The organism is Nocardioides sp. NPDC023903, assembly GCF_040639295.1.
Lineage (GTDB): Bacteria > Actinomycetota > Actinomycetes > Propionibacteriales > Nocardioidaceae > Nocardioides.
This window is the reverse complement of sequence record NZ_JBEZZS010000030.1, coordinates 1-56,672: the sequence shown is the minus strand read 5'-3', so window position 1 is coordinate 56,672 and position 56,672 is coordinate 1. Positions and strand designations below refer to the sequence as shown.

Here is a 56,672-nt window from a genome sequence, read left to right as displayed (position 1 = left end):
CCGCAAGGGCGAGTGCGGCATCTGCCAGGTCAAGGTCCTCGACGTCAGCGGCCGCATCGACCACCGCGACGTGTTCCTGAGCCAACAGCAGAAGGAGACGTACGCGTCCTTGTGCCTCTGCGTCGCCCGTGCCGCCCGCGGTGAGCCCGACGAAGCCTCCGAACCTGCCGCCGTGACCCTCCACCTTCCGTGAACCCCCACCCCGAAAGAGACCCGAGATGAACCTTCGTGCGCGCATCGACGCCGCCGCGATGACTCCCTACCAGTGGATGGTCGTCGCCCTCTGCGTCCTGCTGAACTGTCTGGACGGATTCGACGTGATGGCGATGGCCTTCACCGCCTCCTCGCTGACCGAGGAGTTCGCGCTGAGCGGCTCGGAGCTCGGCGTACTGCTGAGCGCCGGCCTCGTCGGCATGGCTGTCGGCTCACTGGCCCTGGCTCCCGTCGCCGACGTCATCGGACGCCGGCCGCTGATCCTGATCAGCGTCGGCCTGGCGACCCTCGGCATGCTGCTCTCCGCCGTCGCCCCGTCCGCCGTCCTGCTCGGCCTCGCCCGCGTCGTCACCGGGCTCGGGGTCGGCGGCATCCTGGCCAGCACCAACGTGATCGCGAGCGAGTACGCCTCGGCGCGCTGGCGCGGTCTGGCGATCGGCCTCTACACGGCGGGGTACGGCATCGGTGCCACCTTGGGCGGCGTGGCCGCGCGCGGCATGCTGGCCGACCTCGGCTGGCGCAGCGTCTTCGTCGCCGGCGGTGTCGCGACCGGGATCGCACTGATTCTCCTCGTCGTGCTGCTGCCCGAGTCGGTCGACTTCCTGGTCCAGCGCCGGCCGCGGCAGGCCGTCGAGCGGATCAACCGGATCCTCGGCCGGCTCGGCCAGCCCGCGATCACCTCGGACGCGCTGGAGGCCGCGCCGCGGCCGACGACCCGGCGTCGCAGCGGCAACCCTGGCGTATTGCTCAGCGCTGATCTGCGCCGCTCGACCCTGCTCATCTGGGTCGCGTTCCTGGCCACGATGTTCGGCTTCTACTTCGTCAACAGCTGGACCCCGCAGCTGCTGGTGACCTCCGGGATGTCCGAGGCGGACGCGGTCACCGCCGGCATGATGCTGGCGCTCGGCGGCACCGCCGGCTCGGTCCTCTACGGCCTCGTCGCCTCGCGGCTGGACAGCCGCCTGGTCCTGATCGGCTTCACGGTGCTCTCGGCGCTGACGATGGTCGTCTTCATCACCAGCACCGCGCTGCTCACCGTCGCGCTGATCATCGGCGTGCTCGTCGGAGCGCTCATCAACGGCTGCATCGCCGGCCTCTACACGATCACCCCGGCCGTCTACGGCACCGAGATCCGCAGCACCGGCATGGGCTGGGCGATCGGCATCGGCCGCATCGGGGCGATCCTGTCGCCGATGCTCGCCGGGCGCCTGCTCGACGCCTCGTGGACCCCGGTCAACCTGTACGTCGGCGCTGCCGTCGTCGTCGCGATCTCCGCTGTCGCGCTGCTCTTCCTGCGGACCGGGCAGGCTGCTCGGACCGTTCCCGACATGGCCTCGGCCTAGGCGCGGAGAATCGGCCCGTCCCGGCTGCAACCGGGACGGGCCGTGGACCGTCTAGATCGGCAGGACGCCCGCTCGGGGCGTACGACCGACGAGGAGTCCACCATGTCCACATCCCGCATCCAGCTCCGTGCCGCGCTCGCGGCGACCGCCGTGATCGGCCTGCTCGGCCTCGCCGGGTGCGGGAGCGAACCGGCACCCTCCGCCGGGTCGCCCTCCGCCGCTCCCTCCTCCTCGGCCCCGTCCTCGGCTCCTTCCTCCGAGCCGCCCGCGACCCCCACGCCGACGCCGGCCCCGTCGGAGGTCCCGATCACGGCCACTCCGACGCCGAACCTCGACTGGGGCGGCCCGCTGGCGCCCGGGGCCTTCGGGCGGATCAAGGCGGACGGCAACGTACGTTCTCTCGTGCAGCAGGGCTGGATGACCCGCGACACCGCGCGCGAGGAGATCTGCGAGGGCAAGCACTGGAAGTGGGCCGACCAGGTCGGCGACGGCGTCGACGTCATCTACGACCAGCAGGGCGAGATCGCCTCCTTCGGGATGAGCAAGCCCGTCCTGGAGACCGCTCGCGGCGTCACGATCGGTGACTCCCTGATGGTCCTCAAGGACATCTACGGGACCGGCGCCCAGCAGACCAACGACTACGGCCAGACGACCTGGGTCGTCAAGGACGGCGACCGCTGGATCGGCTTCCTGCTCTCTGGTAACACCCGCGACGCGAAGATCGAGTTCATCGAGGTCTCCGTCGGAAGCCAGCCCGGACTGCTCCGCGACGGCTGTTGAGCGGCTGTGACGGCGGCCATATGGCCCTGTGCTGAGTGCACAAACGGTCATGTGGCCCCCCGGCGCCGCGTTGATAGCCTCGAGCACATGCCCGACCAGCGCTCCGCGGATTCATCACCGTCGCCCGTCCCCGAGTCCTCGGCGATCACCCGTGCGCTCGCGAAGCGCCTGCTGCCGCGTGCCGAGGAGCTGGCCACCGTGCTGCGGGACACCTTGCAAGCCAAGGACGAGCGCTACGCGACCACCGATCTGATCGCGGCGGAGGAGCTGCTGAGGTCCTGTCGCGACAACATGCTGCGCTCCCTCCAGTCACTGGCCGACCAGGTGCCGCCGGGCGTGAACGTCTTCGACGCCGCTCAGACCACCGCGCGACGCCGGGCGGACGCCGGCTTCCCGCTCGAGTCCCTGTTGCACGCCTACCGCCTCGGCACGGAGGTGATCTGGGCAGCGCTGCTCGACGAGGCTCGCTCGCGGGCGCCGGAGCTGCTGGACGAGCTCCTGGACAGCGCCGTGCAGGTCATGCAGCTCATCGACTCGATGTCGACGGCCGTCGCCGACGAGTACCGGACGCGGCAGCTCGAGGCCACGCGGCGCGACATCGAGCGCAGGCAGGCGATCCTCGACAGCCTGCTCGAGGGGCGCGCCGCGGACCCCGGCTTCGCCGCCGAGGCGATGCGAATCCTGGGCCTGACCTCGGAGACGAGGATCGCGGTCGTGGTGATCCGGCACCGCGCCTCGACGACCGGGCCCCCGCCTTCGCCGGGGGCGGCGCTGGCCGCCACGGGATTCCGGTCCGAGTGGCGCCTGCGTGCCGACCGCGAGATCGGGCTCGTCGATCTGGGACAGGCGACGATCGCTCAGCTCGTGGAACGGTTGTCGGCGATCGTCGACGGTTGGGCGGGCGTCTCTCAGGAGACGGTCGGCCTGGCCGACGTGCTCACCGAGTTCCGGATGGCGGAGCTGGTCCTGGCCAGCCTGCCGGCCGACGAGCCCGGTGTCGCCGTTCTCGACGAGAGACTTCCCGAGGTGCTGGTCGCCGCGAACCGGCCGATCGCGGACCGGATCCGGTCCCGCGCCCTGGGTGACCTGCTCACCGTCCCTCTCGACAAGCAGGAGTCGCTCCTCGACACCCTGGACCGCTGGTTCGCCAACAACCGGTCCACCTCGGAGACGGCGACCGAGATGCACTGCCACCGCAACACGGTGGTCTACCGCCTCAAGCAGATCGAGGAGCTGACCGGCTGCCGCCTCGACGACGGACGCGACCAGCTGCTGCTCCGACTGGCGCTGCTCGCCTCCTGAATCAGGCGAGCCTGACTGTGCCGCAGCACAGTTTGGCTCCACCAACTCTGTGCGTGTCGCTGATGCCGCCGGCCCGGGGCCGGTGGCACCGTGAGACGCGCATCGAGCTCGGAGGTATGTGTCATGGGGACACCACAAATCGATCGTCGTTTCTTCCTGACCCGCGTCGGGGTGCTGGGAGCACTGGCCGCCGCCGGCACCGTGGTGCCCGGCGCCGCGAGGGCCGTGACCAGCGGATCCCAGGCGGATCCGCTGGTCGAGGTGGTCGCCAAGCTGTTGGCCGAGATCGCCCGAGACACGATCAACGGCCTCGCCGTCTTCGTCGCCCCTGGGCCCGACGCCTACTCCAGGACTCAGGGGACGCCGCGCCAGGAGCCCGGCGCGATGGAGGCGAAGACTCCCGACTTCCTGATCGAGTCGCTCGACAACTATGTACCGCTGCCGGACCAGGTCGCGACGGCGGTCGGCCGGGCGCTCGCCAACGGGCTCGCCGACGTGCCGATCGTGGTGCCGAACGGCCTCCCGCTGGTGACCAACAGCCTGCTCGCCGACCTCGACGACGCCGTCAAGGTGCTGCTCCGCAACGACGCGGCCCTCCCGCTGTCCGTGGTGATCGCGCTGCTGCTCAACTCCCAGGCGGTGCGGGTCGATCCCGGATCGGCGGCCGGGCCGCACCTCTCGCCGTTCTCCCGGCTGTCCTTCGCGAAGAAGGCGGAGGTCTTCGAGCTTCTCGAGCTGGCCGACCCGCAGCTCGTCGGCTCGATCGACGCCGAGCTGCCCGAGCCTCTGAAGGGCACGACGTCCGGCATCATGCGGTTCATCGCCGGCGCCCTGCTGGAGTTCTCCGCCTTCGGCACCTTCTGCGAGTGGTCGACCTTCGACGCCGCCGGCCTGACCGTCACGAGGCGCCCCGTCGGATGGGATCTGGCGAAGTACGACCCGGGGAGCATGGAGGGCTGGGACGAGTTCAAGGGCTACTACCAGGGACGACAGAAAGTGAGCGCCCGCTGATGCGCGACGTGATCATCATCGGAGCCGGCGGCGGAGGCGCGGTCGCCGCCAAGGAGCTCGCTGCTCAGGGGCTCGACGTACTCGTGATCGAGGGTGGGCCGCGGCACGCCAAGCCACGCGAGCAGTGGAGCCGGCTGGAGAACGACGCCAACAACCCGCTGACCGGCTACCTCCGGGTCGGCCAGGAGGACCGCTCCAAGCCGGCGGCCTACCGCGAGCTGCCGCAGAACTCCTTCCTGTGGCAGGTCTCCGGCGTCGGCGGGACGACGCAGCACTACTTCGGCAACAGCCCACGGGCCTATCCCGGGGTCTTCGCCGGGTATGACGGCCCCGACGCCGCTCTCTACGACGTCGACCACCTCTTCCCGTTCTCCTACGCCGACCTGGTGCCGTACTTCGAATGGGTGGAGACGACGCTGCCGGTGCAGACGGCGGCCGTCGGCACCAAGGAGTCGGTCTACCTGCGAGGCTGCGAGACCCTCGGCCTTCCGGTCCAGAAGACGAAGACCACGCTCGAGGCGTCGTACCGGCCCCAGGAGAACGCAATCCTGCAACCGGGCGGCACTGCCGGCCGGACGAAAGACGCCAACCTGCTGAGGTATCCGCAGGCGACGGGCTGCACGTTCTGCGGACACTGCTTCCAGGGATGCGCGAGCCCCGTGGACGCGCCCCGCAACCTGGCCGCGAAGCGCTCGACGGACAACAGCTACATGCCGATGGCGCTCACCGCCGGAGCCTGGGCAGAGGGCGGCAAGGCTGTCGAGCTGGTCACCGACGCGACGGTCACCAAGATCCGTACGGAGCAGGTCAAGGGCGAGCTGACCGCGACCGGCGTGACCTGGCTGGACAACCCGACCGGCATGGTGCAGACCGAGGACGCGAAGGTCGTCGTGATGTCCGGCGGCGCCGTGGAGAACCCGCGGCTGTGGTTCAACAGCGAGCTGCCCAACCCCAACGACTGGGTCGGCCGAGGCTTCACCGACCACTACCTGGACTGGACCTTCGGCCTCTTCGACGAGAACGTCGGCAGCTCCAAGGGCCCGGCCTCCGCGGCGCGTACCGACTACCCGGGTTACGGGATGAACATGAACGTCGGCCTGATGCAGGGCATCGAGGCGTTCACGATGACCTTCTCCGACAGCGGAATCCGTGGCCAGTACACCAACGGACGCGGAATGACCGGCCCCTGGGACGGCCCCACCGGCCGGCTGATCGGACCCGAGCTGAAGGACGTTCTCGGGCACGGCCTCGACAACATCCTCAACGTGGTCAGCATCGTCGACGACGACGTCTCCCCGATCAACCGGGTGACGCTGTCCGCGCTGCCGGCCGACGAGAACGGCCCGATCCCGAAGGTCACCTTCGCCAACCGGCACCGCACCCCGCGCAGCCAGCGCAATCGCGAGTTCCTCGCCCGTGAGGCCGCCAAGCTGTTGAAGGGCGCCGGGGCGAAGAAGGTCTACCGGGTGGACTTCCCCGCGCTTCCCCTGCACGTCCACTCGACGATGCGGATGGGCGACTCGGAGAACGACTCGGTGGTGGACCACAGCGGAGAGACCCGGGCGGTGAAGAGGCTCTTCGTCGCCGACAACTCCGCGCTGCCCAACTCGGTGGGCGGTCCCAACCCGACGCTGACCATGCAGGCGATGGTCACCCGGATCAGCGAGCACATCGTGACGCGCTACTTCGACGGCGAGGGCTGGGTCGCGAAGGGGTCGCCGGTCATCTCGACCGACTCGCGGATCACGCGCGGCCTCGTGAAGCTCGGGCTCTAGGGAAAGTACGGTGGAGGCGACCGGATTCCATTCTCGTGGAGGTATCCCATGTCCCGTCGTGCAACGGCTGCTGCCCTCGCTGCCTGTGGCCTGCTGACTCTCTCCGCCTGCGGGGAGGGGGCAGACTCTGACCCCGATGATCGCAACGAGGTGAGCGCGAAACTCGCCGACCCCGATGGGAAGAAGGTCGGGACCGTCGAGATCGAGGAGGACGACGGGACCACGCAGGTCAACGTCCGGGTGAGCGGCCTGTCGGCCGGCTACCACGGCTTCCACGTGCACACGACCGGCAAGTGCGAGGCCGACAGCGCTGCCCCGGACGACCCGTCGAAGACCGGCGACTTCCTCTCCGCGGGCGGTCACCTCAACCCCGACGACAGCGCCCACGGCGAGCACCTCGGCGACCTGCCGGCGCTCCTCGTGAACGAGGACGGCACCGCCAGCCTGGAGTTCACCGGTCCCTTCACGCTCGACGACCTCCGCGACGCGGACGGCAGCGCGGTCATGATCCACGCGGACCGGGACAACTACGCCAACGTCCCGGAGCGGTACGCCCCCGAGGGCCCGGACGAGGACACCACCAAGACCGGCGACGCCGGCGACCGCATCGCCTGCGCGGTGATCGAGGCCGGCTGACCGTCGCGAAATCAAGCGACGTACGCCGCCCGGGACAGCAGACTGGAACGGTGACCACCGACCTCACCCAGACCGACATGGCCCACCTGCGACGCTGCCTGGAACTTGCGGCCGAGGCGCTGGCCGACGGCGACGGCCCGTTCGGGTCCGTCCTGGCCGACAGCGCCGGCAACGCGCTCCAGGAGGGCCGCAACCGCGAGCACTCGACCGGCGACCCGACCGCGCATCCGGAGATCGAGCTCGCCCGCTGGGCGGCGATCAACCTCGACCCGGCGACCCGGGCCGGGGCGACGGTCTACACCTCGGGCGAGCACTGCCCGATGTGCTCGGCGGCCCACGGCTGGTCAGGGGTCGGGCGAATCGTCTACATCGCTTCCTCCGAGCAGCTGACGAAGTGGCGGGCCGGCTGGGGCGCCGGTGAGTCGCCGGTGCGAGCGCTGCCGATCCAAGAGGTGGCACCTCTTGTCGAGGTCGTCGGACCCGTCCCGGAGCTCACCGAGGAGATCCGTACCCTCCATCAAACCGCCGCGGGCGCCTGAACCCGACCGCGTGAACTCGCGGCCGGGTCAGGTCCCTTGAATGCGGGTACTGGCCCAGTGTGCCGGTGCCGACCATGTTCGCTGAGTCCCGACCCCTCACAGTCCTGAGAGGATCGGGTACGCCATGAGGCATCGCACCACCCAGGTCGGCGCCATCCAGACCTTCTACCGGGAGGCCGGCGCCGATGACGCGCCGGTGCTGCTGCTCCCGCACGGCTACCCGGGTTCGTCGTTCGTCTACCGGCACCTGCTCGCCGCACTGGGCGACCGATGGAGACTGATCGCTCCCGATCTGCCCGGGTTCGGCTACAGCGCGACACCCGCTCCAGAGGAGTTCGGCTACACGTTCGACGCCTACGCCGACTTCCTGTACGACTTCGTCAACACACTGGAACTGAACCGCTATGCGATCTGGTTGCACGACTACGGCTCTCAGTTCGGGCTCCGGCTCGCGATGCGCGAACCGGACCGGGTTGCCTGCCTGATCATCCAGAACGGCGACATCTACGAAGACGAGTTCGGACCGAAGTACGACGGGCTGCGAGAGCTCTGGGCCAACCCGGGGGCCGAGTCCCGCCGTGGCATCGCCGCCCACGTCAGCCTGGAGGGATTCCGCGATGAGTTCGCTGGCGAACTTCCCGACCACGTGGCCGATCGAATCCCACCGGACCTGTGGACTCTGCACTGGTCGCTGATGGGTACTCCGGAGCGGATGGCGAACCTGGTCCGGCTGCTGGAGGACCAGCCCAGCACGCTGCCGTGGTTCGAGCGGCAACAGGCCTACCTCCGCGAACATCAGCCTCCGACGCTGATCGTGTGGGGACCGCACGATGGGTACATGCCTGAAGGTTCCGCCCGCGCCTACCACCGTGACCTCCCTGACGCGGAACTACACCTTTTCGACGGCGGGCACTGGTTGCTGGAGACCCATCTCGACGAGGTCGCCCCGGTGGTGCGCGACTTTCTCAACCGCGTTCACCCACCGAGTCGACGCGGCGCGCCCGGCCCGGATCCCGTGTGACGCTAATTGCATTGACTGCAACTTGCACTCACTGCAAGAATACTGCCGTGTCCACCTCTGCCCCGCCTCCGAACGCTCGCGAGCGTCAGAAGCGGGAACGTCGGCTGGCGCTGATCGAGGCTGCTCAGCGACTGGTCGGCGAGCGTGGGCTCGATGACGTCACCGTGGACGAGATCAGCGCCGCGGCGGGGTTGTCGACGCGTACGTTCTTCAACTACTTCGACTCCAAGGACGACGCGGTTCTCGGCATCCAGGAGATCGAGCTCGATGCCGAGGTGCGCGCGGAGTTCGTCTCCGGCGGGCCGTCGGGGCGGCTGATGACCGACCTGGAGGCGCTGGTGGCGGGGTTCCTCAGGAATGCCGCCCCCAACATCGAGCAGGGTGAGCGGGCGATGCGGCTGATGATCTCCGAACCCCGCCTCGTGCAGCGACACATCGCCTGGCACCAGCGCGTCGTCGGTGAGCTCGAGGCGCTGCTCGCCGAGCGACGTACGGCACGGCCCTCCCCCGTCGACGACGACACCATCGGGATGGTCGCCGGCCTGCTGATGCGAGCGAGCGCGCTCGCCTGGGCACGGTCGGGCTACGAGGGCGATGCGGCGGCGCATCTGCCCGAGGCCGTCGCCCAGCTCCGCCTGCTCCTCGACGACTAGCGATAGCTCTCGGGACTTCTCACGTCACACGGGACCCGTGTGTCACCACCTCTTCAACTCCTGCCTGGAAGGTCCAACCCCATGAGTCAAACGGTCGCGCCCGACGCGCCCGACAAGCCGTTGGTCGTGCTGACGCCGCGTACGATCTGGCTGATCTTCGGTGCCCTGATGGCCTCGATGTTCCTCTCCTCCCTCGACCAGACGATCGTGAGCACGGCGATGCCGACGATCGTCGGGGAGCTCGACGGGGTCGAGCACCAGGGGTGGGTGATCACCTCCTACATCATGGCGATCGCGATCGTGATGCCGCTGTACGGGAAGTTCGGTGACCTGTGGGGCCGCCGCTGGCCGTTCCTGGTCGCCGTCGCGCTGTTCACGCTCGGCTCGCTCTTCGGCGGGATGGCGCAGACGTTCCCCGAGCTGGTCGCCGCCCGCGGTCTCCAGGGGCTCGGCGGTGGCGGGCTGATGATCCTGTCCCAGGCGATCATCGCCGACATCGTGCCGGCCTCCGAGCGCGGTAAGTACATGGGCCCGATGGGCGCCCTCTTCGGCATCTCCGCGGTCATCGGGCCGCTCCTCGGCGGCTGGCTCACCGACGGGCCCGGCTGGCGCTGGACCTTCTGGATCAACGTACCGATCGGCATCATCGCCTTCGCCGTGGCCTGGTTCGCCCTGCGGCTGCCCTCGCACCGCTCCGGTCGCCCGGTCGACTGGCTGGGGATCATGTTCATGGTGCTCTCCACCTGCGGCATCGTGCTGCTGACCTCGTGGGAGTCGCTCGGTCACGACGGCTACGACTGGTCCTCGCCGCAGCTGCTCGGCGTGCTCGTCGGCACCCTGGCCTCGGTGGCCGCGTTCATCGTCACCGAGACCCTCGCGCCGGAGCCGCTGATCCCGCTGCGACTCTTCAAGAACCCCACCTTCACCGTGACCACGCTGATCGGTCTGGTGCTCGGGATGGGCATGTTCTCGGCGATGGCGATGCTGCCGACGTTCCTGCAGATGTCGACCGGTGCCTCGATCACCAGCTCCGGGCTGCTGATGCTGCCGATGATGGCCGGCATGATGCTGACCGCGATCGGCTCGGGCATCGCGATCTCGAAGACGGGCCGCTACAAGATCTTTCCGATCGTCGGTCTGCTCATCACCGCGGCCGGGATCGCCTGGATGACCACGATCACCGGCGACATGTCGATGGTCGTCTTCGGACTGATGATCTTCGTGCTCGGCGCCGGGATGGGCCTGGTCATGCAGACCATCGTGCTCGCCGTCCAGAACGCCGTCGACCCGCACGAGCTCGGCACCGCGACCTCGGCGAACAACTTCTTCCGGGAGATCGGTGCGACCGTCGGTACGGCGCTGTTCACGACCGTGTTCACCACGCGACTGTCCGACAACTTCGGGGGCCTGGCCGAGAAGATGGCCTCCTCGGGGATGGTGCCCGCCGACGGTGCCGGGTTCTCCGGTGGGAGCCTCACCCCGGCAGCTGTCGAGCAGCTGCCCGAGCCGCTCCACACCTGGGTCGTCGACGCCTTCACCGAGGCGCTCGCACCTGCGTTCTGGTATCTCGTGCCGCTGGTCCTCCTCGGCCTCGCGCTCGCGCTGTTCCTCAAGGAGGTCAAGCTCTCCGACGAGGCCGGCATGGTCGCCCGCGGGGAGGCGGTCGCCGGCTGAGGCATCCTTGACGCTCGCCGTGACAGGAGGCATTCTCCTGTCACGGCGAGCGTCTACTCGTGGGACGTGCGCAGCTCTCGGAAAGGCATGCCATGCCCGCTCGCGCCCTGCCCCTCTCGATGGCGACGGTGTCCGCCCTCGTCGCGAGCATGCTGCTCGGTGTGGCGCCGGCTTCGGCGGCACCCGCTCCGGCCGAGGACATCGTGCTGGAGACGCTCTCCAACCGGGCCGACCTGGTCTTCGACGACAACGCCCTGGTGCGGATCACGCTCCCCGACGGGGCCGACCCCGACGACCTGCGGGTCTGGCTGGACGACACCCGCCATACGTCGAGCCGCAAGGGCGACCGCGACGTCACCGCGACCTTCGCGGAGCGGCCGAACGGCGAGATCGAGGGCGTCGTACGCGGTCTGCGGGTCGGGACCAACGAGCTGACCGCGCGCCTGCCTGACGGTCGCGGCGCCTGGCTCACGATCACCAACCATCCCCGCGGCGGGCCGATCTTCTCGGGACCTCAGCTGCAGCCGTGGCGCTGCCAGCCGACCGCGACGGACGAGCAGTGCAACCAGGAGCCGACGATCAGCTGGCTCTACCGGTCCACCAACCCGCTGCTCGACGGCCTCCAGCCCTACGATCCCGCGAACCCGCCCCGCGACGTCGCCACCACGACCACCGACGAGGGCGTGACGGTGCCGTTCGTCGTACGTGTGGAGACCGGCTACCAGAACCGCGACCAGTACCGGATCGCCGTGCTCTGGCAGCCCGGCAAGCCGTGGCAGCGCTGGCGCCCGCAGCAGCAGTGGAACAACAAGCTGTTCATCCCGCACGGCGGCAGCTGCGGGGTGGACCACGAGACCGGGACCGCGCCGACCGCCGACTACGCCGGCACCTTCAATCTCGGCATCCCGGTCGTCGCGGACGCCCTCGGCGACAGCCCGACCGTCGCCCTCGGCCGCGGCTTCGCGATGCTCTCGACCGCGCTGGCCAACACCGGCCACAACTGCAACGTCACCAGCGAGGCCGAGTCGCTGATGATGGCCAAGGAGCATCTCGTCGAGACGTACGGCGATCTGCGCTACACCATCGGCAGCGGCTGCTCCGGCGGCTCGATCGCCCAGCAGACGATCGCGAACGCCTACCCCGGGATCTACCAGGGCCTGGTCGTGACCTGCTCCTACCCCGACTCGCTCTCACCGGGCCTGCAGTTCTCCGATTACCACCTGCTCCGCAAGTACTTCGAGAGCTCCGAGCGCCTCACCGACGGCAAGTTCTGGAACCCGCTGCAGTGGGCGGCGGTCGAGGGCCACCTGCTGCCGCTCAACGCCGTCACCGCCGACGAGGGCCTCTTCAAGCAGGCGGTCATGCCGACCCACCCGTGCGCCGGGGTCAGCGACCAGGAGCGGTACGACGCGAAGTCCAACCCCGGCGGCGTACGGTGCTCGATCATCGACGGCGCGATCAATGTCTTCGGCCCGCGGCCGGAGAGCGTGTGGACGCCCCAGGAGAAGCAGATCGGGCGCGGCTTCGCGGGCTCGCCGCTGGACAACACCGGTGTGCAGTACGGCCTCGAGGCGCTCCGCGCCGGGGCGATCACCCCGGAGCAGTTCGTCGACGTCAACGAGAAGATCGGCGGGCTCGACATCGACGTCCAGCCGCGGGAGCAGCGCTCGGTCGCCGACCCGGCCGCGCTCATCAACGCCTACCGCAGCGGCATGGTCAACACCGCCAGCAACCTGTCCGACGTGGCGATCATCGACCACGGCGGACCCGACCCGGGTCTCGCGCACGACGCGCGCTGGGCCTGGGCGATGCGCGACCGGCTGACCCGGGAGCAGGGTCACGCGGACAACCAGGTGATCTGGTACGGCGTGACGCCCCTGATCGGCGACCCGAGCTACTCCAAGGAGGCGCTGCTCGCGATGGACCGCTGGCTGGCTTCTGTGGAGGCGGACGAGCGCGACGTACCGCTGGCGGACAAGGTGGCCCAGGACCGCCCCGGCGACCTGCACGACCGGTGCACCCAGACCCAGGGCATCTCCAGCGAGGACGGCCTCTTCCTACCGGTCGCGGACCCGCTCGTGGACGATCTGACCGGCGGCGCGCTCGACGGCCTGAACGGTGCCGTCAACCCGGTCCTGGACTCTGCGCTCAACCTCGTCGTCGACCCGGTCTCGGACCTGGTGTGCGGGCTCGGACCGGTCAGCGACCTGGTCAAGACCGACTTCGCGACGCCGCGGATCGTGGCCGGCGACAACAACTACTCCGACAACGCCAAGTGCCAGCTCAAGCCGTTGCGTCGCACCGACGACTACGGCGCGTTCGGCCTCAACGATGAGCAGTGGAACCGGCTGGAGGCGGCCTTCCCCGAAGGAGTGTGCGACTACAGCAAGCCGGGCGTCGGCTTCACGGAGACCGTGCCGTGGCTGACCTACCAGCGAGCCGACGGCTCGGTCGTCTACGGCGGTACGCCGATGGGCGGGGCGCCACAGTCGGCGCCGTTCGGGGGCGCGGCCGACGAGTGAAGGCCGGCAGATAAATACCGGCCGCGCTCGCCGACTCGCCGCTAAGGTCTCGCCCATGTCTTCCCCCGAGCCGACCTTCGTCCTGGTCCACGGCGCCTTCGCCAACTCGTTCTCGTTCGCACCGCTGCAGGCCGAGCTGGCGTTGCGCGGGCTCCGCTCGCTCGCGGTCGACCTCCCCGGTCACGGCTTCGGAGCGACCTTCCCGGCGGCCTACCAGGCGCCCCAGGACCTCGCCGAGCTCGCTTCGGCCCCGGGCGGGATCAAGGGCGTGACCCTCGCCGACAACGTGGCCCACCTGGTCTCGGTGCTCGAGCAGGCCAAGGAGCACGGCCCGGTCATCGTCGTCGCGCACAGCCGCGGCGGGATCACGCTGACCGCGACCGCCAACGCCCGGCCGGACCTGATCGACGCGATGGTCTACGTCTCGGCCTGGGCCCCGGTGGAGCTGGATGCGGTTGCGTACAACGCCGAGCCGGAGATGGCCTCATTCGACGCCTCCGCGCTGATCGGCGCGGCCGCCGCGAACCCCGCCGACGTCGGCCTGCTGCGCTGCAACTTCCGCACCGCCTCCCCCGAGGTCCTCGCCGGCCTCAAGCACGCCTTCATGGCCGACGGCACCGACGACGAGTTCCGTACGTTCCTCAACACCTTCCAGCCCGACGAGAACCTCGACGCCGGTGGCTCCGAGGACCGGGCCCAGGCTTCGACGTGGGGAACGGTGCCCCGTGTGTTCGTACGTCTCAGCGAGGACGTCAGCATGCCGCCGGCGATGCAGGACCGGCTGATCCGCGAGGGCGACGCCCTCACCCCGGACAACCCGTACGCCGTCCACACCCTGAGGTCGAGCCATCTCGGCTGGCTCGTCCACCCGGCGCCGGCCGCCGACCTCCTCGCGGAGATCGCGGCCCGCTGACGAGGCCGCTCACACGGGACTCACCACGGCACGGGTCCGTTGGCGTCGACGAACGTCCCTGACGGGGCGTCGTCGGGCAGGGTCGCCGCACGGACGACCACCTCGGCGGCCTGGTCCGCCGTGGTGGGTGCGTTGTCACGGTTGATCGGGGTCAGGTCGGTCTGCACGAATCCCGGGCACACCGAGGTCACCTTCACGTGAGTCTCGGTGAGCGCCTTCGCCAGCGCGATGGTCACGTTGTTCAGCGCGGCCTTGGACGACTGGTAGGCAGGCACGACCATGCCGTAGTAGGGCGATTCCGGATTGGTCTGGTCGGCCAGTGAGGCCATCGTGGTGGTCACGTTCACGATGCGCCCCGCCTCGCTCTTGCGGATGAGCGGCAGGAACGCCTCGAGGACCGCGACCGCGCCGATCAGGTTGGTCTCGTAGGTGATCCGGAACATCTCGAGGTCGACGACCTCGGCCGGGTCCGGGTTGGTGGCCTCCGGAAGGACGCCGGCGTTGTTGACCAGCACGTCGAGGTGGCCGTACGTCGCGGCGACATGGTCAGCAGCACGCTGCACGCTGTCGCGGTCGGTGACGTCGAGCTGGAGTGCCGAGGCCGAGTGGCCGTCGCGGTTGAGCCGTTCGACCTCTGCCTCGAGCGTCTCGCGACGGCGTGCGGTCAGGATGACGTGGCTCCCGCTCTGGGCCAGCTGGCGTGCCGTGGCCTCGCCGATACCGCGGCTGGCTCCGGTGACAAGGGCGACCTTCATGTGCTTCCCATCGTTCGAATTGGTTGCTTCATGAACCATTCAACCGATGTCGCCCCGCCACTTCTGGCGGCAATCGGACGTCGCAGGAGCCTCACTAAAACGTTTTCAATCTTGATGTCACCCCTGGTTCACTGTCCCGGTGGCATCCTCCCCCGGCTCCCTCTGGCACACCCTGATCCATCTCCGCGGCAACCCGCGCGCATGCGTGTGGACCGAGCCGATGTGGGGTCTGTCGATGGCGCTGGTGCTGCCGTACCTCTCGGTCTTCATGCTCACGCTCGGACTGCACGACGCACAGATCGGCCTGCTCGCGACCGTCGGGATGATCTCCCAGGTGTTCTTCGGGCTCGCCGGCGGCATCATCACCGACCGGATGGGACGTCGGCTGACGAACGCGGTCTTCGACGTGATCGCCTTCGTGATCCCATGTCTGATCTGGGCATTCGCTCAGGACTTCTGGGCTTTCCTGGCCGCGTCGCTGCTCAACGGCGCACTGCAGGTCACCGCGAACGCCTGGGACTGCCTGATGGTCGAGGACGCGGAGCGCGACCAGATCACCGGCATCTACTCCCTGGTGCGGGTCGCGGCCGACTGCTCGGCGCTCTTCGCCCCGATCGCCGCCATCATGGTCGCGCAGTTCGGCATGGAGCCGGCGGTGCGGGTGCTCTTCATCAACGCCGCGGTCGTGATGCTGGCCAAGGTCATCCTGCTGTACGCCGCCTCCCACGAGACCCGACAGGGCCGGATCCGGATGGAGCAGACCCGGCACGAGAGCCTCTGGCGGCTCTTCGTCGGCTACCGCGAGGCCGCGCGGCTGCTGGCCCGCTCGCGCGGCTCGCTGCTGGCGTTGGCCATCGCCGCCCTCGTCGCGGCTGTCACCCTCGTCAACGCCACCTTCTGGCAGGTCCTGGTCAACCACCACCTGCACGTGCCCGACCCGGTGCTGCCATTCTTCCCGATGGTGCGCTCGCTGCTGTCGGTGCTCTTCCTCTTCACCCTCATCCGCCGGCTGACCTCAGGGCACGACCTCAAACAGGCGACCTTGTGGGGCTTCGGCATCTATCTGGCCGGCCAGCTCGTGCTCGTCGTGATCCCGGCCGCCGAAGGTGACGCCGGCGTCGTGACGTACGCGCTTCTCGGGGTGTGCCTCCTCCTCGACAGCTTCGGCGCCGGGATGCTCTTCATGCTCTCGGAGTCGCTCGTCGCCTTCCACGTCGACGAGGCCGAGCGGTCACGGGTGATGGCGCTGCAGCGCACCGCGGTGATGCTCGCTGCCGCCCCGTTCGGCCTGATCTCCGGGTGGCTCTCAGGGATCGACCGCACCTATCCGTTCTGGCTGACCAGCGGGCTGCTGGCGCTCGGCATCGTGACCACCGTCGCCTGGTGGACCGGGCCCCACGCCGAGTCGCCGGTCGAGGTCGTGTCGGCGGATCGAGCCTGACTGGGACGCTGCTCACGCGAAACTGGCGTGCGGTCCTGGACGCCCTCGCTACCGAGTGGGGGGACTCCAGCAACACGGGCGCCCGGACCGCACTCGGAAGTGATAGCACGCATCCTGCGTCGAGTGCTGCCAAACCTCGACATCTGGTAACCGATGTTCTCATCCATTCAGGTCCGCCAAGAGGTGGCCCACGAGCTGGGCCGGCGCATCCTCCTGGAGGAGGTGACCGGCGCCCTCGATCCACGACAGTTGCGAATGCGGCACGCGTTCGTGCAGCCAGTGCGCATACTCGGGCGGAAGTATCCGGTCCTGACGTCCCCAGATGATGCGTACGGGGAGCGACAGCTCGGCCAGCAGGTGCTCGTACTCGACGGTGTCGGCCTGGTTGATCTGGCTGTACTGGCGATAGAAGGCGGCCTGTCCCTCTGGCCCACGCCACGGGTCGAGGAACGCGTCCAGGACTCCGGGACGGAAGCCGACCTCCGTTGCGTTCCTCAGGTGGCTCGCGACCAGCGCTTCGTGGGCGTAGGACGGGAGCTGATCGAAGACGTCGGCATGGTTCAGGATGAGCCGGAAGAGACCACGTTCCCATTCGCCGCCGCTGACTGCGTCGAAGAGCCTGAGATCGCGGTAGACGGCACCTTCGAGGAGCAGTGCGCGCAGCGCTATCGCGCCCCCGATGTCATGGGCGACGACGCTCGGGCTGGACAGCCCCCAGTGGTCCAGCAGTCGGGTGAAGTTCTGCGCTTGGGCCGCCAGGCTGAGATCTTGGCCTTCGCGCTTCTCCGAGACGCCGTAGCCGAGATGGTCGAAGACGTAGACCGTGCGCTGGCGTGACAACGCTGGAGCGATGTCACGCCAGAGATACGACGAGTACGGGGTGCCGTGCACGAGGACGATCGGGTCGCCCGTGCCATGTACGGCCCACCGCACCGTCCCACCTGGCGTAGGGAACTCGTGGTCCAGGACCCAATCCACTGCTCTCGCCTCCCCGTCATCCGCAGCGGGTGCCTTGGTAGCAACTCAGATCGACGTTACTCAGCGGCTCAAGTCAGGGTGAAGGTGCTGGAGCGCCGTCCCGCGGTGCCGCCGATGGTGAGTGCACCGCGGTCGTGCTGGAGGTAGTCGCCGCGGTCCGTGGCCACCTGCAGCGAGATCCCGCCCTTGACCGGGATGCGGCGGAAGCTGGCCTCAGCTGCGTACGCCGGGCCCGGCTCGACCGGGTCGATCCGGACCGTGCCGCCGGCGACCCGGACATACCGGTCGGGGAAGTTGAGCGACTGCAGCGACTCCGAGCCGTCGCCCGCCAGCCCGGGGACGAAGCGGAACTGGCTGTCGGCGAGATCCTTCGGGGCATGGTCGACCCGCAGGGCGTACTCGTAGTGGCGTACGAACGAGCCCGGCGCATCCAGCGGGGTGAGCCGCACGATCGGCCCGCCCTTGCCCACCGGGACCCCGAACATGGGTGTGCCGTCCTCGTGCCACACCACCTTCTGCACGCGAGCATGCCGGTTCGGGTCGTAGAGGGGGTCGCCGGTGATGTCGCGGTAGTCCCGGGCGTGGTAGACGAGAACGTCGGTCACGCCGTCCTCGGCGACCGTGAACGAGTTGTGCCCCGGGCCGTACTGCCCGGTCTGCACGTTCGTCGTGAACACCGGATCGGGGCTCTTGACCCACGATGCCGGGTCGAGCAGGTCGGCGTCAGCTGATGCGGTGAGCAGGCCCATGCAGTAGCGCGAGTCGGTGGCACTGGCGGAGAACGTCATGAAGATCCGGCCGTTGCGGACCAGCACGGCAGGCCCCTCGTTGACCTTGAAGCCCTGCACCTCCCAGCTTCGGGTCGGGGTGGCGATCCGCGCCGGGAAGGTGCTGATCGCGAACGGGGAGCTCATCTCGGCGATGTAGAGGCTGGTGTTCACCGCGATCTCGGGCTCGCTCTGCGCCCAGACCAGGTAGCGGCGGCCGGCGTGCTCGAACGTGGTGGCGTCGAGGGCGAAGCTCTGCCACGGCGTGATGATCTGCTGCGGTGCGCCCCAGCCCGCGGGGTCGCGCGGGTCGGCGAGAGTCGACTCCATGACGTACATCCGGATCCGGAAGACGTCGTCGGAGTCGCCGGCCGCGAAGTAGACGTACCAGCGGCCGTCGATGCGGTGCAGCTCGGGCGCCCAGATGTGGCCGCCCATCTTTCCGCTGGCGGGGCGGCGCCAGATCACCGACTCCGCCGCGGTGGCGAGGCCGGCGAGCGAGGCCGACCCGCGGAGCACCAAACGGTCGTACTCCGGTACGGAGCCGGTCAGGTAGTACATCCCCTCGACGGGCGGGGTGACGAACGGGTCGGCCCGGCGCTCGACGAGCGGGTTGAGGGTCGGCACTCCCCAGATTTCGGCGTCGCTGGGCATCGGTACGGGCGGTGCCGCGGCGGCTGGCACGGCATGCCCCGCGAACGCGGCCGCCGCCCCGAGGCCGACCCCGGCCTGCAGGAGGTGGCGCCTGCTGAGGCCGGCCCGGAGACTGAAGTGGTTCAGGTGATCGGACATGGGTGCTCCCCTACCGGGTCTGGATGCGGATGAAGGTCACGGAGTACGGCGCGAACGTGCGCGTGAAGGTGCTGTCGACGCCGCGGATGGTGCTGGTGACCGGCTTGATGGGCTGCGCAGTGCGGGTGTTCTGGTCCTCCGGGTCGCCGCTGATGACGGTCATCTCCGCCCTCGAGGCGACCTTGACGCCGAGGTCGAGGCGAGTGACCGCGGGCTCGGCCTGGGCGTTGACGACCTTGACGAGCAGGTCGCCGGTCGCCTCGTCACGGGTGACCACCTGCGCGAACGGCTCGGTGACCTGGTCGTCGTCGAACTCCTGGAAGAGCTGGCCGTCGAGGAAGAGCCGGACGTGGGTGCCCCGGACCTCGATCCGTACGTCGTAGGTGCGTCCGGTCTCGACCGAGTGGCCCTCACGGGCGACCAGGGTCTCCTTGCCGCCGTTCGTGGCCTTCTCGACGACGGTGCGGGTGTTGTTCCAGCCGCCGATGTTCCACCAGTAGAGGTTGCCGGAGTCCTTCACCCCGAACGCGAGCAGGAAGCCCTCGGAGCCGGACAGCTTCTTCGCCTTGAGCTTGATGTCGTAGTCGCTCGCGGTGATGTCCGAGCCCTTGACCAGGGTGTTCTGGGCGGTCGCGTCCGTCTGGGTATAGGCGCCGTCGACGACCGACCAGGTCCCACTGTTGGCCAGGGAGCTCCAGCCCTCGGCGTTCCCGTCCTCGAAGTCGTCGGCGAACAGGGAGGTCCCGTCAGGTGCGGTGACCGACACGTCGTCGTACGCCGCGGAGGTGGCCCAGGTGGAGAGGCCGACGGCGCCGGTGATGGGCTTCGCCTCGATCACCTTGCCGGTCGCCTCGCTGGGTACGACCCGGTCACCGACGTTGTTCATGAACAGCTTCTGGACCTCGTAGCTCGCAGAGCTCCAGGACTGGTCGTTGTCGAACCAGATCATGTCCGGCCGCCACTGCACGTGGTCGATGTTGGCCAGCAGCGGGGCGTAGGAGGCGAGCTGCACGACGTCGGCGTTGCGCTCGAGCCCGGTCATGTACGCCGCCTCGGACAGCGCGTTGAAGAGCTTGTTGTCCTGGGAGGCGTACTCACCGAGGAAGACCTTCGGCCCGTTGCGGTCGTAGCTGTCGTAGCGGTCGTTGTTCTGCAGGAACCAGGTCGGGGAGTTGTAGTAGTGCTCATCGACCATGTCGACGCCGGCGGCCCTGTTCTGCGCCCAGTGCTGGTCGAAGAGCGCGCCCTGGTCGTCGGGTCCGGAGTTGCTGATGATCGTGATCTCCGGATAGCGCGCCTCGATGGCCGCGCGGAACTTCTCGAACCGCTCGAAGAACTCCGCCGGAAGGTTCTCCTCGTTGCCGACGCCGAGATGAGTGAGTCCGAAGGGCTCCGGGTGTCCCATCTCCGCGCGCAGGGCGCCCCATTCGGAGTCGACCGGGCCGTTGGCGAACTCGATGAGGTCGAGAGTGTCCTGGATGTAGCGCTGGAGCAGGGCCTCGTCCTCGGTGACCCGGTTCTGGCCGCAGCCGGTGACCAGCGCCGGCACGACCGGCAGCGGCATCGCCCCGACGTCCTCGGCGAACTGGAAGTACTCGTAGTAGCCCAGCCCGTAGGACTGGTTGTAGCCCCAGAAGTTGGCGTTCGTCGCCCGCTCCTCGACCGGGCCCACGGTGTCCTTCCACTGGTAGGACCGGGCACGCTGCCAGCCGGAGGCGGCGTCGTAGCCGGACATGCTGCCGGTGTTGACCAGGCAGCCACCCGGGAAGCGGACGAACTCCGGCTCGAGCGCCGCGATCTTCTCGGCGAGGTCCTTGCGCAGCCCGTTCTCGCGGCCCATGAAGGTGTCCTCGGGCATCAGCGAGACCATGTCGAGACGGAGGGTCCCGACGCCCTCGCCCTGCAGCCACAGGCGTGCGGAGTCGGTCTTGGACGTCGCGGTGAAGGTGCCGGCGTACTTCTTCCAGGTGTCCCCGTTCACCTGGATTTGGACCGGATCGGCGTACGAGGTGGCGCCGGACTCGTCGCGCAGCGACACGGTCAGCGGCGTGCCGCCGGCTGTGTCCGAGCGTGCCCAGACCGAGAAGCCGTAGCTCTTGCCGGCCTCGAGAGCGACGCCGTTGTTCCAGCCGCTGTTGGAGACGCCGTACGTCCCACCGGCGGTGTTGGCCAGGGAGAGCTGCAGATAGGTGCGGTTGCGCTCGTTGAGCCGGGAGCCGTCGTTGACCGGGGTGGCGGTGCCGCCGCCTCCGCCCTCTCCTCGCGGGGTCCACGCGGTCATCCCGGTGTAGGAGCGGTTGTCGGCCGGGAGGAACTCGAAGGACCGGTTCCGCACCAGCTCGGCGTAGAGGCCGCCGTCGGCGGCGTAGTTGATGTCCTCGAAGAAGACGCCGTACATCGAGTCGCTGATCTCGGGACCGGACTGACCGGCGTGGGCCGTGATCGTGTAGTCGGGTTCGGGTGCAGCGGCTCGTCGGTCCGCGCCGAGGCTCGGCGCGGCGTAGGCCAAGGGCAGTGCGAGGACGGTGGCAGCGGACAGGACGGTCAGCAGACGGATTCTGTGCACGATGGTCTCCTCAGAACACGCGGTAGGCGGTGCGGATGCGGTCCAGCTCGGCCTTGGTCACCGGCAGAACGGTCCCGTGGCGGGGGCGGCTGGGAAGCTGGTAGTCGCTGGAGATCCGGAAGAAGCCTGACTCCAGGTCGGTGGTCTCGAACGGCACGTACCCGCGGCCGCCGAACTCGTCGATGAACAGGTACCACTTGTCCTCGGTGTTGGACTTGAAGATCGTCGGCCCCTCGCCGCGGTCGATGCCCGGGTTGTCGGCCGTCGCCTTGCCGATGCACTCCGCGACGAAGCTCCAGTCCAGGTCGAGCAGCGAGGTGGCCTTCTCCTCGACGATGAACTTGCTGCAGGGCGTGGTGGAGGTGTTGTTCCGCTCGTCCTTGGTGAACCGGTAGTAGGTCCCCTCGTGCTCGACGACGGTGGAGTCGATCACCGAGTAGCCCGGGTCGATCCACACCTTTGGCTCGCTGAAGGTCCGGAAGTCCCTGGTGGTCACGTAGACCATTCGGTTGTGGGTGTTGCCGGCATGCTCGGGGTCGGACTCGTCGTAGAGCTTCGAGGCCCAGAAGACGACGTACGCTCCGATCCCCTCGTCGTAGTAGGCCTCGGGCGCCCACGTGTTCCCGGCCTGCGGCGAGGACACGCGGACGTGTCGCTGCTCGGACCAGTTCACGAGGTCTGTGGACTCCCAGATCTCGATGTAGCGGCTCCCGCTTCTCTGGGCGGCGTCCCAGTCACCGTTGCCGTAGATCTTGAGGTCGGTGGCGATCAGGTAGAACTTGTCGCCCTCCGGGGAGCGGATGATGAACGGGTCGCGTACGCCCTTGTCGCCGTGCTGCGACCGCAGCACCGGCTGTCCGCCATTGAGCTCGTCCCAGTGGAGCGGGTCATTGCCCCTGCTCGCGGCGAGGTAGACCTGCTCTCCGTCGGCCGTCCCCTCGCCGGTGAAGTAGGCGAAGGAGTAGCCCTCGAGCGGCTCCTGCTTCGGCAGCGGCAGGACCGTCAGCCGGAACTGCCGCTTCTCCTTGACCTTGCCGAGGCTCACCGTGGCATTGAGTGCCAGGCGGACGGCCTTCTCGCCGTACGCCGGCCGGTCGACCTCGCCGGTCGGGGTCACGACGGCGGGCTCGCTGGACGCCCAGCTGACGGTCGTGCCGTGCAGACCCTGGGTCGGCAGGGTGATGTTGCCGCGGATCCCGTCGGCTTCCCAGACCTTGAGCGCGGAGGCGGCGCGGGTGACCTTCTCCTCGTCGCTGATGTCGGCCGGCACGTTGACGGTGAACTCCTCGGCCTGGCTGGCCGAGCCGTGGGTTGCGGTGGCGGTGAGCGTCACGGTGGCGTCGGGGCTGCCGTAGGGCGGGCGGGTGACGGCACCCGTGGGGGAGACGACGGTGGGGTCGGAGGAGGCCCAGGTGAAGGTGGAGCCGTTCGGGCCGCTGCTCGGGAGCGAGAGGTCGCTGACTACGCGGGAGGTGTCGCCCAGGTCGAGCCAGGCGAGGTCTCGCTCGACGCGCTGCTCGTCGGTGACGTGGCCCAGCTCGTGGACCTCTGCTGCCGTCAGCGCGCGGTCGTACATCCGGAAGTCGCGCAGCTGACCCTTGAGATGACGGTCGCCGCTGTAGACGGATCGGCCGAGATAGTTCGCGGTCGTGACCCCGTTGCCGATCTGACCGGGCGTGATGGTCACGCCGGTGCGGCGGGCGACCTCGACACCGTCCTCATAGAGCACCGCGGTGCCGTCGGCGAGCGTGTAGCTGATGGTCTTCCAGGTGTCGCGGACCAGGTTGCGGCCGGCCGTCACCGTCTGCTCGGTGCTCCAGTTGCCGGTGGCGATCGACGTCCGGTAGGCGTTGCCGGTCGTGAACAGGTAGCCGTTGCCCGAGCCGTTGGAGCCGGTGTTGCCGAGTCCCCAGATGAAGTAGGGAGTGGCCTGGTCCGCTGCGATCTTCACCTCGAGCGAGACGGTGATCGCCGTCAGGCCGGCCATCACGTCGTTGGGCAGCCTGACGTGCCCGTTGGTACCGCCGAGGGACAGCCCCTCGCCCCCGAGCCAGGTCGCGTCACCGGCCAGGGTGCCGTTGCGACCGGCACCCGACTCGTCGACGACCGTGGTTCCCGTGGTCTGGTCGAAGGGATAGTGGACGACGAGCCCTACGTCGCTCGCGCCCTGCGCCGGCGCGGTGGTCACCAGGCTGGCCAGAATCAGGGGCAACGACGCAAGCGCCGCAAGGGTGCGCCCGAGATGCTTCCGGCGCGGGTTGTGGGGGGTCATGTTCGACTGGTCCATCTGCGCTCCAGGGTCAGCTTTGGACAAACGCCGGGCTACTCATGTGTGACTGCGATCACATGAATGTGAGCGCTAACATAACCAGGGGGCTGAGGCTGTCGTCAAGAGCCGCCGGGAAGTCCCGTGAGCGGTCCCGCCGACTGCTCCCCGACGGCGCGGCGGACGAGAACGAAGGAAACCCCCGCCGTTCCTACCGTGTTCTGGCTGTTCAGACTCGCGTACCCGATGAATTCGGATCCGTTCAACAACGATGTATGGCTTCACCGCAGGCAGATGGCGGCTGGGTCTCGTACGCCGGGGCGCGCGGAGCCACCACGCCGTTCGACGAAACACGGCTGTCCGATCAGGGTGGGACTCCTGCGGCGCTCCCGCCCGACTGCGAAGGCGAGGTCAACTGACGCAGTGTGGCAATACGACCCAACCACGCGGGACACCCGTCAAGGAGTCACGCGCCGGGATTCGTCTACAAGGTCGCGACGACGGTCTCAGCGTGCGATGTCCTGGACCATCACGGCAACGCTCGGCCACAGAGTCCGGAGGGTTCCGCATCCGTCCTCCTCCACCTGTACGGCGCCGTCCTCACCTCGACGGTTTCGACAGATCAACAGCTCGGCTCCTGCTGATGACACCGCGAACGGGATCGGCGGGATCGAGTCCCAACGATGCTCATCGAAGGTCGGGTCAAGTTCCACGGGCCCTCGTTTCGGACGTTCAGCCCGCTCCTCGGGAGACGGCGGGCGGCCCATCTGTGGTGGCGTCCCGAGCCGTTCGATCCCGGCGAGGATCTCCTCGCTGGTGAACGGGCGATAGCCACCCGGAAGAACTCGGTACGCCGCCGGCCCGGTCGCACCGTCACAAAGCCTCATCAGGTCAGCGAGCTGGGACGGCACCCGTCGCCACCCATCACGCAGGGAGCCCAGCGCATCGCCCGGTGCGGGAGGTCGCAGTGTGGCGTACGCCTCAGGGTCCGCTCGCCGCAGCCGCTCCATGGCCTGCCGCCAGGACAAGTCGGACCAAGATGTCGCATCATCGGCAGAGTCCCACCACATCTCGCCGTCCCCGCCGAGCACCGGGACGTAGTCAGAGCCGCCGAGCCCACCGCTCACCGGGCTTCCCGTCTCCAGACCGTCCGCGACCTCCTCGAGCATGGCGAGAAGACTCGGCCACACCTGCTTCCCGACATGGCCGAACTCGTACTCGACGACCTTCACTGCGCCTCGATCGTCTCCGTCACCGTGCTCGATCACCAGCGTCGCGCCACAGCCATCGACGGCGAACTCGATCCAGTCGAGCTCATCCGGGATGCCACCGGCCCAGTCTCGGACACCGTCGAGGAGCTCGAAGCGACGAACCTTCGATGCCGGCATCAGGCTGACGCTCGGCGCCAACAGGACTCCGGCGTTGAGTTCACCATCCACGACGGTGAGCAATGTCGCGAGCTGCGGGTCCAGATCGAACTTCGCCACTAGGTCGTTGATCACCTCGGCAGGAGCCGGCGGTCGGGCCATGCCCAGGTTGTACGGCGCCCACTCCTCCAACCACGCTCTGATGCGCTCCCAGGCAGCAGTGACCTCGGGAACGAACGGCACTTGCACGGAGGACTCGGAAGGCATGGCGCGCATCATTGCAGGCACCACCGACATCAACGTTTGTGCAGCGAAGAACCTCAGAGGCACGAGGCCTACCAAGCACGATCGGGTGGAGTCCGGGGCCACAAACCGGCGAGGCAGGCGAATGACAAACAACAAACCCGGCCTTCGCAGCCGTGTTCTGGCTGTTCAGGACCGGGTTTTGGTCGGAGCCGCCTGTCGGAATCGAACCGACGACCTTCTCATTACGAGAGCGTTCCTGGCGCTAGCTGCGGTCTTCTGCGCGCTCGTGACGTCGTTGCATCCGTTGCGTTCCTCCAACCCGATCTCAGGTCGGGGGGCCACCGGGGGGACACGATTCTGGAGCACATCCCAAGTCCGTATCGCGGGGGCGGAGCGTCACTCTGTCCGGCAATTGGCCCCATTGGCGGGGGCCTGGGGGCTCGCCCCCACGCTGCCCAACCTCACCGTGCCTCGAGGTGACGCGGGGTGTGTCCCTGCCGGCAGCAACCCCTCCTCCTCCCTCGTCATCAGCCAACAACCTGTAATTGCGACCGGCCCGATGTCGCCCTCCTCTACCGTTGCGTGCATGAGTCGCGTGAAGAACCCGCAGGAGAAGAAGCGGCTGAGCCTCGAGCGCGACCGACGTCCGAACTACGGCAACAACGACAAGGCTGCTCGCAAGGCGGTTCCGCGTCGGAAGGCTGGGGTGAACCGCGCGAACCGTCGTGCTGACGCTGTTGCCTTGTCTGATGCGATCGGTGCTCCGGATGACGAGGTCGAGGCCGGGGTCGAGGATGCGGTTTTGGGCCGGCGGCGGAAGGTCTGGCGGAAGTTCCCGGATCTGCGGCTGAGGACGAAGGTCGCGGAGAAGCTGGGCGATGAGGAGTACGTCGATCCGGAGTTCGGTCAGCGAGGTCCGCGCGGGCGGTGATCGGCTCGGGTTGGAGAGTGAGCGCTTGGTCTACGGACTGGGCGCTCTTCTTCATTTGCGCGGCACGTAGGGGGACCGGCCGCCAGGCCGCACGCCCCCGGAGGCCGCGCTCGCGGCCGAAGGCCGCCTTGAGTCAGTAGAGAAAGTTCTCACAAGAGAGCACAGCCCGAGTGCCCGAGTGCCAGTGTTGAGGTGGTGACAGATATGCCCGTGTGTGGCTTGGTCAACTGCTGCTACCGGGATTGCCGGGCTTCATCACGTTGGCAAGAGCTATCAACCCAGTCAGTGACTCTTCCGCCTGATGGCCCTGCGTGCCCGTCGTGAGATGTGCCTGCAGCACTAGTTGACCCATGGTCGTCATGAAGCGCTGTCGCTCGGCGTCATCACTGATCTGGTTGCTGTACGTGATCATCGTGCCCATCGCGATCGAGAGGTCACTAGCCCGTTGGCGGGCGAGATCACGGGATCGTGCGCGCGCAAGCAGGACTCCTGCCACCGTTGCCAAGGCCGCCGTTGAGCCGGCATGCGCACCGAACAGTGCGCCGGTCGAGTAGTCCGGTCCGCGTCCGAGGTAGTGCAGAAGGAGTGGCGCTACGGCAACTGCCGCAGCGGCGGCCAAAACCACGAGTCCCGACACCCACGCGGTTTTCGACTCCTTCTTGTTGCTATTTGCATCCTTCGTGAACAAGGCTCCGGTGGCTTCGGACGTGACGGTCGTGACCATGAGTTGGGCTTGCTTCGCGCGGGTTTCCAGATCACTTTCAGCCTTCCCCATCGCGACGAGATGCGCCGCGGCCGCGGTGCCGACCTCGGCCTCCGCCGCTTTCGCGCGGTTCAATGCAGCGCTGATTTCTCCAGCTTGGTTGCGCGCCGATTCGCTCATGGCGACCCACTCTTGGTCGGTCACGGGAAAGACGCTGCGGAGGCCCATAAGGCGCACACCTTCTGCGGCTCGACCTTGAGCGATGAGGTTCCACCCTGAGTTGACAGGATCGAAGCCCGACCACACTGGCCCGGGGTGGTTGATGAGATCCAGAGCCGACTCAATGCCGTCAGGAAACGACGTCGCGTTTCCGACCATGGTGCTGAACAGGTTCGCCGAAGCCCAAGGCATTCCCAGCTCGGCGGCTCTCTTGGCGTATGGAATGCCCTTAGCCATCTCGGGAACGCCTCGCTGCATGTACAGCCAAGAAAGGAAGGAAAGCGCCCAGGGGCGTTCTGCGCCTGCCAGCGGACGCAGTCTCTCCATTGCCCCTTCTTGGGCCCCCTCCTGCCACTCCTTGAAGACTTCGAGTGCGGTACTGACCTCGTCGGCGGTTGGCTCGTCTAACTCAAGACCTGGCATCGTCGCAGGCTATGAAGGCCCGACACATGCCCGCGGCGGATGCGTAGCGCGCGTCATCAATCTTGATGATCGACAAATCGCAGCAGATTCACCGGTACCGATCATTCCAAATGTTGATGTCGCTTCGCGCTGGCCGAAGCTCGTTAACTGGTAGCCAGGCGTGCCGGATCTCCGGTGCGGCGTAGGTGGTGTCGACCCAGATCACCCAGGCGCGCCACCTGCCCTTGTACAACTCCCACTTGAGGACGAGGCCGGGCATGGGTGGCGGATAGTTCCGACGTTGGCGATGCACCCAGACGTGTAGCCAGTGCCTGGGAGTGGGCCAGGCGTCGTTCTTGGGAGGGTTGGCCGACACACGTCAGGATATCGAACGTATGTTCGTATCGCGATCTCGCCCTAGTTGCCGAGCTGCTCCGTCGCAGAGGACACGAAGTGACACAGGACGGCGGTCGCGTCGTCGTGTCGCTTTCCGCGAGATGCGCCCGCCCCTGCCTCGTCAGCTTCTCTGGTGCGGCGCACCAACTCCACCGGCCCGGACTCAAGGATGCGGAAGAGGTCTTCCCAGCTCTGCTTGTGCCGCTCGACGAGCGTCGCGGCTCCGTCAGTCAGCACCACAGCAGCTTGGACCGGCTGCGCAGCAAGAGAGACGCTGCCGGCGACAGCATGACGGGCCGCTTCAGGCTTGGTGCTGGCGACCCAGAATCCCTCGGGGGTGTTCCGAACCGCGCCGATTCCGGCGACCGAGTAGTCGTCGAGGTGATCGAGCCGGTCGTCAGTGATCGGCAGCACGCCTCCATCGGCCATGTGGAACACGACCGACGAGTCTGCGAGGGCGAGATAGTCGATACGGTCCCCGCGCAGTCGAAGCAGGGCAACCGTTGACGAAGGGCTGTTTGGGTCCTCGAGGTCACAGGTGTCCGCGTGCGCGTCGCACACCTGCTGAATCGCGCGCTCGAGGATCGCAGACAGGCTCCAGGTGCTCGGCGTTGCCAGTCCTTCGGCGAGACGCAGGCCGAGTTGGCGGACAAGCCACGGCACGTCGTGGATGCATCCGTTCTTGAGGCCCGGAACAGGCGACGCGCCGTCGAGCACGATCACGAAGTCGTTGCCGACGAGCACGAAGTCCTCGTTGTGCTCATGAGTCGGTGACGTCTCGGTGTAGCTCTGTGCGCTAAGACGGATGCTCACTCAGGGGCCTCAAACTCGTAGGCGAAGGTGTGCCGATCGCTAGCAAGTACGGATCGGAACACCTCGACTGGACCCGACGCAGAGTACGCGATGCGGTGTAGCTCGATGACCGGAACACCAGGGTGTAGGTGAAGGCCTTTGGCCTCTTCTGGCGTGGGCGGCCTCGCCTGGAGCTCCTCGCGGAATCGCTCGATTCGGTGGCCTGCCTCGTCGAGTCGGGCGTACGACCCACCCGGGCCGGAGTCCTCGGTGGTGATCGCGGTTCCTTCGACGATCTCGGGTAGGTAGTAGCTGTCTGCGAGCTGCGTTGGGTCATCGGCGAGCCATGTGCGCCGGCGGCGTACGAAGACGTCCGCGCCAGGCTCGATCTCGTACCACCCCGCAACCCACGCCGGCGCGGGGACAGTGCCCAGCTCGAGCACTTCTTGCGACCAGCTCATGCCGGCCGCCTCAGCCTCTGCCTGGAATGGCGCCTGCCCGCGATCGCGAACACGCCTCGCGTAGCGATCGGAACCCAGACGGACCATGTGCGGCCGGCGACGGACGAAGACACCGCTACCCGTCTTGCTGTCGACGAGACCCTCGGCGCGCAGAGCCCCGACTGCCTGACGCGCTGTCTGGTAGGCGACGCCGTAGCGCTCCATCAGCTGCGCGGTCGAGGGGATGCGCGCTCCCTCGGGGAGTTCGCCGGAGCGGATCTCCTGTCGGAGGTCTGCGGCGATCTGCTGTGAGGGCGATGCGTCCCCGGCTCGGTTCACGGACATGGAACCAATTCTTGCACCTAACTAGACAGGCCGCCTAGGCGGTGCTACCTTCGATCTATACCTAACTAGTTAGGTGCCTAGGTAGCGGGAAGGGCTCGCTGCCACAACCAAGGAGACAGTCATGGCGATGAAGCAGCGTTTCGCAGTCCAGCACAGCGACGTGTTCCCCCAGGGAGCGTTTCTCAAGGGCGAGGTTGAGCCGGTCCTCGACTTCCAGGCCGGCAAGCGAGCCGATGGGTCGATGCCCCAGCAGCTCGAGAAGGAGACCGGCCTTCCGATGTGGCAGGTCGTGATCCTCGACGCCGACGACACGGCGGGGAAGAAGGACACCGCGATCACGGTCAAGTTCCTGGCCAAGCACCAGCCCGTCCCGCCGGCCAACGACACCCCGTTCCCCTGGACCCCGGTCGAGTTCGTCGGCCTAACCGCACTGCCGTACGTGGAGTACACGGGCGGGAAGAACAAGGAGAACCAGGACCGGACCCGGATCACCTGGTCCTACCGCGCCGAGTCGATGGTGAAGCCTGGCGAGAACCCCGCACGCAAGCCCGCTGCCGGTGCTGCCGCTAGCTCAAAGGCCGCGTGATGAGTGCCGTCACCGCCTCCGACAAGCCCGCGGGGATCGTGCTGACTGCGGTGAGCCGTCGTTTTGCTCTCGTCGATGCCCCGGCGCTGACGGACTCGAAGGGCAAGACCTTCTACGCCGCGGTGCTGCTGGTCGAGGAGTACGCCGACGATGCGGTGGCGGTGACGATCTCGGGGCAGATCTTCGACGAGATCGGCCCGGTCGACCGCAGCTCGTCCATGCGCTGGCTCGACGGCGAACGGTTCGCAGGCGGTATCGCCAAGGGCATTCCCGCTCTCGCGACCGCTCCCGGCTGGGTGGTCGACCTCGTCGAGGACGTCCTGATTCCTAGGGACGCAGCGTGAGCGTCTACCTGGTGTGGATCGGCGATGGGTCCGACCCCGCGCACTTCGCCGGACTCAACGCCGACCTCACCCTCTGCGGCCAGCCCAACGCCGGCAGCTCCTGGACCTGGGACTACCCCGACCTCTCAACCCCGGTGTGCCCGACCTGCCGCGCCAAAGCGGCCGGCCTGTGAGCACACCCCACATTCGCCCGCCGGCCGTCATGGAAGGGAAGCCGTGGCGGCCGGCGGGATCCAGCAACACCAACAACACGAACGGAAGGAGTACGTGATGAACGAGACGATCCTCTACAGCCTCGGCGGCCTGGTTGCCCTGGCAATCGCGGTCCTGGTCGTGATCAAACCGACCCGACCCCTCACGCTGGCTGCCCTGGGGTGGCTGGCCTCGATCGGCCGGCGCGCCTGGTGGTGGCTGCGGTTCCGCCTCACCTGGAAGTCAGTCGCCCGGGAGGCCGGTCTGTCCAAGCGGCGGACCAAGCGTGTGAAGCGCTTCGGGATCGGACAGGAGTCGATCGAGAAGTGGCGCGATCCTCGCCTCAAGCGAGTGAAGACCTCCCGGCACTCGGTGACCCTCAAGGTCCGCACTCGCCGGGGCCAGGCCCTGGCCGACCTCGAGGCCTTCGCCCCCAAACTGGCGGCGACCTACAGCGCAGACGCCTACCGGGTCTACCCCGCCAAGCGCCGGGCCGGGTCAACGGTGATGTTCGAGCTAGTGATGCGGGATCTGATTAAGACCCCCACTGTCGCGGCGATGCCTGACCCGCGGATGCAGACCGAAACCGTCCGACTCGGCCGCCGGCAATCCGGCAAGCCCTTCGACCTCCAGATCGAGCAGCGCCACACGGTCGCGGTGGGTGCCTCCGGCTCCGGGAAGGGCTCGATCCTGTGGGGCGTTGTCGGGTCCCTGGCTCCCTCGATCGCGGTTGATGCAGTCCGCGCCTACGGGATCGACCTCAAGGGCGGCATGGAACTCACGATGGGCGCCCCACTGTTTACCAAGATCGCCGTCACGGGTGAGCAGGCAGTCGAGATGCTGCGCGACTTCGTGGCGATCGCTGACGCACGCACCGAGGAACTACGCGGCTACTCCCGCAACCACAAGCCCGGCCCGGGTGACCCGCTCTACCTCCTGGTCATCGATGAGCTGGCCTCGCTGACCGCCTATGCGGATCGGGAGGTGAAGCAGGAGGCCGAGCGGCTGTTGAAGCGGCTTCTTTCCATCGGCCGCGCCGTGGGCGTCGTGGTGGTGGCGTTCGTGCAGGACCCGCGTAAGGAGGTCATCGACATGCGTGGCCTGTTCACTCAGACCATCGCGCTGCGGCTGCGCTCGGTCATGGAGACCAACATGGTCCTCGGTGACGGCATGGCACCCTTCGCGCCGGCACACCGGATCTTGAAGGCGGCGCAGGGCACGGCCTGGATCATCGACGAGGACGGCTCCACCGACCGGATCAGGGCCGACTACTGGTCTGATGACCTGATTCGCCGGGTTGCCTCGCTCTACCCGGCAGACCCCACGGCTGCTCCTGGTGCGATCGCTCCGGAGCCTCCCGCGCTGGGTGGTGCGGCATGAGTACCCCGGCCTGGATGGAGCACGCCGCGTGCACGACTCGGGAAACTCGCGGTCTGCCCTGGACCACCGACGAGATCGAGACCCCCTCGGTTCTGGTCGAGCTGATGCAAGAGACCTGCGCCGGCTGCCCGGTCCGCCTCGCCTGCACCGCCTACGCCCGCACCGCGACCGGTGGCTGGTGGGCCGGCATCGACCGCGCCGCCGAGCCTGAGGACCTGCTCGACCTGCTCGACGTGATGCCGCTGGATGGTGCGGCGTGACCGTCTCGACCTTGGATGCGCCGGGCATCCACAGTGACGCGTCGTCCTCGACCTCGGGCTCGTTCCCTGGGTACGGGGAGGATGCGCCGCTGGATCTGTCCGGACTCACCCCGGCCGCCTTCAACGCAGTTGGCGCCCGGCTCCTCGACGGCTCCTTCGACGCCTGGGCCGAGACCGCAGCCGCGGTGAAGTACTGCGCTCACCCGATCCGGCTCTCTGGGTCCTCGACGACGATTGATGCCCGTAGCGGGGAGCTTGTCGGCACGTTCTCGTCCGCGAATGCCCCGCTCGGGGTGCTCTACCGTCCCTGTGGCAACCGCCGCGCTGACGTGTGCCCGTCCTGCTCGAGGACGTATGCCCGCGACACCTACGCGATGATTAACGCCGGCCTGGTCGGCGGGAAGACGATCCCCGTCACGGTGGCAGACAACCCGCTGCTGTTCGTCACCTTCACCGCGCCCTCCTTCGGACACGTCCACGGACCTCGCCCGAAGAACGGGCAACCGGTTGGCGGACGGTGTCGGCCACGCTCCGCCAGGGCCGGACAGCCCCTGACCTGCGAACACGGCCGCCCCCTCGGGTGCATGGCAGTCCACGACCCCGACGACTCCGCCAATGGCGCGCCACTGTGCCACGAGTGTCACGACACTGACAGCGCGGTTGTCTGGCAGTGGCACGCCCCGGAGCTGTGGCGACGAACCACCATCGCGCTCCGCCGTGCCCTGGCGCACAACCTCGGCGTGACCGAGACCCGTCGCAAGCCCACCAAGAAGAACCCGACCCCTCCGCCATGCCTGGCCGATGTCGCCTCTGTGCAATTCGCCAAGGTGGCCGAGTACCAAGCCCGCGGCCTGGTGCACTTCCACGCCCTCATCCGGCTGGACGGTCCCGATGGTCCCGGGTCGCCGGCACCGCTGGACGGTCGCACCCTTGGCCGGCTCCTGGAGAAGGCCGCCGCCGAGGTCCTGCTCGAGGCACCCCCGGTCGACGACGATGACGTGGCCCGGGTCCTGTGCTGGGGTAAGCAGCTCGACGTCCGGGTCGTACGCGACACCAACCGCACCGACGACCCTGACGGGCCGCTAACGCCTGGGCAGGTCGCCGGCTATCTCGCGAAGTACGCCACCAAGGATGCCAACTCGATCCGAGCTGATCGGCCGGTTGAGCACATCGCCGGATTCGCCTCGAGGTGTCGACAGCTCAGCGCTCGAGCACGGGAGCACTACGGCCCTCACGTCGATGCCAACGGGGCGCCGGCCAACCCGTACCAACTCCTGGGGAAGTGGGCGCACATGCTCGGCTTCCGGGGCCACTTCTCCACCAAGTCCCGGCGCTACTCCGTCACCCTCGGCCAGCTCCGCCGCGCCCGCGCCAAGTACCGCGACCTGGTCGCCACCGCCGAGCACGACGAAGACGCACGTAAAGCCCTGCTCGACCTCGGGGAGCTGGAGGCACGGCTCCTGGCTGACGACACCGAGACAACCCTCGTCATCGGCAAATGGACCTACCAAGGCACCGGCTGGACGAACCCCGGCGACGAGACCCTCGCACTCGCCGCCGCCGCTCGAGCGCGTGAGTACGAGCAATGGAAAGCCCAGACCAAGCACACCAACCAGAAGGGGAAGTGAGATGGATGAGAAGTTGCTGACCTCTGAGGAGGTCGCGGAGTGGATGCAGGTTGCTCCCTCCACGCTGTGCCGCTGGCGCCAGACCGGGAATGGACCCCGGGTCATCTGGCTGTCGCCGTCGACACCCCGTTACCGGCCTAGCGATGTGCTGGCCTGGGTCGAGAAGGCTGCGGCATGAGCGTCTCGAAGATGCCCAACGGGCGGTGGCGCGCTCGGCTGAAGAATGGCCGGGCCAACGTCACGAGCAAGGTATTCGACACCCAACGGGAAGCCAAGGCCTGGCTTGCTCGGGAACGCGCTGCACTCGCCGGCGGAGTCGACCCCCGGGCAGGCAAACGTCGTGTACGTGATCTGGTCGCTGAGTGGCTGCCGATTCGGAAGGGGACCGTTGCGGTCAAGACGTTCCGGGCAGATCAGGACGTCGAGCGGCTCACGCCCACGAGCATGCTCAACATGCAGGTGGCGAGCATCTCCGAGCGTGAGGTTGCCCGGGTCTTCGAACGACTCCTGGCCGATGGTCTGGCCGAGTCGTCGGTGGTCCGGTACCGGGCAAGTCTGTCGGTCTTCTTCGCCTGGTGTGTCCGGGAGAAGTACATCGTGAGCAACCCCGTCGTCGGGGTCACGGTGCCGAAGCAGTCCGAGGAGAGAGAGGAGATGAACCCGTTCACCGAAGACGAGCTCGAGGAAGCGTACGAGGTCTGGAAGCAGAGGAATCAGCGCCTCGCGGACATCTTCCTGGTGCTCGCCTGGACTGGCTTGCGCTGGGGTGAAGCAAGAGCGGTCAAGGTGTCGGATCTGATGGAGGTCCCTACTCCGGGGCTGCTGGTCCGTCGTTCCCAGCCGGAGGGGATCGAGACGAAGTCGACCAAGGGCCGGCGCTCACGTCGGGTTCCTCTGGCCAACCGGGTGCTCCCGATCGTGCTGGAGATGGCGGAAGGCAAGAAGGCCGGCGATCTTCTGTTCACCACTGACGCCGGTTCGACGATGCATCGGACCCCGATCATCCGCTCACTGAAGTGGGAGGAAAACGGGCAGGGTCGCCGGATCCATGACCTCCGCCACACGGCAGCGTGCCTGTGGCTGTCTCGTCGCGTCGACCCCGGGATCGTGCAGGCGTGGATGGGTCACGAGTCGATCGCGACCACGAATCTCTACCTCCACTTCCTCGGCAACGGGGCCCATGAGTACGGGCTCGACCGGCTGAACGAGGAGCGGAAGCCGCGCCCCAAGAAGGGCCGCAAGAAGGGGCCTGGAACGGGCTCTGAGGAGGGTCCGGGGGCCACCGGGGGGACACAAGAGCGGGAGGCAGGCGAATGACAAACAACAAACCCGGCCTTCGCAGCGATGTTCTGGCTGGTCAGGACCGGGTTTCTGTCGGAGCCGCCTGTCGGAATCGAACCGACGACCTTCTCATTACGAGTGAGACGCTCTGCCGACTGAGCTAAGGCGGCGTACCGTCATCCGTTACCGCATGAAGCGGTCCTGGTTGAGCGGACCGGATGAGTGTACCGAGACTGCGCGCTCGACACTAAAACGGTGCGCCTCGACCTGCTCGTCGATGCTGATGCGGGTGGGCTTGCCCTTGCCGATGAGGCGGCCCAAGCGGCGTACGCCGTGCTTCATTGTTGCTTTGCTCTTCTCTGAACGTGGGTCAACCACCGACTGCGGATACAGGGGTGGTGATTCAATGATGACCGCTGGCGATTCATAGAGGTAGACGATCTTTCCTTGGAAAGTCATAGGATGTCTCTATGTTGTCGCTGCACCAGCTCCGCGTGTTCCTCGCGGTCTACGAGCATGGCTCGCTGACCGCGGCGGCCGAGGAGCTCGGGTATGCGCAGCCGTCGATCTCGGAGCAGGTCAGAAGCCTGGAGCGTACGCTCGGCGTCCAGCTCTTCCTGCGCGTCGGGCGCGGGGTGGTGCCGACCGGCGTGGCCGACGAGCTGAGGCCGCACGCCGAGCGTTCGGTCGCCGCCGCCGAGGACGCACGCAAGGCAGTGCAGGCGGTGAAGCAGTTCGAGACCGGAACGATCCGGTTCGGGATGTTCGGGATCGCTCGGCTTTACGGCGGGGCCGGACTGGTGGCCGATGTGCTCGACCGATACCCGGGCGTACGCGTCGAGCTGATCGGGCAGAACTCCACCGAGGTCCAGGACGACCTGCGGCGCGGACGGCTCGAGGCGGCGATGCTGCTCGTCGGCAGCGTCTCCGGTCCGGGGCTGAAGGTCACCCCCGTGGCCCGCGACGAGCTCGTCTACATCTCGGCCGACCCGGCCCACCTGGCCACGCCGGTCACACCGCACCGGCTCTCGCTGGCCACGCTGGTCATGTCCGACACGAGCTGGAGCTCCGAGGACCCCACCCGGGTCACCATCCGCAACCTGCTCCACGAGACGGGGCGCAACCCACCCAGCCGGATCGAGGTCGAGGACATCGAGACGGCAGTCGAGCTGGTGGGGATGGGGTACGCCGACAGCGTCATCGCCAAGGGAGCAGCCGAACAGCTGCTCCCCCGGCTGGCACCGAAGGCCGGCTGGGTGTCACTGCGACCCCGGACGTACGACACGTTCGCCATCGTCCATCGCACCGACGCCACCCTCTCCCCCGCCGCCACGTTGATGATCGACCTGGCCACGAAGCGGATCCAGGCCATCGCGGACCCGGTCCACCGGCGCTAGCTGTTCCTCCATCGAGGTATGCAGCCGAAGGCTCACATCCCGTGCGGAGTTCCGCTAGGGATGTGAGCCCCGGCCTACATACCCTTCGACAAGCTCAGGACACCGCCTTGACGAAGGCTCCGGGTCACTCGCAGCCGTAGCCGTCGTTGTCCCGGTCGAGAGCCCACGGGTCGGAGCTGTTGTTGACCCGGACAGGCTTCTTGTAGGCGGGGATCTCGCCGCAGTCGCGGTCGTTGGTCGTGGTGGCGTTGAAGACCTGCTCGCCGTTGGCGTAGCTGTAGTCCAGACCCGAGACGCGCTTCTTCAGGTAGAAAGACGCGGACACGTCGGGTCTCCGGTTGGCGTCGCCGGCGAACTTCCAGCGGTAGTAGCGGCTGACCTTCGGCGTCACGATCACGGCGCACTTGCCGTACCTGTTCGTCACGCACGAGGTCACGCTCATCCAGCGGCCGCTGGCCCGCTTCTGCAGGTGGATGCGCTTGCCCTTGATCGGGTTGCCGCCCGCGGTCAGCTTGCCGACGGGGCGGTAGGACCTCGTCCCGTACTTGGGGGCGGAGACCTTGACGACCTTGGTGATGACCTTGGCGACGGTCCCCGGGGGCGTGGTGGCGTGGGCGGGCTGGCTGATGACGGGGGCTACCGCGATCGCCAGGGAGGCGATGGCGGTGGCAGCGAAGACCTTCGTCGTCGAACGGATTCGCTGGTTGATGATCACGTGCTCGTGACCCTTCCTCTCGAAGTGATGCTTCCGGCTGAGATCCTCTGGTTCACAGAGATCCGCCGGGGCGTCACGACGAGGACCCACCCCACATCGGGTAAATCCGCAGTTCGAGCGGGGTCAGCACTCCAAGCCGTTGTCGGGGACCTTGCCGTCGACCAGGTAGTCGTCGATGGCGTCGTCGACGCAGCCGTTGCCCTGCATGTAGCCGGTGTGGCCGTCGCCGTCACGGGAGACGAGTACGCCGTTGTCGAGAGCCTTGGCGAGGTCCTCGGCCCACTCGTAGGGGGTGGCCGGGTCGCGGGTGGTGCCGACGACGACGATCGGGTTGGAGCCCGCGGCGTCGATCTCGGGCTCGGCCTCGGTGGCCTTGAACTTCTCCGCGGCGCAGCCGTTGAGCATCCAGGCCAGGGCGGCACCGAACGTCGGAGCGGCCTCCTCGAAGGCGGGCAGCTGCTTGCGTACGTCCTCCGGGCTCATGCCGGAGGAGTCGTCGAGGCAGTTGATCGCCCAGTTGGCTTCCATCGTGTTGTTGATGTAGCCGCCCTCGGGGTCACGGCCCGCGTAGTTGTCCGAGAGGCTCATCAGCTGGGAGCCGTCGCCCTTCAGCGCCGCCTGGAGGGCGTCGGTGAGGTAGGGCCAGTAGGACTCGACGTAGAGCGGGGTGATCAGGCCGTAGAGGGCGTTGCCGGCGGTCAGCTCACGGTCGCCGGCGGGCAGCGGCTCGGCGTCGATGTCGGCCATCAGCTTCTGGACGCGCTCGACGCCCTCGTCGACGGAGTCGCCGAGGAAGCAGCTGCCCTCGTCGACGCAGTTCTCGACGTAGGAGCGGAGCGCGACCTCGAAGCCCTTCGCCTGGGCGAGGTTGGCGTCGAGGACGCTCAGCCCGGGGGCGATCGCACCGTCGAGCACGAACCGGCCGACCCGGTCGGGGTAGAGCTCGGCGTAGGTCGAGCCGAGCTGGGTGCCGTAGGAGGCGCCGAAGTAGTCGAGCTGGTCCTCACCGAGCGCAGCCCGGAGTACGTCCATGTCCCGGGCCGCCTCGACAGTGCTGACGTGGTCGGAGATGCCGTCCTTCTGGGCCGCGCAGCCGTTGGCCATCTCGACGCCGGTGTCGACGTACGCCTTCTCCTCGGCCGGGGTGTCGGGGTCGGGGTCGACCGCGACGTAGGAGTCCAGGGTCTCGTCGTCGAGGCAGTCGACCGGGGTGCTCTGCCCGACACCACGCGGGTCGAAGCCGACGATGTCGTAGGAGTCGCGAACGGTGGAGCTGAAGGACCGGTTGTTGTAGAGGGCGTACTCGATGCCCGACCCACCCGGGCCACCCGGGTTGATCGCCAGCGACCCGATCTTCTTCTCGTTGGCCGGGTCCTTGATGACCGAGACCTCGATGGTGCGGCCGGTGGGGTCGGAGTAGTCGAGCGGGACCTCGAGGGTCGCGCACTCGAAGGCGCCGTTGCACTCCTTCCAGTCCAGCTTCTGGCTGTAGAAGGTCTGCAACCCCTCGGTCGGGGCCGCGGTCGCCTCAGCGCTCGGACTCACCTGGTCGGCGTCGGGGGTGCCGCCGTCGGCACCACAGCCTGCGGTGATCACGGTCAGAGCGCTCAGCGCGGCGGCGCCGGTCACTGCTTTGAGTTTCACTGATCTCCTCCGGGCGGCAACAGCGCCACCATCATCGCTTCCAGCACCAACTGGGGCTGCACGTTGAACTCCAGCAGCTGCTCGCGGGCTTCGAAGATCGCCCCGATCCGCTGCAGGTTGAGCTCGGGGGTCGAGGCCGCGACGAGCTGCTCGATCTCGCGTCGGTGCTCCTCGTTGACGAGGGTCACCGGAGCGCCGGCGGCGATCGTGATCGCGTCGCGGTAGACCGAGACCAGGTCCATCAGCCCGCGGTCGATCACGTCGCGGTGGCGGCGGGTCGCTCGGCGCTTCTGGTCCTTCTCGAGCGCGGACAGCGCGGGACCGTATTCGCGCGGCCGGCGGCCGCGATCGACCACGCCGTAGCCGGCGTCGAGGTCGGCCTTCTCCCGAGCGTCGAGGTCAGCGGTGACGGCGTCGGCCTCCTCCTTCGAGACCGCGGCGAGCTCGCCGGCGGCTCTGAGTGCGTCGGCGAGGGTGTGCAGCCGGGCCGGGTAGGCCACCACCTGCTCGCGCCGGCGCCGGGTGTCGTCGTCGCGGGCCAGTGCCTTGGCCCGGCCGATGTGGCTCTGGCTCGCGCGCGCCGCGTAGGCCGCGCGCGCCTCGTCGACACCGAGCGTGCGCTGGAGGAAGGCGGTCACGTCGGGCGCTGACGGGGTGGTCAGCGTGACCAGCCGGCACCTGGACCGGATGGTCGGGAGTACGTCCTCGACCGTCGGCGCGCAGAGCATCCACACCGTGCGGGCGCCGGGCTCCTCGACGGCCTTGAGCAGCGCGTTGTTGGCCTGCTCGGTGAGCCGGTCGGCGTCCTCGATGATCAGGATCTGCCAGCGGCTTCCGGCCGGGCTCAGGGCGGCCTGACGGACGAGGTCGCGGATCTCGTCGACGCCGAGGGTCAGCTTCTCGGTGCGCACCAGGTTGACGTCGGCGTGGCTGCCCGCCAGCACCGTGTGGCAGGCGTGGCACTGGCCGCAGCCGCCGTTGGGGCACTGGAGCGCGGCGGCAAAGGCGATCGCGGCGTTGGAACGCCCCGAGCCCGGAGGACCCGTGAAGAGCCAGCTCTGGGTCATGCCGTGGCCGGCTGCGGCGGTCTTCAGCGTGGAGATGATGTGACGCTGGCCGACCAGGTTGTCCCAGACCGACATGGTGGAGACGTTCATGCGCTCACCGCCTGAGTGAGCAGCGGCTCGAGGCGCGCCAGCACCGCGGCGTGGATCTCTTCGACCGGAGCGCGGGCGTCCAGGACCAGGTAGTGGTCGGGATTGCGCTCAGCCAGCCCGACGAACGCGGAGCGCACCCGCTGGTGGAACTCGACCGACTCCTGCTCCATCCGGTCGCGCTCCTCGAACCGGGTGAACCCAGCCGTCGGATCCAGGTCGAGCAGCACGGTCAGGTGGGGTCGCAGGTCGGCGGTCGCCCACCGCGCGACCTCCTCGAGCTGCGCGGCGTCCAGCACCCGGCCGGCGCCCTGGTAGGCCAGCATCGAGTCGACATAGCGGTCGGTGATGACCACCTCGCCCCGCTCCAGCGCCGGGCGGACCATCGACTCGATGTGCTCGGCCTTGTCGGCGGCGAACAGGAGCGCCTCGGTCCGATCGTCGAGGTCGCCGGTCTCCGGGGACAGCACGATGCGGCGTACGTCCTTGCCTACGGCCGTGTCGCCCGGCTCGAAGGTCAGCAGGACCCGGTGGCCGCGGGCGGTCAGGGCCTCGTGGAGCAGCCGCGACTGGGTCGACTTGCCCGAGCCCTCGCCGCCCTCGAAACAGACGAAGACGCCGTGCTCTGCGTAGACACCCGGAAACCTCACGAGGCAAACCTACGGGGTGGGACCGACAACACCTGAGTACGCCGCCCGCGGGTGGAGCGATTCAGGCTGTCGAAGCTCGCACCACCAGGTTAAGGTTCGGGTCGTCCTCACGCTGAACCAAGGAGTCTCCGGTGATCTACGTCCTGATCGTCCTGCTGCTGGCCGCCCTCGCGGTCGCGGCCTACCTGCTCTGGAAGAGCCGGCAGCAGCCGACGGCGCAGAAGGAGCCCGACGACTTCATCGGCGACCAGCACAAGCACGCCTCCGACCAGCTGCGCCAGGTGCGCAACGGCGACGTCATCGAGTACCTGGGCCACAACTGGTTCGTCCGCGGGCGGATCGACTTCGACGAGCACGGCTACCGCTGGACCGAGCACATGCTCGACGACGCGGAGGGCAAGAAGTGGCTCTCCATCGAGGACGACGAGAGCTTCGAGGTCTCGCTGTGGCACGCGATCCCGCTCGGCGACATCGAGCAGGGCGCTGTCGGTGACCGCGACATCATCGTCGGCGGCGTCGCCTACCGGCTCCAGGAGAAGGGCTCTGCCGCCTTCACCGCCACCGGCGCGACCGGAACGGCGCCGTCGGGCACGGCCGAGTACGCGGACTACGAGTCGGTCGACGGCAAGCTGCTCGGCTTCGAGAAGTGGGGCACCAACTGGGAGCCCTCCCTCGGCGAGGTGCTGCAGCCGTTCGAGCTGACCGTCTACCCCTCCACCGACCGGCCCGCGACCCTGGACGACGAGTGACGCTTCTCGACGTCCCGTTCGCGGACGTACGCGGCGACACCCTGCGCTGGACCCTCGCACCGATCCCCTGCACTCCGCTGGCCTCCCGGACGGTGAGCCTCGGGAGCGGCCTCACGGTGACGCTGAGCGTCCTGGGCGCCAGCCATCAGGTCGTCGTACGCCGCCACGACCGCCCGCTCCTGCACGAGACCATCGCGTGCGGGATCGCCGAGGCCGCGCCCCTTCCCGAGGCGCACGCGGCCGACGGCTACCGCCTCGCCTCGCACGTGGAGGAGATGGGACCGGACGAGCTCGCCGCGCAGGCGTCGCGGCTCGTGGAGCGGCTGAGCGGGCGTACGGATGCCGTCGTCGCGCACTTCCCGGGTGACCCGCACGCGGTGACCGCGCTGGCCCTGGACCGCCCCGGAGACGGGCAGGTCACTTGGAACACCTGGCACACCTACCCACAGACCGGCGAGATCGTCGCCACCACCACCAGCTACCGGCCCGAGGAGGGCACAAGTGTCTGAACCAAGCGGCTCCGGCGGCCCGAACCGCAAGCTGATCGGCTGGGCGATCGTCGCGGCGTGCGTCGCGCTCGCCATCATCATCGCCATCGCCGTGTCCGGCGACGGGAACAGCCCCGAGAAGTACCTGCGCAAGAACTTCGACCACGTCAGCGGCACCGACCCCGACAGCGAGGCCGGGATCGTCTTCGAGGACGACGGCACGGTGAGCTCGGTCGCCAACCAGATCGACAGCGGCACCGACGCGGACGAGAACCGGGCCGAAGGATCCAGCCACTACCTGCGCTACGACGACGACTGGCTGGTCGTCGTGGAGCCGCGTACGCCCTCGGGTTCGACGATCACGTTCTACGAGTACGACCGCGGCTACCGCCACCACGCCACGGTGATCGGGCTGTGGGGCTGGAACAGCTACTACGGCCGCAACAGCGGCAGCGGCAGCAGCGGTGACTCGTTCCGCGGCGGCGGCAGCGGATCCGGCAAGTGACCACCCTGAGACTGGAGAGATGAACCGATGACTGACCTTGTGAGCGGACTGCTGTCCACCGTCGCCTTCGCCGCCCTCGGGCTGGTTCTGCTGATGATCGGCTTCTATGTGATCGACCTGCTCACGCCGGGCCGGCTGGGGCAGCTGATCTTCGTGGAGCACCGCCGCGACCCGGCGCTGCTGCTCGGCTCCTCGGTCGTCGCGATCGCGATGATCGTGGCCACCTCGATCTACACCGCGGAGGCGGACACCTTCCAGGGGCTCGCCGAGACCGCTGCGTACGGTCTCATCGGGATCGCCCTGCTCGCGTTCGCGTTCGTGATCCTCGACCTGCTCACCCCGGGCCGGCTCGGTGAGCTGATGACCGACGACAAGGACGACCCGGCGATCTGGGTCGCCGTCGCGGTGCAGCTGGCCGTCGGCGTGATCGTGGCGGCCTCGATCACGTGAGCCTGACTCTCCCCTCGTTGTCCGCGCTGCCCGAGGGACGCGCGGCCCGGCTGCTCGTCCTCGCGGCGGTGTTCATCTGCGCGGCGTGCGGCCTGGTCTACGAGCTCGCACTGGTCACGCTGGGGAGCTATCTGCTCGGCAACTCGATCGCGCAGACGTCGCTGGTGATCGCGGTGTCGATGTTCGCGATGGGCATCGGCGCCGTGCTCGCCAAGCCGCTCATCACGCGGCCGCTGCGCTCGTTCGTGGCCGTGGAGATCGCGCTCGCCGCGGTCGGTGGCGCCTCGGTGCCGGCGCTCTACGCGTCGTTCGCGTGGCTGCATCTCTACACCCCGATGATGCTGCTGGTGACGTTCCTGATCGGCGCCCTGGTGGGTGCCGAGATCCCGCTGCTGATGGAGCTGCTGCAACGGCTGCGGCGCCAGCAGGCCTCGCTCGCGGTCGCTGACATCAATGCGGTCGACTACGTCGGTGCGCTCATCGGCGGACTCGCGTTCCCGTTCCTGCTGCTGCCGACCTTGGGGCTGCTGGTGGGGACGGTGGCGACGGCTGCTCTGAACGTGGTCGCCGCCTGGACGGTCGGGGTGGCCCTGGCCGGCTCGCGCCGGCAACGTGGGGCGGTCACGGCCGTCTGCGGCGCGCTCGCGCTCGCCCTCGGCATGACCGCGGTGACGGCCGACTCCTTCGAGCTCAACGCCCGCCAGGCGCTCTACCGCGACCCGATCATCCACTCCCAGCGCTCGGACTACCAGGAGATCGTGGTGACCCGCGGCGCTCCGGTCGGACCGGCGTTCGATGACGTACGCCTCTTCCTCGACGGTGACCTGCAGTTCTCCTCGCTCGACGAGTACCGCTACCACGAGATGCTCGTCCACCCGGCGATGAACGGGACGCACCAGCGGGTGCTGATCCTCGGTGGTGGTGACGGGCTCGCCGCGCGGGAGGTGCTGCGCTATCAGTCGGTCTCGTCGGTGACACTGGTCGACCTCGATCCCGCTGTGGTGTCGCTGGCGCGCTCGTTCGAGCCGGTCTCCTCGCTGACGTCGGGGTCCTTGGAGGACCCCCGGCTGACGTACGTCGCCGACGACGCGTTCTCCTGGGTGCGCGACTACTCGGGGGCACCGTTCGACGTGGTCATCGCCGACTTCCCCGACCCGGACTCGACCGCTCTGGCCAAGCTCTACTCGGTCGAGAACTACAGCATGATCGCGCGACTGCTCGCCCCGTCCGGGCGGATGGTCGTGCAGTCGGGCAGCCCCTTCTTCGCGCCGGACGCGTTCTGGTCCGTACGGCACACCCTCACCGAGGCCGGCTGGCGGACCACGCCCTACCAGGCGGACGTACCCTCCTTCGGGAACTGGGGCTACGTCCTCGCCTCCCGCGACGGGTCGGCCCCTGAGCTCGCTCTCGACGACGAGGCGCCGGGCGGGCTGCGCTATGCCAGCGACGCCGTGCTCGCGGCCGCGACCTCGTTCCCGCCGGACCGTGCCGAGCGGCCGACCTCGGTCACCACGTTGTTGGATCCGGCGATCCTGGACTACGCCCGGAAGGGCTGGGTGGGCTACTGATGTTCTTCTTCATTCGACTGGCCCGGCGCACCTCGCGCCACTACGCCTGGGTGCTACCGCTCGCGATCATCGGCTTCGTCTTCGTCACCGGCTGGATCGCGATGGCGCTGGCCCAGCCGGGCAGCGACATCGTGCGCCCTGGCAACTACTGGTGGTGGTTCCTCATCACCGCGGCCACGGTCGGCTACGGCGACCTCTTCCCGGAGACCACCGGTGGCCGGCTCGTCGGGGCGTACGTCGTCTTCGGCTCCATCACCACCCTCGCCATCTTGTTCAGCCGGATCTCGGCAATCATCGAGAACGCCAAAGGACGCCGCATGCGTGGAGAGATCAGCTTCAGCGGACAGAACCACATCGTGCTGCTCGGCTACACCGCCGGGCGCACCGAGCGGATCTTGGAAGAACTGCTCTCCGAGCCCGAACGGGAGGTCGTGCTCGCGACCTGGGAGGACCAGCTCTCCGAGCACCCGATGCCCGGGGAGGACCGCCTTCAGTTCGTACGCGGCGACATCACCGATCTCGACGTGCTCGCTCGCACCGGGCTCGCCAGCGCGCACAGCGTGCTGATCGACGCGCGTGACGACAACGAGGCGGTCACGCTCACCGTCGCGGCCAACACCGCTGCTCCTTCGGTGCACACGATCGTGGCGCTGCGGGACATGCGGGTGCAGCGCACCATCTTCCGAGTCGACACGACCGTCCACTGCGTCCAGTGGCACAACACCCAGCTGATCGGCGAGGAGCTCAGCGACCCCGGCATCGCCGAGGTCTACCAGGAGCTCGCCACCGCCGGCGGCAAGGGCACCTACTCGCTCACGGTGCCTCCCTCGGCCGCGACCGTGGACGTCGGCGCCTGGCAGGCCGCCCTCGGCCGCTCGCACGGCGCCACGCTCCTTGCCGTCCGCACCGTCGACGGCATCCAGGTCAGCCCGCCCTGGGATCTGCCGGTCGCCCCCGGCGCCCGGCTTTTCTACATCGCCGCCGACCGGTTGGACTACGACGAGGTCGTCGGTTCGCTCAGCTGACGGGGACCTCGCGATGGACTGCTACAACTGCCGCAACAGCGCCCTCGAGTCGCTGCCGCCACGCGAGTCGATCGTCCGTACGCGGCACTGGCGGGTCGGCCACGCCTTCAACGTCACGCTTCCCGGCTGGCTGGTGATCGCGCCGATCCGGCATGTCACCGCTCTCGACGAGCTGCCCGCCGAGGCGCACGCCGAGTTGGGCACGCTGCTCGGCTCGCTGTCGGGGGCGCTGCGTGCCGTGACCGGGTGCGTGAAGACGTACGTCATGCAGTTCTCCGAAGCCGAAGGCTTCGAACATCTCCATGTGCACCTGGTGCCGAGGATGGCCGACCAGCCAGCGGAACTTCGGGGACCGAACGTGTTCGGCTACGTGACCGACGACGAGACCCAGTGGCTGCCCGAGACCGAACGCGACCGGCTGGCGCGAGAGCTGCAGGGAGCTCTCGGCTGACAGATTCCCGCCAAGGCGGGATTGTGCGGGGCTCTACGACGTCAGGCGGCAGCAGAACCCCGCCATGACGGGGTTCTGCCACGTGGGCGGCCGGGCCGCGGCGTACGGCTTCAGGACTTCTTGGTCGCGGCCTTCTTGGTCGTCTTCTTGGCGGTCGACTTCTTCGTCGTGGACTTCTTCGCCGGCGACTTCTTGGTCGTCTTCTTCGTCGTCCGCTTGGTGGTCTTCTTCGCCGGGCCCTTGGCGCGCTTGTCGGCGAGCAGCTCGGCGGCGCGCTCGGCGGTCAGGGTCTCCAGGTCGTCGGCGGCCCGGAGGGTGGCGTTGTATTCACCGTCGGTGACGTAGGGACCGAAGCGACCGTCCTTGACGACCATCGGCTGCCCGGAGACCGGGTCGGGGCCGAGCTCCTTGAGCGGCGGCTTGGCGGCGGCACGGCCGCGCTGCTTCGGCTGGGCGTAGATCTGCTCAGCCTCCTCCAGCGTGATCGTGAGCAGCTGGTCCTCCGAGCTCAGGGTCCGGGAGTCGGTGCCCTTCTTCAGGTAGGGCCCGTAGCGGCCGTTCTGGGCGGTGATCTCCTCGCCGTCGGCGCCGGTGCCGACGACCCGGGGCAGGGTCAGCAGCTTGACGGCGTCCTCGAGCGTGATGGTCTGGAGGCTCATCGACTTGAAGAGGCTCGCGGTGCGGGGCTTGGCACCCTTCTTCGCGTCCTCGGGGAGCTGCTCGGTGACGTAGGGACCGAACCGGCCGCTCTTCGCGACGACGGTGAGCCCCGTCTCCGGGTGGACGCCGAGGTTGAGCTCCTCGCCGGCCGGGTTCGCGAAGAGCTCCTTGGCCTTCTCCAGGGTGAGCTCGTCGGGCGGCAGGTCGTCGGGGACGTTGGCACGCACCGCGAACGGGGTGCCGTCGTCGCCGGGGCCCTCGATGTAGGGACCGTAGCGGCCGACTCGGAGGTTGACCCCGGCCTCCGGAGAGCCGACCGGGAAGGTCGCCAGCTCGCGGGCGTCGATGTCGCCGAGACCGTCGACCAGCGGCTTGAGGCCCATGACCCGCTCGGAGCCGAAGTAGAACTCCCCGAGCTCGGTGGTCATGTCCTTGTCGCCCTTGGCGATCTCGTCGAGGATCTCCTCCATGCTCGCCGTGAACCGGTAGTCGATCTGGCGCGGGAAGTGCTCCTCGAGCAGCCTGACCACCGAGAACGCGACCCAGGCGGGGACCAGCGCGGTGCCCTTCTTGAAGACGTAGCCGCGGTTGATGATGGTCTGGATAATGCTCGCGTAGGTCGACGGACGGCCGATCTCGCGCTCTTCGAGCTCACGGACCAGGGTCGCCTCGGTGTAACGAGCAGGCGGCTTGGTCTCGTGACCGTCCGCGGTGAGGCTCGCGGCGTTCACCCGCTCGCCCTTGATGAGGTTCGGGAGGCGGGTCTGCTGGTCGTCGGAGGTCTGGTCGGCGGAGTCGGTGCCCTCGACGTACGCCTTCAGGAAGCCGTGGAACGTGATCACGCGCCCTGTCGCGGAGAAGACGACGTCCTCGCCCGTGGCCGCCGAGGCGCCGAGGCGGATCGCGACCGAGTTGCCGACCGCGTCCTTCATCTGGGAGGCGACGGTGCGCATCCAGATGAGCTCGTAGAGGCGGAACTGGTCGCCGGTCAGACCGGTCTGCGCCGGAGTGCGGAACGAGTCACCCGCGGGGCGGATCGCCTCGTGGGCCTCCTGGGCGTTCTTGACCTTGGAGGCGTACGTCCGGGGGGCGTCGGGCAGGTATTCGGCACCGTAGAGCTCCCGGACCTGAGCGCGGGCCGCGCTGACGGCGTCTCCGCTCAGGGTCGTGGAGTCGGTACGCATGTAGGTGATGAAGCCGTTCTCGTAGAGACGCTGGGCGACCGACATCGTGGTCGACGCGCTCATCCCGAGCTTCCGGCTCGCCTCCTGCTGCATCGTGGTGGTGCGGAAGGGGGCGTACGGGCTGCGCTTGTAGGGCTTGGACTCGACCGAGCGGACCTCGTAGGTCTGGCCCTCGAGGCCGGCGGCGAGGGACTCGGCGCGGGTGCGGTCGAGGTGGACGACCTTGTCGCTCTTCAGCAGGCCGTCGGGGCCGAAGTCGGTGCCACGGGCGACGCGGCTGCCGTCGACGGAGGTGATCCGGGCCGGGAACATCCGCGGCTCGTGGTCGGAGCCGGCGTCGAACGTGCCGGCGAGGTCCCAGTATGAGGCGGTCCGGAAGGCGATCCGCTCACGCTCGCGGTCGACGACGAGCCTGGTGGCGACCGACTGGACGCGGCCCGCGCTCAGGCGGGGCATGACCTTCTTCCACAGCACCGGGGAGATCTCGTAGCCGTAGAGACGGTCGAGGATGCGGCGCGACTCCTGGGCCTCGACGAGGTCCATGTCAAGCTCGCGTGGGTTCTCGGCAGCGGCCAGGATCGCGGCCTTGGTGATCTCGTGGAAGACCATCCGCTTGACCGGGATGCCCTTCTTCGGCTTCAGCTCGTCGAGGAGGTGCCAGGCGATCGCCTCGCCCTCGCGGTCCTCATCGGTGGCGAGGTAGAGCTCGTCGGCGTCCTTGAGGAGCGACTTGAGCTTGGCGATCTGCTTCTTCTTGTCGCTGGGGACGACGTAGTAAGGGGTGAAGCCGTTGTCGACATCGACGCCGAAGCGCCCCCACGGCTTGTCCTTGATCTTGGCAGGGGTGTCTGCCGCGCTCTGCGGAAGGTCGCGGATGTGCCCGACGGATGCCTCGACGACATACCCCTGTCCGAGGTATCCGCCGATCTTCTGAGCCTTCGCCGGGGACTCGACGATCACCAACTTGTGTGCCACTGACGTCCTTATCTCACTGCAGCAGAGCCTGGCACCACTGACAAGCTCTGGCGAGACACGTTAGCGCGTGTCTCCAGCCGGCATGGGTCCAGTCACCGCGGTTCATGCGGCACTGAGCTCTCGGACAACATGGCGTGTTGCCTTGGGCGCCGCGAAGACAATACCTAGCACGCTGGGGAGCGGGAGCGTGAAATCGGTGTCTCATCCGGCCATGTCCAAAAACTGTCGGTGCCCGTCCGTATGGTGGCTTTCGAGGACGGCGAGACCAATCCGAACCGAGAGGTCTCTGCTGATGATCGACGCCGAATACATCGACTACATAGAGGGTCTGGCCACGCCCCCGGAGCACCTGGTCTGCTCCGAGTGCGCGCAGCTGCTCACCCGGACCAACGTGATCCTGGAGCGCCTGGAGGCCGAGCTGACCCGGCCCCGCTGGGCGGAGCCGGACACACCGCCACGACCCGACCACGAGGTGGCCCTGGACTGGCTGGCCGCGCTGTGCGGCGGCCACGAGGCGGTCACCGCGCTGGATGCCGCGCCGCTGGTCGAGGACGGGCTGGACCTGCCGGTCGTGGAGGATCCGGCGGGACGTACGCAGCTGGAGGCGGTCGCCGCGCTGCTCGACGAGGTCGCGGCCGACTTCCCGGTCGCGGAGGTGGGCTTCGCGCTGCGACGGGCGCTGCTGCGGCTGTGGGAGATCGACCCGCTGGTCGTCGATCGGCCCACCCAGCCGGCCCAGGTGGCGGCCGGGATCGTGTGGACGGTCCTGGGCGCCAACGGACTCGCCGGGCCGGGCGGCCTGGTCACCGCGACCGAGCTCAAGGGGCGGCTGGACGTGAAGAAGATGCCGTCGGCGTACGGCAAGCAGCTGGCGGCCGCGCTCCGTGGCTTCTGGCCGTGGCAGACCCAGCGGCCGTGGGGCATGCGCGACCTTCCCGATCTCGAGCCGCTGGGCTATCCGGACCTGCTGATCTCGAGCGTGCGCAGGCGCCTGATCAGGCTGCGGGACCAGGCGTGCCTGGCGCGGGACGGAGGAAGCCCTCGTTGACCAGCTCCTGGGCGATCGGCAGATAGCTGCTGCGCACGACCGCGGGGTCGCGGTCGAGGATCTGCGCGAGCGCGTCGAGGATCTGGCCGATGGCCAGGTCACCGTCGCACGCGCCCGCGAAGGCCGCCTCGATCGTGTCCGCCTGGCGCGCGCGGCGCAGGCCACGCTGCTGGCGCAGGATGACGGTGCTGGGGTCCTCGGCGCCGGGCTGGCCGAGGGTCTCCTGCTGGATGTCCTCGATGAGCACCAGCGTGGAGTCCTCAGTGACCTCGACGCGGGCTGCCTCGCCCCACGCTGCGAGCGCCGGGGCGATCGGCTGCTCGACGTCGTAGGGCCACTCGAGGAGCTCGCGCTTCGGGTTGCTCGCGCCGGTGCGGTGCAGGTTGATCCAGCCGAACCCGACGCCCTCGATCTTCTGCTCCTCGAACCAGGACAGCCAGGTGTCGTAGCGGGTCAGGTAGTCCTGGGCGCCGTGGTGGCCGGAGTCCTTGAGCCAGAGCTCGACGTACGCCGCGGGGTCGAGCACCTCACGCTGGACCACGAACGCGTCGACCTCGTCCCCGAGCCATCCCTCGAGACGGTCGTCCCAGGGCTGGTCCTGGGAGATGATCCAGTTGCCCAGGATCTGACACCAGCCGCCCTCGGTGAGCATGCCGGGAGCGGCCCTGACGATGTCCTCGACCACCCGGTCGCCGGGGAGCCCGGAGTCGCGGTAGACGAGGCGCTCACCGGTTGCCGGGCTGATCACGAACGGCGGGTTGGTGGCGATCAGGTCGAAGCGCTCACCGGCGACGGGCTCGAAGAACGACCCGTCGCGTACGTCGATCCGGTCCGCCACGTCGTTGAGGGCGGCGTTGAACGCGGTGATCCACAGGGCTCGCTGGTTGACGTCGGTCGCGACCACCCGGTCGCTGTGGGTGGCGAGGTGGAGGGCCTGGACGCCGCAGCCGGTGCCGAGATCGAGCGCGGTGCCGACCTGGTCACGGATGGTCAGCTGCGCCAGGGAGGTCGAGGCGGGGCTGATCCCGAGCACGTGCTCGGGGCCGACGCGCTGCGGGCCGCCATCGAGCCCCGGCGTGAGGTCGGAGACGACCCAGAGGGCGGTGTCATCGGTGGCGTACGGACGTACGTCGAGGCGGGCCGCGACCTCGCCGACCGACTGCTCCAGGATCCCCTCGACGGCGAGCCGGTCGACGAGCCCGGGCAGGGCTGCCTCGGCGAGGTCCAGAGGGACGGTCGTCTGCAGCAGGAAGAGCCGGATGAGGGTCTCCAGCGGGGTGCCTCCGTGAGTGCGCCGCCGGCCCGGAAGGGTCTCGTTGCGACTCAGCGCGCTGTGCGCGGTCGGACCGAGCAGCTCGGCGACGGAGTCGTAGGAGAAGTCGGCCTGCTGGAGGGCGTCACGGAGCCGGTGCGGGAGGTCACTCACACCTGGAGCCTAATGCGCGCTTCGCGCGCTCACTCCCTCGCTCGGCGCGAGCGGACGAGCAAGCTCGCCGCTCGACCTCGCTCAGTCGTCTGTGGGCTCGGGTCAGCCCGCTGCCGCGCCCTCGGCGCTGGCGTGGATGTCGAAGACCTTGGCGAGGCCGGTGATCCGGAAGATCTTGAGCAGCCGCTCCTGGGTGCAGACCAGGCGGAGCATGCCGTTGTGCTGGCGCACCTTCTTCAGGCCACCCACCAGGACGCCGAGACCGGTCGAGTCGAGGAACTCCACGGCTTCGAGGTCGACGACGATGTCGTAGTGACCCCGCGCGACGAGCTCGGTGATCTTGTCCCTCAGCTTCGGCGCGGTATAGACGTCGATCTCGCCGCCCACGGCCACGATGGTGGCCGAGTCGAGCTCGCGAGTCGCAAGCGTCAGATCCACTTCGAAGTTCTCCTGCCAAGGAACGTGAGACAACCAGCTCCGGTCGGCATGCCTGGTGTCCGATAGCCGGAGTCGATCGTAATGTAACCACGGCTCACCAGGATGCGCGCAAGAAACTCGCAACGTCATGGACACGATGCGGGGCCGCAAGCGTGGCTGCCACCAGATTCTGGGAGAATAGATAGGTGTTGACGACAGCGACCGGTGATCTCGTACGCCGGCTCGCGGACGTCCCGGGTCGCGAGGACCGGCTCGCCCACCTCGAGCAGGTCCCGCCGAGAGAGGCCGTCTTCGCCGACTGGCCGACGTGGGCTTCGACCGATGTGGTCGCCGCCTTTGCCGCTCGTGGGATCGAACGTCCTTGGCAGCATCAGGCGGTGGCCGCCGAGGCCGCCCACGAGGGCAGCCACGTGATCGTCTCGACCGGCACCGCCTCCGGGAAGTCGCTGGCCTATCAGCTGCCCGCGCTGACCGCGATCCGAGACGGGCGTGGTCCACGTGGTGAGCGCGGCGCCGGCGTCCTCTATCTCGCGCCCACCAAGGCGCTCGCTCAGGACCAGCTGACCGGGCTGCGCGAGCTGGGCGCCGACGTGCGCGCGGTGACCCACGACGGTGACAGCACCCGGGAGCAGCGGGACTGGGCGCGCGACTTCGGCGAGTACATCCTGACCAACCCCGACATGCTGCACCGATCGCTGCTCCCCGGTCATCAGCGGTGGACGTCCTACTTCCGCTCGCTGCGCTACGTCGTCATCGACGAGTGTCACCACTACCGCGGCGTCTTCGGGGCGCACGTCTCGCACGTGCTGCGGCGGCTGCGGCGCATCTGTGCGCTCTACGGGTCATCGCCGACATTCATCCTCGCCTCGGCGACCGTCGCGGAGCCGTCGATCGCGGGCGAGCGGCTCATCGGCCTTCCGGTCCTCCCGGTGACCGCCGACGCGTCGCCACGCGGGGAGCTCTCGATCGCATTGTGGCAGCCGCCGCTGACGTCGCACGCGGGCGAGAACGGAGCGCCCGTGCGCCGCGCGGCCTCCGCCGAGACCGCCGACCTCCTCGCCGACCTGGTCTCCTCGGACGTACGCACCCTGGCCTTCGTACGCTCCCGCGTCGGCGCCGAGCAGGTCGCCCTGACCGCGGCCGCCGAGCTGGAAGAGGTCGACCCGTCGCTGCCCGGGCGGGTGGCGTCCTACCGCGGTGGCTATCTGCCCGAGGAGCGCCGGGCGATCGAGGCATCGCTCCGCTCCGGCGAGCTGCTGGGGCTGGCGGCGACGAACGCGCTCGAGCTCGGCATCGACATCAGTGGCCTGGACGCCGTCGTGCTGGCCGGCTATCCCGGCAGGCGCTCGGCCTTCTGGCAGCAGATCGGCCGCGCGGGGCGGGGCGCGGGCGACGCGCTCGGCATCCTGGTCGCCCGCGACGACCCGCTGGACACCTATCTCGTCACCCATCCGGATGCGCTTCTCGGTCAGCCGGTCGAAGCCACCGTCTTCGACCCGGCGAACCCGTACGTCGTCGGCCCCCACCTGTGTGCCGCCGCGCAGGAGCTGCCGCTGACCGAGCCGGACCTGCCGCTCTTCGGACCGGGTGCCCGGGAGATCCTGGACAACCTGGTCGCCTCAGGGCTGCTGCGCAAGCGGCCTCGCGGCTGGTACTGGACCGACCGCCGACGCGCGGCCGACCTCGCCGACATCCGCTCCTCGGGTGGGTCTCAGGTGCAACTGATCGAGGCCGAGACCGGCCGGGTCGTCGGCACGGTCGACGCGGCGAGCTCACACTCGAGCGCGCATGCCGGCGCCGTCTACGTGCACCGTGGCGAGACCTATCTCGTGCACGAGCTCGACCTGGACGAGAACGTCGCGGTCATCTCCCGCGACGACCCCGGCTACTCCACCTTCGCCCGGGAAATCACTGAGATCTCGATCGTCGCCGAGCGAGAGCAGGTCGCGTGGGGAGAGTGCCGCCTGGCGTACGGCGACGTCGACGTCACCCACCAGGTCGTCTCCTTCCTGCGCCGTCGACAACCGGGTGGTGAGGTGCTGGGTGAGGAGCTGCTCGACCTCCCCGAACGCACGCTGCGCACCTCCGCCGTCTGGTGGACCGTGCCCGCCTCGGCCCTCGAAGCGGCTGGCCTGGAGAGCGCCGACATCCCGGGTGCCGCCCACGCCGCCGAGCACTGTTCGATCGGACTGCTCCCGCTGATCGCGACGTGCGACCGCTGGGACATCGGTGGCGTCAGCACCGCGTCCCACCCGGACACCGGCATGCTCACCGTCTTCGTCTACGACGGACATCCCGGCGGGGCCGGATTCTCCGAACGCGGATTCCGTGCCGCCCGGGAGTGGCTCGGTGCCACGCTCGAGACCATCGAGGCGTGCGAGTGCGACGACGGCTGCCCCTCCTGCGTGCAGTCGCCCAAGTGCGGCAACCAGAACAACCCTCTCGACAAGCAGGGCGCGATCGTGTTGTTGCGGCTGCTGCTGCAGAAATAGGCATACGCTGGGGAAATGCTGATCTTGGGCCTTGTGCTGATCGTCGTTGCCGCAGTCCTCATCGTTCTGGGTCTCTTCACCACCGGCAACGGTGATCTCGACGATCCGACCGCCACCCTGCTCGGTCTCCCGGTCGGTTCGACAACGATCTTCGTGATCGGCCTCGTCGCCGGCGTCCTCCTCCTCTTCGGGTTCTCGCTCACCAAGTGGGGCGGCAAGCACCAGGTGAAGTACATGAAGCAGAAGCGCCAGATGCGGGACATGGCCAAGACGCTGCAGGACGCCGAGACCAAGTCCGACACCAAGTCCGACACCAAGTCCGACACCAAGTCCGACACCAAGGCTGAGCCCAAGATCGCGCCCGAGCCCAAGTCCGAGGACGCCTAGTCCGATCGTGAGTCCGTCGGGCCCGCTCTCGCCTCGGCGACCGGATCCCCGGGCTGACCGAGCCAGCGCGGGCCCTCGACCCGCACGGTGACGGTGACGTCTTCCCCGGCGATCTCGCACGACTCCAACGTGGCGCCGTTGCGGTCGGTGATCGCCGTCGCCGCCGCACATGCGTCCTCCGAGACCTGAAGCGCGTTGGCCCCCGCCAACGCCGCCAGATCGGCCGCGGACTGCGCCGTGCGGTGGGCGACGAAGACCGCGCCCACCACACCCAGCGCGGCGCCGAGGAAGAGCAGCAGCCCGATGGCGCCGACGGCGAACGGGGCTGCCGACCCGCGCTCGTCCTTGCCAGCCCGGACCGTGCTCACTGCTCCCCCTGCGCGGTGTCCTGAGCCTGTCGAGGGGTCGCCTCGGTCGCGGCGACCGCCTCACCGCGTACGGTCACTCCCGGCATCCAGCTGAAGATCCCGCCGGGCCCGGTCACCCGGGCTTGCGCGGAGGCGACGACCTCCTCGGCACCGGCGCTGACAGTCACCTGCGTGCCCGCAGGTCCGACCCGACGTCCGCGGGCGGCGGCGGAGCCGCTGTCGTCCCCTCGAGCGACAGCCCGCGCAGTCTCCCGGGCCGCGTCGACCACCTGGATCTGCGCTGCTCCCACCGACAGCAACCACACCAGCCCGATGGTCACGGCCACCAGAAGCGGGATGACCATCACCAGCTCCGCGGTGGCTGCGCCTCGCTCTCCCCGCTGCCCGCGGACCACGGCTCAGATCCCCAGCAGACTGAGGACGTGCTGGAACAGCCTGTTGAGCAGGTCGTTGCCGAAGCCACCGGTGAGCAGCTTGTAGAGCAGGCCGGCGAGCCCCGCACCTGCCGCCGTCCCGACGGCGTACTCAGCCGTCGTGATCCCCTTCTCGTTCTTCCGAAGATGTGCCTTGGCCATGGTTGGTCCTCTCTGATCGATGGCCGTCCGTACGGCCGTTCAAGGACGACAATGACCCGCTCCGCCGACCTTCGCGACCGTCATGTCGCCGGCTGTGGACAACCCGATCCCGAACCCGCCCTGTGGATGACAACTGACCCGCTGATCAGGGGAAACAGCACATGGGCCGCCCGCGGGGTCGCCGAACTCGTAGGCGGTGGACGGGCGGTCGCGCGGATTCTGGGACATGGCATGTTCGATGACGGCGGCCACGTCCGAGGGAATGTCCTGGTCGCGCAGGTCGGGCACCGGCTGGGTGGTGATTCGCAGAAACTGCGCGACCACCCTCTCCCCCGCCTGCCTTTCGAAGGCCGCATGCCCGGTGAGCAGCGCGAACAACGTGGAGCCGAGGCCGTAGATGTCGGAGCGGACGGTCGGTTCGCTGCCCTTGAGCACTTCCGGCGCGGTGAACGCGGGCGAGCCGGTGATCAAACTGCTCGATGTCTGGAAACCGCCCGGGATGCGGGCGATGCCGAAGTCGGTGAGTTGCGGTTCGCCGTAGCCGCTGAGCAGGACGTTGGCCGGTTTCACGTCCCGGTGCAGTATTTCGGCTCGATGCGCGCTCTCGATCGCACCCGACAGCTTCACCCCGGCCCGCAGCGAGTCGGCCCAGGTGAGCGGGCCCTGATCCCGGATGAGCTGTTCCAACGACCCGCGGTTGAAGTACGGCATCACGATCAGCGGCAGCCCGGTCTCGGTCACGTCGACCTGCAGGATGTCGACGATATTGGGATGCCCGGACAGCCTGCCCATCGCCTGTTCCTCGCGCAGGAACCGTTCCCTGCTCTCCACATCGATCTCCGAGGACAGCACCTTCACCGCGAC

At 68.4% G+C, this 56,672-nt stretch carries 56 protein-coding genes and 1 tRNA gene (1 of these 57 running past the window's edge); 35 read left to right on the top strand and 22 right to left on the bottom strand.

Annotated elements, in window-relative coordinates; translation table 11 throughout:
* From AB0F44_RS23945 to AB0F44_RS23885, 13 genes are all read left to right on the top strand, one after another.
* On the top strand, positions 1-193 hold the final stretch of the coding sequence (locus tag AB0F44_RS23945) for a PDR/VanB family oxidoreductase (RefSeq protein WP_357359165.1). Its footprint begins 818 nt before the window's first position; only the last 193 of its 1,011 coding nucleotides appear in the window; its start codon lies off the left edge, out of view; its stop codon occupies positions 191-193.
* A 25-nt stretch (positions 194-218) separates the two neighbouring features.
* Entirely contained in the window at positions 219-1,556 is a 1,338-nt protein-coding gene (locus AB0F44_RS23940) for an MFS transporter (RefSeq protein WP_357359164.1), read from the top strand.
* Positions 1,557-1,658: 102 nt separating this feature from the next.
* Positions 1,659-2,336 (top strand): hypothetical protein, encoded by a 678-nt coding sequence (locus AB0F44_RS23935; protein WP_357359163.1) that lies wholly within the window; start codon positions 1,659-1,661, stop codon positions 2,334-2,336.
* Between the two features lie 87 nt (positions 2,337-2,423).
* The gene (locus AB0F44_RS23930; protein ID WP_357359162.1) at positions 2,424-3,638 is read left to right on the top strand and encodes a helix-turn-helix domain-containing protein; all 1,215 of its coding nucleotides are present in this window, start codon (positions 2,424-2,426) and stop codon (positions 3,636-3,638) included.
* Between the two features lie 123 nt (positions 3,639-3,761).
* Positions 3,762-4,649: a hypothetical protein gene (locus AB0F44_RS23925; RefSeq protein WP_357359161.1), complete on the top strand. Its 888-nt coding sequence runs from the start codon at positions 3,762-3,764 to the stop codon at positions 4,647-4,649.
* Positions 4,649-6,424: a GMC family oxidoreductase N-terminal domain-containing protein gene (locus AB0F44_RS23920; protein ID WP_357359160.1), complete on the top strand. Its 1,776-nt coding sequence runs from the start codon at positions 4,649-4,651 to the stop codon at positions 6,422-6,424. The genes AB0F44_RS23925 and AB0F44_RS23920 overlap by 1 nt, the downstream gene beginning before the upstream one ends.
* 48 nt (positions 6,425-6,472) lie before the next feature.
* Positions 6,473-7,060 carry a superoxide dismutase family protein gene (locus AB0F44_RS23915; protein WP_357359159.1) on the top strand — a complete coding sequence of 196 codons (588 nt, stop codon included), beginning with the start codon at positions 6,473-6,475 and terminating at the stop codon, positions 7,058-7,060.
* 50 nt (positions 7,061-7,110) lie between these two features.
* On the top strand, positions 7,111-7,599 hold the full coding sequence (locus AB0F44_RS23910) for a nucleoside deaminase (protein WP_357359158.1): 489 nt from the start codon (positions 7,111-7,113) through the stop codon (positions 7,597-7,599).
* Between the two features lie 124 nt (positions 7,600-7,723).
* Positions 7,724-8,620, top strand: coding sequence for an alpha/beta hydrolase (locus tag AB0F44_RS23905; protein WP_357359157.1), 897 nt, complete (start codon positions 7,724-7,726; stop codon positions 8,618-8,620).
* A gap of 47 nt (positions 8,621-8,667) precedes the next feature.
* Positions 8,668-9,273, top strand: a complete 606-nt coding sequence (locus AB0F44_RS23900; RefSeq protein ID WP_357359156.1) for a TetR/AcrR family transcriptional regulator — start codon at positions 8,668-8,670, stop codon at positions 9,271-9,273.
* Between the two features lie 81 nt (positions 9,274-9,354).
* Positions 9,355-10,947 (top strand): MDR family MFS transporter, encoded by a 1,593-nt coding sequence (locus tag AB0F44_RS23895; RefSeq protein WP_357359155.1) that lies wholly within the window; start codon positions 9,355-9,357, stop codon positions 10,945-10,947.
* A 92-nt stretch (positions 10,948-11,039) separates the two neighbouring features.
* Positions 11,040-13,469: a DUF6351 family protein gene (locus tag AB0F44_RS23890; protein WP_357359154.1), complete on the top strand. Its 2,430-nt coding sequence runs from the start codon at positions 11,040-11,042 to the stop codon at positions 13,467-13,469.
* 55 nt (positions 13,470-13,524) lie between these two features.
* The gene (locus tag AB0F44_RS23885; protein WP_357359153.1) at positions 13,525-14,382 is read left to right on the top strand and encodes an alpha/beta hydrolase; all 858 of its coding nucleotides are present in this window, start codon (positions 13,525-13,527) and stop codon (positions 14,380-14,382) included.
* 20 nt (positions 14,383-14,402) lie between these two features.
* Here AB0F44_RS23885 and AB0F44_RS23880 read toward each other — a convergent pair whose 3' ends face one another.
* A complete protein-coding gene (locus AB0F44_RS23880; protein ID WP_357359152.1) occupies positions 14,403-15,137 on the bottom strand; it encodes an SDR family oxidoreductase in 735 nt (244 codons plus the stop codon).
* A gap of 139 nt (positions 15,138-15,276) precedes the next feature.
* Between AB0F44_RS23880 and AB0F44_RS23875 the strand changes: the two genes are divergently transcribed.
* Positions 15,277-16,578, top strand: a complete 1,302-nt coding sequence (locus AB0F44_RS23875; RefSeq protein WP_357359151.1) for an MFS transporter — start codon at positions 15,277-15,279, stop codon at positions 16,576-16,578.
* A 159-nt stretch (positions 16,579-16,737) separates the two neighbouring features.
* On the opposite strand, the gene AB0F44_RS23870 is transcribed toward AB0F44_RS23875, so the two are convergent.
* The 4 genes from AB0F44_RS23870 to AB0F44_RS23855 all read right to left on the bottom strand — a co-directional run bounded on the left by AB0F44_RS23870 (position 16,738) and on the right by AB0F44_RS23855 (position 23,968).
* A complete protein-coding gene (locus AB0F44_RS23870; RefSeq protein ID WP_357359150.1) occupies positions 16,738-17,556 on the bottom strand; it encodes an alpha/beta hydrolase in 819 nt (272 codons plus the stop codon).
* 68 nt (positions 17,557-17,624) lie between these two features.
* On the bottom strand, positions 17,625-19,115 hold the full coding sequence (locus AB0F44_RS23865; RefSeq protein WP_357359149.1) for a family 43 glycosylhydrolase: 1,491 nt from the start codon (positions 19,113-19,115) through the stop codon (positions 17,625-17,627).
* Positions 19,116-19,125: 10 nt separating this feature from the next.
* A complete protein-coding gene (locus AB0F44_RS23860) occupies positions 19,126-21,681 on the bottom strand; it encodes an alpha-L-arabinofuranosidase C-terminal domain-containing protein (protein ID WP_357359148.1) in 2,556 nt (851 codons plus the stop codon).
* A 10-nt stretch (positions 21,682-21,691) separates the two neighbouring features.
* Positions 21,692-23,968 (bottom strand): immunoglobulin-like domain-containing protein, encoded by a 2,277-nt coding sequence (locus AB0F44_RS23855; RefSeq protein ID WP_357359147.1) that lies wholly within the window; start codon positions 23,966-23,968, stop codon positions 21,692-21,694.
* Positions 23,969-24,222: 254 nt separating this feature from the next.
* On the opposite strand from AB0F44_RS23855, the gene AB0F44_RS23850 reads away from it, so the two are divergent.
* On the top strand, positions 24,223-24,366 hold the full coding sequence (locus AB0F44_RS23850; protein ID WP_357359146.1) for a hypothetical protein: 144 nt from the start codon (positions 24,223-24,225) through the stop codon (positions 24,364-24,366).
* A gap of 87 nt (positions 24,367-24,453) precedes the next feature.
* Here AB0F44_RS23850 and AB0F44_RS23845 read toward each other — a convergent pair whose 3' ends face one another.
* Positions 24,454-25,581: a hypothetical protein gene (locus tag AB0F44_RS23845; protein WP_357359145.1), complete on the bottom strand. Its 1,128-nt coding sequence runs from the start codon at positions 25,579-25,581 to the stop codon at positions 24,454-24,456.
* 565 nt (positions 25,582-26,146) lie between these two features.
* On the opposite strand from AB0F44_RS23845, the gene AB0F44_RS23840 reads away from it, so the two are divergent.
* Positions 26,147-26,491 carry a hypothetical protein gene (locus tag AB0F44_RS23840; RefSeq protein ID WP_357359144.1) on the top strand — a complete coding sequence of 115 codons (345 nt, stop codon included), beginning with the start codon at positions 26,147-26,149 and terminating at the stop codon, positions 26,489-26,491.
* Between the two features lie 223 nt (positions 26,492-26,714).
* Here the strand turns inward: AB0F44_RS23840 and AB0F44_RS23835 are convergent, their stop codons facing one another.
* The 3 genes from AB0F44_RS23835 to AB0F44_RS23825 all read right to left on the bottom strand — a co-directional run bounded on the left by AB0F44_RS23835 (position 26,715) and on the right by AB0F44_RS23825 (position 29,788).
* Positions 26,715-27,836, bottom strand: a complete 1,122-nt coding sequence (locus tag AB0F44_RS23835) for a hypothetical protein (RefSeq protein ID WP_357359143.1) — start codon at positions 27,834-27,836, stop codon at positions 26,715-26,717.
* A 396-nt stretch (positions 27,837-28,232) separates the two neighbouring features.
* On the bottom strand, positions 28,233-29,024 hold the full coding sequence (locus tag AB0F44_RS23830; protein ID WP_357359142.1) for a protein phosphatase 2C domain-containing protein: 792 nt from the start codon (positions 29,022-29,024) through the stop codon (positions 28,233-28,235).
* Positions 29,021-29,788: a GntR family transcriptional regulator gene (locus AB0F44_RS23825; RefSeq protein ID WP_357359141.1), complete on the bottom strand. Its 768-nt coding sequence runs from the start codon at positions 29,786-29,788 to the stop codon at positions 29,021-29,023. Before AB0F44_RS23825 ends, AB0F44_RS23830 begins: the two co-directional genes overlap by 4 nt.
* Positions 29,789-29,909: 121 nt before the next feature.
* Here AB0F44_RS23825 and AB0F44_RS23820 point away from each other — a divergent pair, with 121 nt between their 5' ends.
* The 8 genes from AB0F44_RS23820 (at position 29,910) to AB0F44_RS23785 (ending at position 35,495) form a co-directional block, all read left to right on the top strand.
* Positions 29,910-30,374: a plasmid replication, integration and excision activator gene (locus tag AB0F44_RS23820; RefSeq protein ID WP_357359140.1), complete on the top strand. Its 465-nt coding sequence runs from the start codon at positions 29,910-29,912 to the stop codon at positions 30,372-30,374.
* Positions 30,374-30,718 carry a hypothetical protein gene (locus AB0F44_RS23815; protein WP_357359139.1) on the top strand — a complete coding sequence of 115 codons (345 nt, stop codon included), beginning with the start codon at positions 30,374-30,376 and terminating at the stop codon, positions 30,716-30,718. Before AB0F44_RS23820 ends, AB0F44_RS23815 begins: the two co-directional genes overlap by 1 nt.
* Positions 30,715-30,891 (top strand): hypothetical protein, encoded by a 177-nt coding sequence (locus tag AB0F44_RS23810; RefSeq protein WP_357359138.1) that lies wholly within the window; start codon positions 30,715-30,717, stop codon positions 30,889-30,891. The genes AB0F44_RS23815 and AB0F44_RS23810 overlap by 4 nt, the downstream gene beginning before the upstream one ends.
* Before the next feature lie 97 nt (positions 30,892-30,988).
* Entirely contained in the window at positions 30,989-32,290 is a 1,302-nt protein-coding gene (locus AB0F44_RS23805; RefSeq protein WP_357359137.1) for an FtsK/SpoIIIE domain-containing protein, read from the top strand.
* On the top strand, positions 32,287-32,550 hold the full coding sequence (locus tag AB0F44_RS23800) for a hypothetical protein (RefSeq protein ID WP_357359136.1): 264 nt from the start codon (positions 32,287-32,289) through the stop codon (positions 32,548-32,550). Before AB0F44_RS23805 ends, AB0F44_RS23800 begins: the two co-directional genes overlap by 4 nt.
* Complete coding sequence (locus AB0F44_RS23795; protein ID WP_357359135.1) at positions 32,547-34,178, top strand: replication initiator; 1,632 nt, start codon at positions 32,547-32,549, stop codon at positions 34,176-34,178. The genes AB0F44_RS23800 and AB0F44_RS23795 overlap by 4 nt, the downstream gene beginning before the upstream one ends.
* 1 nt (position 34,179) lies before the next feature.
* Positions 34,180-34,356: a DNA-binding protein gene (locus AB0F44_RS23790; protein ID WP_357359134.1), complete on the top strand. Its 177-nt coding sequence runs from the start codon at positions 34,180-34,182 to the stop codon at positions 34,354-34,356.
* Entirely contained in the window at positions 34,353-35,495 is a 1,143-nt protein-coding gene (locus AB0F44_RS23785; protein WP_357359133.1) for a site-specific integrase, read from the top strand. Before AB0F44_RS23790 ends, AB0F44_RS23785 begins: the two co-directional genes overlap by 4 nt.
* A 61-nt stretch (positions 35,496-35,556) precedes the next feature.
* Here the strand turns inward: AB0F44_RS23785 and AB0F44_RS23780 are convergent.
* Both AB0F44_RS23780 and AB0F44_RS23775 read right to left on the bottom strand, forming a co-directional pair.
* Positions 35,557-35,629: transfer RNA gene (locus AB0F44_RS23780), tRNA-Thr, on the bottom strand.
* A gap of 13 nt (positions 35,630-35,642) precedes the next feature.
* The gene (locus tag AB0F44_RS23775) at positions 35,643-35,918 is read right to left on the bottom strand and encodes a hypothetical protein (RefSeq protein WP_357359132.1); all 276 of its coding nucleotides are present in this window, start codon (positions 35,916-35,918) and stop codon (positions 35,643-35,645) included.
* A gap of 11 nt (positions 35,919-35,929) precedes the next feature.
* Here AB0F44_RS23775 and AB0F44_RS23770 point away from each other — a divergent pair, with 11 nt between their 5' ends.
* A complete protein-coding gene (locus AB0F44_RS23770) occupies positions 35,930-36,856 on the top strand; it encodes a LysR family transcriptional regulator (protein ID WP_357359131.1) in 927 nt (308 codons plus the stop codon).
* A 124-nt stretch (positions 36,857-36,980) separates the two neighbouring features.
* Here the strand turns inward: AB0F44_RS23770 and AB0F44_RS23765 are convergent, their stop codons facing one another.
* From AB0F44_RS23765 to tmk, 4 genes are all read right to left on the bottom strand, one after another.
* Positions 36,981-37,571: an excalibur calcium-binding domain-containing protein gene (locus tag AB0F44_RS23765; RefSeq protein ID WP_357359130.1), complete on the bottom strand. Its 591-nt coding sequence runs from the start codon at positions 37,569-37,571 to the stop codon at positions 36,981-36,983.
* A 123-nt stretch (positions 37,572-37,694) separates the two neighbouring features.
* Positions 37,695-39,215: an alpha/beta hydrolase gene (locus AB0F44_RS23760; RefSeq protein ID WP_357359129.1), complete on the bottom strand. Its 1,521-nt coding sequence runs from the start codon at positions 39,213-39,215 to the stop codon at positions 37,695-37,697.
* Positions 39,212-40,372 carry a DNA polymerase III subunit delta' gene (locus tag AB0F44_RS23755; RefSeq protein WP_357359128.1) on the bottom strand — a complete coding sequence of 387 codons (1,161 nt, stop codon included), beginning with the start codon at positions 40,370-40,372 and terminating at the stop codon, positions 39,212-39,214. Before AB0F44_RS23755 ends, AB0F44_RS23760 begins: the two co-directional genes overlap by 4 nt.
* Positions 40,369-41,019, bottom strand: a complete 651-nt coding sequence (gene tmk / locus AB0F44_RS23750; RefSeq protein WP_350660290.1) for a dTMP kinase — start codon at positions 41,017-41,019, stop codon at positions 40,369-40,371. Before tmk ends, AB0F44_RS23755 begins: the two co-directional genes overlap by 4 nt.
* 131 nt (positions 41,020-41,150) lie before the next feature.
* Between tmk and AB0F44_RS23745 the strand changes: the two genes are divergently transcribed.
* From AB0F44_RS23745 to AB0F44_RS23715, 7 genes are read left to right on the top strand one after another with little or no spacing between them, the layout of a single operon-like run.
* On the top strand, positions 41,151-41,768 hold the full coding sequence (locus AB0F44_RS23745) for a DUF4178 domain-containing protein (RefSeq protein WP_357359127.1): 618 nt from the start codon (positions 41,151-41,153) through the stop codon (positions 41,766-41,768).
* A complete protein-coding gene (locus AB0F44_RS23740) occupies positions 41,765-42,277 on the top strand; it encodes a DUF2617 family protein (RefSeq protein WP_357359126.1) in 513 nt (170 codons plus the stop codon). The genes AB0F44_RS23745 and AB0F44_RS23740 overlap by 4 nt, the downstream gene beginning before the upstream one ends.
* Positions 42,270-42,761 (top strand): DUF4247 domain-containing protein, encoded by a 492-nt coding sequence (locus tag AB0F44_RS23735; RefSeq protein WP_357359125.1) that lies wholly within the window; start codon positions 42,270-42,272, stop codon positions 42,759-42,761. Before AB0F44_RS23740 ends, AB0F44_RS23735 begins: the two co-directional genes overlap by 8 nt.
* 27 nt (positions 42,762-42,788) lie before the next feature.
* Positions 42,789-43,211 carry a DUF350 domain-containing protein gene (locus AB0F44_RS23730; RefSeq protein WP_357359124.1) on the top strand — a complete coding sequence of 141 codons (423 nt, stop codon included), beginning with the start codon at positions 42,789-42,791 and terminating at the stop codon, positions 43,209-43,211.
* Entirely contained in the window at positions 43,208-44,779 is a 1,572-nt protein-coding gene (locus AB0F44_RS23725) for a polyamine aminopropyltransferase (protein ID WP_357359123.1), read from the top strand. The genes AB0F44_RS23730 and AB0F44_RS23725 overlap by 4 nt, the downstream gene beginning before the upstream one ends.
* Positions 44,779-45,804, top strand: a complete 1,026-nt coding sequence (locus tag AB0F44_RS23720) for an ion channel (RefSeq protein ID WP_357359122.1) — start codon at positions 44,779-44,781, stop codon at positions 45,802-45,804. The genes AB0F44_RS23725 and AB0F44_RS23720 overlap by 1 nt, the downstream gene beginning before the upstream one ends.
* Positions 45,805-45,817: 13 nt before the next feature.
* A complete protein-coding gene (locus tag AB0F44_RS23715) occupies positions 45,818-46,255 on the top strand; it encodes an HIT family protein (RefSeq protein WP_357359121.1) in 438 nt (145 codons plus the stop codon).
* A 110-nt stretch (positions 46,256-46,365) separates the two neighbouring features.
* Here AB0F44_RS23715 and topA read toward each other — a convergent pair whose 3' ends face one another.
* A complete protein-coding gene (topA, locus tag AB0F44_RS23710; protein WP_357359120.1) occupies positions 46,366-49,074 on the bottom strand; it encodes a type I DNA topoisomerase in 2,709 nt (902 codons plus the stop codon).
* Between the two features lie 292 nt (positions 49,075-49,366).
* Here topA and AB0F44_RS23705 point away from each other — a divergent pair, with 292 nt between their 5' ends.
* Positions 49,367-50,122 (top strand): hypothetical protein, encoded by a 756-nt coding sequence (locus AB0F44_RS23705; RefSeq protein ID WP_357359119.1) that lies wholly within the window; start codon positions 49,367-49,369, stop codon positions 50,120-50,122.
* On the opposite strand, the gene AB0F44_RS23700 is transcribed toward AB0F44_RS23705, so the two are convergent.
* Complete coding sequence (locus tag AB0F44_RS23700) at positions 50,070-51,548, bottom strand: class I SAM-dependent methyltransferase (RefSeq protein WP_357359118.1); 1,479 nt, start codon at positions 51,546-51,548, stop codon at positions 50,070-50,072. The genes AB0F44_RS23705 and AB0F44_RS23700 overlap by 53 nt on opposite strands.
* 102 nt (positions 51,549-51,650) lie before the next feature.
* Positions 51,651-51,986 (bottom strand): anti-sigma factor antagonist, encoded by a 336-nt coding sequence (locus AB0F44_RS23695; RefSeq protein ID WP_091044749.1) that lies wholly within the window; start codon positions 51,984-51,986, stop codon positions 51,651-51,653.
* A 185-nt stretch (positions 51,987-52,171) separates the two neighbouring features.
* Between AB0F44_RS23695 and AB0F44_RS23690 the strand changes: the two genes are divergently transcribed.
* Both AB0F44_RS23690 and AB0F44_RS23685 read left to right on the top strand, forming a co-directional pair.
* Positions 52,172-54,478, top strand: coding sequence for a DEAD/DEAH box helicase (locus AB0F44_RS23690; protein ID WP_357359117.1), 2,307 nt, complete (start codon positions 52,172-52,174; stop codon positions 54,476-54,478).
* A gap of 15 nt (positions 54,479-54,493) precedes the next feature.
* Positions 54,494-54,865, top strand: a complete 372-nt coding sequence (locus tag AB0F44_RS23685; protein WP_357359116.1) for a hypothetical protein — start codon at positions 54,494-54,496, stop codon at positions 54,863-54,865.
* Here AB0F44_RS23685 and AB0F44_RS23680 read toward each other — a convergent pair.
* From AB0F44_RS23680 to AB0F44_RS23665, 4 genes are all read right to left on the bottom strand, one after another.
* A complete protein-coding gene (locus AB0F44_RS23680) occupies positions 54,862-55,233 on the bottom strand; it encodes an Rv3654c family TadE-like protein (RefSeq protein ID WP_357359115.1) in 372 nt (123 codons plus the stop codon). The genes AB0F44_RS23685 and AB0F44_RS23680 overlap by 4 nt on opposite strands.
* Complete coding sequence (locus tag AB0F44_RS23675) at positions 55,230-55,628, bottom strand: TadE family protein (protein WP_357359114.1); 399 nt, start codon at positions 55,626-55,628, stop codon at positions 55,230-55,232. The genes AB0F44_RS23680 and AB0F44_RS23675 overlap by 4 nt, the downstream gene beginning before the upstream one ends.
* 3 nt (positions 55,629-55,631) lie before the next feature.
* Positions 55,632-55,808, bottom strand: coding sequence for a DUF4244 domain-containing protein (locus AB0F44_RS23670; protein ID WP_141801821.1), 177 nt, complete (start codon positions 55,806-55,808; stop codon positions 55,632-55,634).
* A 39-nt stretch (positions 55,809-55,847) separates the two neighbouring features.
* On the bottom strand, positions 55,848-56,672 hold an 825-nt coding region (locus AB0F44_RS23665), incomplete at its 5' end, for a serine/threonine-protein kinase (protein WP_357359113.1).

Bases quoted from the DNA above. Each gene is read 5' to 3' on its own strand.
- AB0F44_RS23890 (WP_357359154.1), top strand. From the start codon at position 11,040: ATGCCCGCTCGCGCCCTGCCCCTCTCGATGGCGACGGTGTCCGCCCTC.
- AB0F44_RS23670 (WP_141801821.1), bottom strand. From the start codon at position 55,808: ATGGCCAAGGCACATCTTCGGAAGAACGAGAAGGGGATCACGACGGCT.
- AB0F44_RS23855 (WP_357359147.1), bottom strand. From the start codon at position 23,968: ATGGACCAGTCGAACATGACCCCCCACAACCCGCGCCGGAAGCATCTC.
- AB0F44_RS23770 (WP_357359131.1), top strand. From the start codon at position 35,930: ATGTTGTCGCTGCACCAGCTCCGCGTGTTCCTCGCGGTCTACGAGCAT.
- AB0F44_RS23850 (WP_357359146.1), top strand. From the start codon at position 24,223: ATGGCTTCACCGCAGGCAGATGGCGGCTGGGTCTCGTACGCCGGGGCG.
- AB0F44_RS23715 (WP_357359121.1), top strand. From the start codon at position 45,818: ATGGACTGCTACAACTGCCGCAACAGCGCCCTCGAGTCGCTGCCGCCA.
- AB0F44_RS23685 (WP_357359116.1), top strand. From the start codon at position 54,494: ATGCTGATCTTGGGCCTTGTGCTGATCGTCGTTGCCGCAGTCCTCATC.
- AB0F44_RS23790 (WP_357359134.1), top strand. From the start codon at position 34,180: ATGGATGAGAAGTTGCTGACCTCTGAGGAGGTCGCGGAGTGGATGCAG.
- AB0F44_RS23920 (WP_357359160.1), top strand. From the start codon at position 4,649: ATGCGCGACGTGATCATCATCGGAGCCGGCGGCGGAGGCGCGGTCGCC.
- AB0F44_RS23730 (WP_357359124.1), top strand. From the start codon at position 42,789: ATGACTGACCTTGTGAGCGGACTGCTGTCCACCGTCGCCTTCGCCGCC.
- AB0F44_RS23925 (WP_357359161.1), top strand. From the start codon at position 3,762: ATGGGGACACCACAAATCGATCGTCGTTTCTTCCTGACCCGCGTCGGG.
- AB0F44_RS23825 (WP_357359141.1), bottom strand. From the start codon at position 29,788: ATGTCCGTGAACCGAGCCGGGGACGCATCGCCCTCACAGCAGATCGCC.
- AB0F44_RS23800 (WP_357359136.1), top strand. From the start codon at position 32,287: ATGAGTACCCCGGCCTGGATGGAGCACGCCGCGTGCACGACTCGGGAA.
- AB0F44_RS23930 (WP_357359162.1), top strand. From the start codon at position 2,424: ATGCCCGACCAGCGCTCCGCGGATTCATCACCGTCGCCCGTCCCCGAG.
- AB0F44_RS23940 (WP_357359164.1), top strand. From the start codon at position 219: ATGAACCTTCGTGCGCGCATCGACGCCGCCGCGATGACTCCCTACCAG.
- AB0F44_RS23895 (WP_357359155.1), top strand. From the start codon at position 9,355: ATGAGTCAAACGGTCGCGCCCGACGCGCCCGACAAGCCGTTGGTCGTG.
- AB0F44_RS23720 (WP_357359122.1), top strand. From the start codon at position 44,779: ATGTTCTTCTTCATTCGACTGGCCCGGCGCACCTCGCGCCACTACGCC.
- AB0F44_RS23805 (WP_357359137.1), top strand. From the start codon at position 30,989: ATGAACGAGACGATCCTCTACAGCCTCGGCGGCCTGGTTGCCCTGGCA.
- AB0F44_RS23880 (WP_357359152.1), bottom strand. From the start codon at position 15,137: ATGAAGGTCGCCCTTGTCACCGGAGCCAGCCGCGGTATCGGCGAGGCC.
- AB0F44_RS23915 (WP_357359159.1), top strand. From the start codon at position 6,473: ATGTCCCGTCGTGCAACGGCTGCTGCCCTCGCTGCCTGTGGCCTGCTG.
- AB0F44_RS23840 (WP_357359144.1), top strand. From the start codon at position 26,147: ATGAGTCGCGTGAAGAACCCGCAGGAGAAGAAGCGGCTGAGCCTCGAG.
- AB0F44_RS23815 (WP_357359139.1), top strand. From the start codon at position 30,374: ATGAGTGCCGTCACCGCCTCCGACAAGCCCGCGGGGATCGTGCTGACT.
- AB0F44_RS23705 (WP_357359119.1), top strand. From the start codon at position 49,367: ATGATCGACGCCGAATACATCGACTACATAGAGGGTCTGGCCACGCCC.
- AB0F44_RS23820 (WP_357359140.1), top strand. From the start codon at position 29,910: ATGGCGATGAAGCAGCGTTTCGCAGTCCAGCACAGCGACGTGTTCCCC.
- AB0F44_RS23935 (WP_357359163.1), top strand. From the start codon at position 1,659: ATGTCCACATCCCGCATCCAGCTCCGTGCCGCGCTCGCGGCGACCGCC.
- AB0F44_RS23885 (WP_357359153.1), top strand. From the start codon at position 13,525: ATGTCTTCCCCCGAGCCGACCTTCGTCCTGGTCCACGGCGCCTTCGCC.
- AB0F44_RS23845 (WP_357359145.1), bottom strand. From the start codon at position 25,581: ATGCCTTCCGAGTCCTCCGTGCAAGTGCCGTTCGTTCCCGAGGTCACT.
- AB0F44_RS23775 (WP_357359132.1), bottom strand. From the start codon at position 35,918: ATGACTTTCCAAGGAAAGATCGTCTACCTCTATGAATCGCCAGCGGTC.
- AB0F44_RS23755 (WP_357359128.1), bottom strand. From the start codon at position 40,372: ATGAACGTCTCCACCATGTCGGTCTGGGACAACCTGGTCGGCCAGCGT.
- AB0F44_RS23865 (WP_357359149.1), bottom strand. From the start codon at position 19,115: ATGTCCGATCACCTGAACCACTTCAGTCTCCGGGCCGGCCTCAGCAGG.
- AB0F44_RS23835 (WP_357359143.1), bottom strand. From the start codon at position 27,836: ATGCCAGGTCTTGAGTTAGACGAGCCAACCGCCGACGAGGTCAGTACC.
- AB0F44_RS23905 (WP_357359157.1), top strand. From the start codon at position 7,724: ATGAGGCATCGCACCACCCAGGTCGGCGCCATCCAGACCTTCTACCGG.
- AB0F44_RS23785 (WP_357359133.1), top strand. From the start codon at position 34,353: ATGAGCGTCTCGAAGATGCCCAACGGGCGGTGGCGCGCTCGGCTGAAG.